Source organism: Streptococcus sp. KCJ4932, from assembly GCF_004352745.1.
GTDB lineage: Bacteria > Bacillota > Bacilli > Lactobacillales > Streptococcaceae > Streptococcus > Streptococcus ruminicola.
Window position 1 is genome coordinate 1 of sequence record NZ_SJWW01000008.1, and the last position, 57,671, is coordinate 57,671.

Genomic DNA, 57,671 nt, shown 5'->3' on the forward strand with positions numbered 1-57,671 from the left:
AAAGTTAGTGTAACAGCACGTTACGGTAAAGGTAGCTTGTAATTAGGAGGATAAGGCAAATGAAAAAAGTAAAAGCAACAAAACGTAATACAGTTAAAGTAGGAAAAGTTAGTGTAACAGCACGTTACGGTAAAGGTAGCTTGTAATTAGGAGGATAAGGCAAATGAAAAAAGTAAAAGCAACAAAACGTAATACAGTTAAAGTAGGAAAAGTTAGTGTAACAGCACGTTACGGTAAAGGTAGCTTGTAATTAGGAGGATAAGGCAAATGAAAAAAGTAAAAGCAACAAAACGTAATACAGTTAAAGTAGGAAAAGTTAGTGTAACAGCACGTTACGGTAAAGGTAGCTTGTAATAAATATTGATAACCATTAATTGGTTATCAACAATATGGGGTTTAGTGTAATAATTAAACTCTATATTGTTGATAATTAAAAATTTAGGAGCAGATTATATGTTTTTAGCTATATTTAAGTCGATTTTTAAAAGACGAGATGTTGGAATTCTGTTGGGATTTTCATTATTACCTTTAATTACTCCATTTTTTATGGAGAATCAAGATTTTGATACGATGGCAAATTCTGGATTTACTTCTAATTTACTATCGTTTACTTCAGGGGCGTTAGATACGCAGTTTAAACTTATTATTCCCACACTAATATTAGGATTTATTGTTAGTTCAGTATTCAGAGATGAAATTGATAGTGGAATAATGTTTTTGTATAAGGATATTAGTAAGACGAAAATTTTTAAAGCCAAGATGAGAGGGTTATTCTTACTTTATACAATTTATTTACTGATGTCAGTTTTAATTAGTATTATTACCTACTATATCATTTTGATTCCTCATTTTGGCATGTGTGCAAGATTAGTTTCTAGTTCATGGTTAGAAATTAAATCATCAGCTTTAATGCTTTTAGCCACTATCTTTTTAAATTTGATAACTATTTCATTGTTTGCATGTATTTCAATTAAGAAAAAAACATTAGTGTCAGTTCTATCAGGGGTATTATTTACTCTTATTTCAATGATTGCACCTATGCTAAGCTCATTGAAATATCTATTTCCAAATAGTTATTCAGATTTACTAAATCAATTTAATTTTGTAACTGCATTGATTATCATGGTGATTTTATTTGTTATTTACTTTTTGACACCCTATCTATTAGCAAAATTAAGATTTAAAAAACTTGAGTTTTAGGAGATTATGATGAAGTCTATAAAATGGGAAACACTTTTTATTTCCATTGGTTTAATAGTTCTTGCTTCAGTTTGTTACAATTTGGGTTTAGCGACTCTATTTCTAGGTGGCAAGAATTTAACAGCGGATGCTTACACCTACACAATTATGTTTTGTATGCCGTTAGGATTTATTATTCTACCGTATATTGTGGCTAGGAAATTTCAATTACTTCCCAATAAGAGTAAGGTTTCAATTGATTTTAAGATTTTAACAGTTTTATTTGCACTGTTGATATTATTTGATGTTCTTGTATTCAAAACAGGAGAATCATTTAATCAGTTAATCATTGCAACGAGTGAAGAGTTTTTATTTCGATATCTTATTTTTAATATATTATGTAAAGATATGTCTAAATGGCAAGCAATCATCATTAATTCTTTGTTGTTTGCACTAATTTTGCATTTAAATTATAGTTTTTTAGATAATTTAATTTTTAGGTTCCCAATTGCGATAGTATTTTCATACATTGCTCAAAGGTTTGGCTTGCAATACTCAATTGCTTCGCATTGGTTATATAATTTGATAGTTGTTAAATTCGGTATTTAAAGGAGATTATTATGACATTAACATTTTTTATCGCAGCAGTTTTATATTTGATTATAACAGCTTTGGGAGTTTATTTTTTACCCTCTATGTCAGTACTTGTTTATCTTGGAATGATTTATTTACTCCCACCAGTTATGAATTATATTTTAGTAACTATTAGAAAACATAAGAAGGAAAAATTTATCTTAAGTTTAGTTTTACCAGTGTTCTCAACACTTTTTTATGCAGCTTTTTCATGGATTACAGAAAAAACTGGAACTTGGATGACTTTTATTGAAAAAAATAGTATGTCTAGTGATTCATTAACCGTTGAAATTGATCCTAATGGTTTTGATACAACTCAAATTATTTTTATGCTATTGACTTATTTTGGAATTTCACTAGCATTGTACTTTTTACTAAATCGCAAAGAAGTTAAATCAGGAGAAAAATATGCTTAAAATTGAACATTTATCAAAAAAATTTGCGGGAAATGATTTCTACTCGCTTTCTGATGTTTCAATGGAGATTGAAAAGGGCGAGATTGTTGGTTTGATTGGGAAGAATGGTGCTGGAAAATCGACTTTGATGAAAATGATTGCCAAATCTCAAAAACCAACTAGCGGAACTATCACTTACAATGGAACTGATATCAATAGTCGTGACAATGTCTTAGACGATTTTGGAATTATGATTGACCCAGTTTTTTATCCAGAAATGTCTGTTATCGATAATTTGAAATTTTATTTGAAACTACATGGCAAAGAGGAACTTTATTCTAATATCGAAAGTACCTTGAAACTGGTTGAGCTTTGGGATGCTCGCAATCGTAAACCAAAAGGTTTCTCTTTTGGGATGAAACAACGTACAGCTTTAGCGATTGCCTTGGTTGCAGAGCCTGATTTCTTGATTTTGGATGAACCTTTTGTAGGGCTTGACCCAATTGGGGTGCAAAAATTAATTACCATTTTGAAAACATGGTCAAGTGAACGTCAAATTTCTATGTTGATTTCAAGTCACCAACTTGGTGAGTTGGAAGCTTTGTGTAATCGTTATGTCTACATTGAAGCGGGAAAATTAGCTGATGCCTTTGAAGGAAAAGAAAATCCAAGTCTTGTGATCAACTTGGATACGACTAAAGATTTGAGAGTTTTAAAACTATTCTTGAGTGAGACGGTTAGTCTAGAGGAAAATTCGCTTGATATTTCGACTGTAACAGAAGCTAAAGAGCTTAATCAACTTTTTGAAGTTTTGGCTAGTCATGAGTTAATCGCTGGCATTTCTGTTAAGGAAAACCATCTTAAAGATGTTTTTATGAAAGGGTGAGATACGATGAAACATGTTTTTTTAGCAGTATTTGATTCTGTCTGGAAACGCAAAGAAACAAAGATTTTTCTTGCCTTTAGTTTGTATCCGTTAGTATTTTATCTATCTTCATTTTTCCCGGATTCAGAGTTTATGAAACTTAGTGCAGATCCAGGAACTACATTTAGTTTTATTGAGTTCTTTAATTTGCTATTTGGTACAGTTAATTCAATTACTTTGCCAGTTCTCGCACTTTATTATTTGACTCACACTGTTTTTAGACGAGAACTTGATGATTCTTTGCTGTTTTTGTATAAAGATATTGATAGAAAGAAAATCTTTATAGCTAAGATTCTTAGTTTGTGCTTAATTGTCACGATTTTTGGAGTGCTATTTTTAGGTTTTACACTTGTAGCGCACTATGGTGCTGTTGTAAAACTTCCTTTAGGTAGTCATGCAGTATTTCCTGCAACAGCTAAGGAAACATTAGAAACTTTATTGAGTATTTGTGTTTCTTTCATTGATTTTTATATTTCAATTTTTCTAGCAACTTTCTTTTCACTATATTTTAGTGGTGGAGTCACACTACTAGCTGGTGTGATTATTGGAACAGCAACTGAAATTATAGCACTTATTGGAGGTCCAATTGCTTTAGCTTATCCAACTTGCTATAATCAAATGATTTATGAAGGTAAGCTTGCAGAGGCTGTTGTTGGTGTTGTAATTGTAACGTTTATTTATGTTGCAGTACTATCTTATTTTGGATTTAAGAAATTTAAAAATGTGGAGTACTAGCATATGATGAATAAAGAATTGTTAAAACTATTATTCAGTTTTATAAATAAGAAAAAATTTTTTCTTGGTCTATGCTTAAGTTTCATAGGTACTTTATTGGGACTAATGTTACCACAATTTATCGGTAAGCTGCTAGATGAAAGTTTTTTGAAGAGTATTGTTTCAGAAAAAGATACACTTTTTAACTTAGTGGGGTTCTTTATTTTTGTATATACTCTTCAAGCTGTGGCAAGTTATTTAATTGGCACATGTGGTAGTCAAGCGATGAATAAATTGCAAAAGCAGGTATATTCAAATTTGTTATTTTCATCAATTAAGGATTTAGACTATTTTAAATCTGGTGATTTATCTAGTCGTTTAACAAATGATATGTCGGTTGTTTTGAATTTCGTAACTGTAGTACTTCCAAATTTTATATTAAATTTAGTTACTATTATTGGTTCTATAATTCTACTATTTCAGATTAGTCCATCAATGACTAGTATGAGTTTGTTAGTCATTCCATTATTGGCAGGAATTATTATTCCCATCAATAGAAAACTCGAAGATTACTATGCTGGTTATCAAGGAAATATTAGTGATATTTCAAGTAAAATTAGTCATAAATTTTTACATATTCGATTAATTAAGGCATTTAAAGGTGAAAGAGATGAGAAAAGCAATATTGGATCATCTTTTGATAAATTATCATTGAACTATAACAAGATTATTAAATTTTCTGCTATTCAAAGCACGTTGGTTAATAGTTCAATGATGGCTTTTATTATTATGCTTTTAGTTGTAGCTGGTATATCTGTTTCAAAAGGTGAAATGACAATAGCGACTTTAACAACATTTGTGTTGTATATTACGCAGCTGATTGATCCGGTAACAGATATTTCTGATTCAATGACTGAATTAACAGAGTTTAGTAGTGTCTCTAACCGTTTGATGGAAATTTTAAATCTGGAAAAAGAAGATAATAGAAATGCTGATTTGAATTTAGCTGATACAAGCATTTCGCTAAATAATCTTCATTTTGCTTATGAAAACGAAGATGTTTTAAATGGTTTAACAGTGGATATTCCATCTGGAAAACATATAGCCGTTGTTGGACCAAGTGGTGCTGGAAAGTCTACAGTTTTTTCTTTGCTGATGAAATTTTATCAAAATTATCGTGGAAGTATTTCTGTGGGTCAGAGGGACTTAATGGATATTACGCCTAAGCAAATGAGAACACTTATATCTTATATTCCACAAGATAATACTCTGTTTCATGGAAGTATTAGAGATAATTTGTTTTATGGAAAGAATCAAGATGTTTCTGAGGAAAGGTTATCCTTTGTTCTTGAGACATTGGGACTATCAAAATTGGTTAATGATTTAGATGATGGTTTAGATACAATGATTTCTGATAGTGGTACTGGATTATCCGAAGGTCAGAAGCAGCGATTCAATATCGCTAGGGCTCTATTGGTAGAGCATCCAATTTATCTTCTAGATGAAGTTACTGCAAGTCTAGATAGTGTAACGGAGAGGATTGTTAGTAAGGCAATTGATAAACTAACTGCTGGTAAGACACGTTTGACTATTGCTCACAGATTACATACTGTCAGAGAAGCTGATGCTATCTTAGTATTAAATAAAAATGGTACAGTTGCTGACTATGGAACGCATCAGCAATTATTAAAACGAAATAATCTTTATCAAGATTTCTTATCAGGATTACAAAAAGCAAGTTAAAAAGCAGATAACTATTGTTATCTGCTTTTTCTTTTCTCATCGTAAGCTATTAAAGATTTCTTTGACTTCATCGATTGTTTCTGCGCGTGAGACGGCTCCGCGGATTTTAGCAGCGCCAGCAGTACCACGAAGGTAATGTGGAGCTAAGCCACGGAATTCACGGACAGCAATTTTTTCACCCTTGAGGTCGATGAGACGTTTAAGGTGGTCTTCGGCAATGTCCAATTTTTTGACAAATGGAAGGTCTGGTAATTCTTCACCTGTTTCAAAATAATGATTGATTTGGGTGAAGATGTAAGGGTTGTTCATGGCTGCGCGTCCAACCATAACGGCATCTACACCGATTTCTTCAATCATGTATTTAGCGTCGTGAACGCTGCGCACGTCACCATTTCCGATAAATGGAATTTTAGTGATGGCTTTTGAAACGCGAGCAAGTGTTTCAAGGTCACATTTACCAGTGTACATTTGTTCACGTGTGCGTCCATGCATAGCAAGGGCAGAGACACCAGCTGATTCAGCAGCAAGGGCATTTTCAACGGCTAGAGAGTTGTCTGACCAGCCTGTACGCATTTTTACGGTAAGTGGAATATCAAGAACAGAAGTGACTTCATCGATGATGTGATAAATTTTATCAGGGTCTTTCAACCATTTAGCACCCGCTTCATTTTTAACGACTTTGTTAACGGGACAGCCCATATTGATGTCAACGATATCAGCTTTTGTATTTTCTTGGATATATTCAGCTGCGCGTTTGAGACCATCTGCGTCACCACCGAAAAGTTGGATAGACATCGGATGTTCAGTTTCATCAATGTGTAGCATGTGCAGGGTTTTTTCGTTGTTATAGAGAAGTCCCTTTTCAGAAATCATCTCCATAACGACTAAGCCAGCTCCAAATTCTTTGGCAATAGTACGAAAAGCAGAGTTTGTCACCCCTGCCATGGGTGCTAGAACCGTGCGGTGAGGGATTTCAACGTCACCAATCATGAAAGATGAGCTGAGATTAGTCATTAATCAAGCCCTCCAAATCATCTTCGGTAAAGTTGTATGTTTTACCGCAGAATTGGCAAGTGATTTCAGCACCGTGGTCTTCGTCTTTCATGGCTTTTAATTCATCTTTGCCAAGAGTGACAAGGGCAGCTTCGAAACGTTCACGTGAGCAGTCACAGTTAAAGCCGATTTCATCTTCAGCAAGGACTTTGTATTCGTCTTCGCCATAGATAGCTTTTAGAAGAGCTTCAATGTGGTCGTCAGATTCCAAGAGTTTTGAAATGGCAGGCATTTCTTGGATACGTTTTTCGTAGCGGTTGATTTCTTCTTCAGATGCACCTGGAAGAACTTGCAACATAAAGCCACCAGCAACTTCGACTTGATCTTCGTCGTCAAGAAGGACATTAAGTCCAACGGCAGAAGGTGTTTGTTCAGATTCAGTCAAATAAAAGGCCAAATCTTCACCGATTTCACCTGAGACAAGTGGTGTTGATGATGTGTATGGGTTACCAGTACCGTAATCGGTAATAACAACGAATTGACCGTTACCCATGAATGGGCCGACCATGACTTCACCAGTAGCAGTTTTTTTAACATCAACGCCAGTATTTTGGATGTAGCCTTTAACGTGTCCTTTAGTATCAGCCACAGAAATAATGTGACCAAGTGAGCTATCACCAATGACTTTGACGGTTACTTTGCTGTCTCCTTTCTGATTGGCAGCTAGGATTTGATTGGCGATAAGCGTTCTACCTAGAGCAACTGTAGAGCTAGAAAGTGTTTGATGTTTTTCTTGAGCAGTTCTTACAGTCTCAGTGCTATCAAGCACATAAGCACGGAAAGAACCAGATTTTGAAATTGATTTTATAAGTTTATCCATAAGAATATTATAACACAAAGCAAATTTGATGGGCTAGTATAGTGGCTGTTAAAGCGTAATCATCCAGTGAAAAATGAGAAGATAAAAAAGGCGAGGGTATTCTCGCCTTTTTACTGTTATTATTCTTCTGCAATGTCTGTTCTTTCGACTTCTTCTTGGCTTTCTTTGCCTTCGTTAAGAAGGGCTTCGACGATTTTTTGGTCACGGATTTTGACAGAATCGTTAATGGTTTCTGCGGATTTGACGACAGCTGCTTCGAGTTGGGCACGTTGTTTACGACCGTTGTCGATAGCGGCGATAATGCCGTTATTTTGTTCAACGAGGCTTTCAGCAAGAGCTGTGACAGACTGGATAGAAACCGTTGGGCTTTGAGCAGTGCGTTCTAGCATGGGAATAGCTTCCTTGCTAGTCTCAGCAAGCATTTGAAGAGCAGCGTTATTAGCATTGACAATGGCATCAGCAGTTACACCAGATTTAACTGATTGTTGCAAAATGCCGAGCTGGGCAATTGACAATTTCATTGTCGGAATGGTGTTGCGACGAAGCATACCAAGTTTTTGGCGCATGTCTGATGACACTTTGACCATGTTACGCATTTGCGGCGTTGTTGTCCAAGCCACGTAAAGGCGACTGAGGTATTCAGTGTGCTGTTGTTCCAGTGTGTTGATAACTTCAGTCATGCGAGCTAGTTCGTCAGATTTTGTTTGATATTCTGGTGTTGCACTATCTAGTGTTGCCAGTTCATTTTGAAGGGCTTGTGCGCGGTTAGCACTTTCTGTTTGAGAAGCTTCGATAAAGGCAATCACACCGACAAGGTTTTCAATCGATTTGTTATTATCTTCAATCAGCATTTCAGCAGAGACGATGTTGCGTGCCAAGGTTTCTTCTTGTTTGACAACAGCGGCAGCCATGCCATCCATTTTTTGTTCAATATTTTGTGAATCAAAGTAGAATTCTTGTAAGCTATTTTTGCTTTGCTTGAAGAGTTTTTGGAAGAAATTCGGTTTCTTTTCAAGCTCAGCAGGTGTAGCATCTTTATATTTAGCAATGAAGCCATTCAATTCACGGTTAGCATTTTTGAGCAGGTCGTCAACTTGCGGAATTTCCAGTTTCTTTTGTTCTGCCAAAATGCGATTGACAGTCGTGTTAACTTCTTCAACAGCAGATGTTCCAAAATCAAGCAGTGCATTCTGGTCAGCAACAAAATTATCAACCAAAGCTGGAGCTTTAGCGGTAATAGCAGTCTGTTGTTCAGGGGTCAACTTATCGTAAAAAGAGACTTGTCCAGTTGAGGTGGTGTCAGTTGCTACGATAATTTCTGTTGCTTTGTCAGTTTTTGTAATAGCATTATCAGCGATTTTATCAATGTCAAAATTAAATGTATCAGCCATAAATAATCTCCTTTGTCAGAGCTAAATTACAAATTAGTATCGTCATCAGCCATCATGCGTAGGCTAATGTCAAAGTCTTTCAAGTCGCTTTCGTTAAGTTTTCTAAGGGTCTCATCAAGTGCCAAATCAAATTTTTCCATAGCAGCTTTTGCTTTTGCTAGGCGCTCCTCAGCATTGTAGTAATTCTTAGGAGCTCTTTTGATTTTGAGGTAGCCATCTAAAATATCATGGAATCGTTCCATATCAGCTTCATGCAGAGCAGTAAGCTCTTCACGGTTATCAGCTTTTTCAATTTTTTTCAAAATGGTAAGGTGATCTTGCTGAATGTTGTTATAAAGATGAGCCAACTCTGGAGCAAGTTTTAGCAAATCTGTTTCTTCCTTAGAAGCATTTGCTGTCGTTGGAGAGATATCCAATTTATCCAGTTGCAAGAGAATATCATTTTCGACTGATTCGGCTTTTTTAAGGACACGTTTATTGATTTTGAGGTCCATTTTAGCCTTTAAGTCAGTGACTTCACTTTTAATATGACGAATTTGTGGTAATAGTTGGCGCGCAACAACGACATATTGTGTGTAGTCTTTTTCGTCGAGGTAATTGTCTAGAAGTTTTGTCTGACGATCAGCGACGCGAATATTATCTTTTAAGTCTTGAAGACGTTGTTTAGTATTTACTTTTTCTAAGCGTGATTGTTTGGTCGCCAAATAATAAACGCCAAATCCAACACCACCGATAAGGGCAAGTGGGATAATAATTTCAAGTAAGCTTTCGAGTAAAGCGATAAGCAGGATAACGCCAATAATAATGGTGATTAATCCTCCGGCACTATTTCTAGGTCTTGACATAAACTCATTCAATCCATTTCTATCTAAGATTGTATTTATTTTATCGCAAAAAGGGGAATAATGACAAGCAATGACTGTACTTTGACGAAGATTATTTTTGGGCTTAAAGTTCTGGGAAAAGTTTGGCTAGAATTTTAGGTGTGAGGGCTTGTCCAGGTCCTTCATGACAGTAAGTGTGAAGGTAAATGGCAGGGTTAAAGTTCAATTCGATACAAGCACAATTTGGTGTTTCTTTGCTAGCTGGTAAGGTCTTGTCTGGGATAATCAAATCAACTCCGCAGACCCAAGCTCCAACAGCGCTAGCCATTTGGGCAGCTAATTCTTTATAATCTGATGGCATGATATCAGTAACATCAATTGAATCGCCACCAGTTGAAATGTTAGAGTTACGGCGTAAATCAACTTTGACACCATTTGCTGGGATATCATCAGGAGTGTAACCTTGTTGTTCTAACATGAGACGCTCGACAGCTCCCAAGTCAATGATTTCAAGTGGTGAGCGGTGACCGCGGCCCCGAAGAGGACTCTGGTTTTTGAGTTCTACCAATTGGACAATGGTGTGTTTGCCATCGCCAACGACATTTGCTGCCACGCGCAAGACAATAGCTTCGCATTTACCATCAAGAACGAAGAAACGGTATTCGGTACCTGCGATAAAGTTTTCAACTAAGACGGTATCATCTTCAGAAAATGCAATATCTAAGGCTTTTTGATACGCTGTCAGTTCAGCTGGTTCTTTAAAAATAGAAATTCCCAGACCGAAGTTAGTTGATTTAGGTTTAACGACGATAGCTTTATTTTTGATTTGTGAGAAATAGCGGAGCGCACTGTCTTTATCGCTGAATTCTTGGCCAGCTGGAACAGGAAATCCTGCTTGAGCGAGGAGTTTTTTAGTAACCACTTTATTTTCCATAATAAGTGGTGTAATGTAGCTGTCCTTAGCAGTCATATTGGCATTTTTAACGTATTCAATATGATCGTCATGCCATAATTTAATAAATTGATCATTCTCATCAAGGATTTCCAGGTGAAGGCCTTTTTGGATAGCGTCAAACATTAACATTTGAGTAGAGAGTTCCATTGATTCATACCCTTTAAGAGCATAGGGAGCTTTAAGGGCATACTCGTGGAAAGCTTGTCCTTGTTTTTGACCAAATGTTTCTAATGAAAGATTATCAATTTTTTCTAGTAAACGTCCTCCAATAGTTAATTCAGGATTCTTGATTTGTTCTTTGACATGATTTAACAATTCTTGGTAATAAGATGGCAAGTCAAAATGTTCAATCACGCCTTGCATAGCTGATAAGATTTCTGAAATAGGTGCTTCTTGTGGTAATTTTTCAAGCGGGTGGCTAAGAGCAATGACATTATTAAGCTCAGTAGCCTTAGCGATATCTTGGTCAATAGCAGAGCTACTATCAAGCCAGAGAAGAGCAAGAACGAAAAGATGAACAGTATCAAGTGTTTCTTGGGTGATTCCGCGATGATCAAAAGGATTAAGGTCAAAGCAGCGTACTTCAAGGTAAGTGATGCCTTGTGTTAAATAATCACGGATGTGTTTGCTACCACGTAGGCGAATAGCAGAATAAAATTCCTTTTCAGCAATAAGCTGACCAGAAGTTACGTAATGCTCGATATCAGTAATATATTTTTCAAGACTTTGATAAGAAACTTGAATATTTTTGTGGTTCACATAACCAAACTGACTATTTCGAATAGAACGAACAGGTTGAGCTAATTTGTGACTTAAAAATCTTTGTTCAGCGATTGGCGAAGCTCCGTAAAGATAGGTTAGAAGCCAACGATAACGCAAGAAATTTTGAGCTAATTTTAGATAAAGGTCGTTTTTAAAGGTGATGAGCGAATCATAGCCGCTTTGTTGGAAAAGCGCAGCGACCAAATCTTTTCCCAGCTCCATATTGTAATGAATGCCAGACATAGATTGTAATTTTTTGCCATAAACCTTAGCTAGATGTTTACGATAATGACGCTCCCAATCATCTTCTAATTGAGCAATGTGAATCTCATCTTCACTGACTTGAGGTGGCATTGATAAAGGCCAGAGGTATTCATCCTTATCAATTGAGCGCCCTGCAACGTCTGTAATGGCTCCTAAAAAACGTAGGGCATCTTTGGTTGACTGCCCGATAGGAGTAATGAGTTCCAGCTGAGCTTCACTATAATCTGTCTGAATATAAGGGTGAAAAGAACGACTTCCAAGACAGGTTGGGTGGCTTGTTTGAGCAATTTTGCCTTGTTGATTAATCCGCAAGCTTTCTCTTTCTAAACCAAAAGTTGCTTGCAAGATTGGTAAATGTTTAGACGAATCTTGTAATAAACTATTGATGTTCATATCTATGTATCTCCGTTGATTTTCAATTATTATTATGGCAAATTCTACCATTGTATGTAATGTATACCTATTCTATGGAAAAGTTTATGAAAATGCAAAGAATTGCTATACTTTTGCACAATAAGTTTAAGAATATTTAGAAAATTGAGACCATGTTAGAAAAACTGTCATATTTAGCCCCTTTTTCAAAAAAAGTTCGGAAAAAATAATATTTTACCGTGGAATATTGAAAAAAAAGCAGAAAAGTCATATAATGAATTGTAAGACAAACTCGCAGGTGAGATTCCTGCCAAGTTGTAGAGAAAGGACGAAGATACGAATTTTAGCTTGGAGATGGAGACGACAGGCTGGATAAGTTAGTATCGTTTTTATTTGCTCGCTAGGTGATTTCGTATCAATATCGAACAGAATATGACATCAGTAGTAGTTGTTGGTACCCAATGGGGTGATGAAGGTAAAGGTAAAATCACTGACTTCTTGTCACAAGATGCTGAAGTGATTGCACGTTATCAAGGTGGAGATAATGCAGGACACACTATCGTTATCGACGGTAAAAAATTCAAATTGCATTTGATTCCATCAGGTATTTTCTTCCCAGAGAAAATCTCAGTTATCGGAAATGGTGTAGTTGTTAATCCAAAATCATTGGTAACTGAATTGAAATACTTGCACGATGAAGGTATTAAGACAGACAGTCTTCGTATTTCAGACCGTGCACACGTTATTTTGCCATATCACATCAAACTTGACCGTTTGCAAGAATCTTCTAAAGGTGATAACAAAATTGGGACAACAAACAAAGGTATCGGCCCTGCTTACATGGATAAAGCAGCGCGTGTTGGTATCCGAATTGCTGACCTTTTGGACAAAGACATCTTTGCAGAACGTTTGCGCGTGAACTTGGAAGAAAAGAATCGTCTTTTCGAAAAAATGTACGAATGCGAACCAATCAAATTTGAAGATATCTTTGAAGAATATTATGAATATGGTCAACAAATCAAAGATTACGTTACAGATACATCAGTTATCTTGAACGACGCTCTTGACGCTGGTAAACGTGTTCTTTTCGAAGGTGCACAAGGTGTCATGCTTGATATCGACCAAGGAACTTACCCATTTGTTACTTCTTCAAACCCAGTTGCTGGTGGGGTAACAATCGGTTCAGGTGTTGGTCCAAGCAAGATCAATAAAGTTGTCGGTGTATGTAAAGCTTACACAAGCCGTGTTGGTGACGGTCCGTTCCCAACAGAACTTCTAGATGAAGTTGGAGATCGTATCCGTGAAATCGGTCACGAATATGGTACAACAACTGGACGTCCACGTCGTGTTGGGTGGTTTGACTCAGTTGTTATGCGTCACAGCCGCCGCGTATCAGGTATCACAAACTTGTCACTTAACTCAATCGACGTTCTTTCAGGACTTGATACTGTTAAAATCTGTGTGGCATACGACCTTGACGGTCAACGTATCGACCACTATCCAGCAAGTCTTGAACAATTGAAACGTTGTAAACCAATCTATGAAGAATTGCCAGGTTGGTCAGAAGACATCACAGGTTGCCGTAGCCTTGATGAACTTCCAGAAAATGCTCGTAACTACGTTCGCCGTGTTGGTGAGCTTGTTGGCGTACGCATTTCAACATTCTCAGTTGGACCAGACCGTGACCAAACTAACATTCTCGAATCAGTTTGGGCAAATATTTAATTAAGTTGAAAAAATCTTTATAAAAGCAAACCCTGCCAGAAGCTTTCTGGCGGGGTTTTGTGCTAAAATGAAGGTAAGAAATACCCTTGTTTTTTAAATGGCATTTGCTTGAAAAAGAGTTGTAAATAACGTGAAAATTTTCACAGAAATTTAACAAATGTCATGCTGAGATTACAATCGTCATTTTGTCTTAATCTGTTTTTGTTAACCTATTAATGTTGCCTGATTTAAAAAGGAGGAAAAATGGTTAAACGAATTTTATCAATTGCATTAGCTTATGTCGGAATTATTGTTGGTGCTGGACTTTCTTCGGGACAGGATTTGATGCAATATTTTGTCGGATTTGGTATCTGGGGAATGATTGGCGTTATTGTTTTAGGGATTTTGAATGCTATCTTTGGACGTATTATCGTGACATTAGGAAGTTACTATCGTTCGAATGACCATTCAGAGGTACTTTCAAAGATTGCCCATCCTTTTACCAATCGTGTATTAGACATTGCTTTGATTGTTTCTTGTTATGTCATCGGCTTTGTTATGATTGCTGGAGCTGGTTCTAACCTTAATCAACAATTTGGATTGCCCACTTGGTTAGGAGCTTTAATCTGTGTTCTCCTTGTGATTTTTGTAAGTTTCCTTGATTTTGAGAAAATTACTCAGATTATTGGGATTTTTACGCCGATTGTTATTATCATGGTATTGATTATTGCTGGTCATAGTCTGATTGGACATTCTTTTGACTTTGAACAGTTAAATACAGTAGCTAAGACTCTACCGACAAATATGCCAAATATTTGGGTGTCTGTTCTTAATTACTTCGCCATTTGTGTGATGACCGGGGTATCAATGGCTTTTGTCCTTGGTGGTTCAATTATTCGTATTGGCGTTGCTGAAAAAGGGGGAACACTTGGTGGTGCGATTGTCGGTCTGATTATTGCGATTACCTCACTTGTCTTGTTTGTCAATGTTGGAAAGATTGCTTCAGCAGATATTCCAATGTTGGTACTTGCCAATGAAATCCACCCTTGGTTTGCTTTTGCGTATTCCCTTGTCGTATTTGGACTTATTTTCAACACAGCCTTTAGTCTTTATTACGCTCTAGCTAAACGCTTTTCTGAAAATAAAGGTGAGGGTCAGTTTAAACGTTACATGATTATCTTTGTCGTGACTGGTTATGCCTTGTCCTTCCTTGGTTTTAAACAACTGGTTTCTATCATGTATCCTGTGCTTGGTTACATTGGCTTGATTATGTTGGTTGTTTTGCTTCAAGCTTGGATTCGTGAAAAAGGCAATGTGCAGGACGAAAAACACCTTCGCCGCCGCATGATTTCCTTGATTTCTAAAAAATATGACGATGACAAGAAATTTACCAAGAAAGACAAGGTAGAATACCAACAGTTGGGTGAAGAATCTGTCGTTGAAACAAAAGAAATAAAAGAAGATATTCATGACCACGTTGAGCAAGTGTTCGACTCGGAAAATGATGATTAATCAAGAATAAGAAAGCTAGAATTATTATTTTTCTAGCTTTTTTAAATGACTGGGGTAATATTAATAAAAGTAGTTAAGAAAGCGCTAAAAATATGCTATACTGAAACTAAAAGATGAAAAGGAAGTAAGCAATGGCAAGGTTTGTGAGTAGTTTTTCGGGTGTTCTGATTATTCTTATCATGGTATTAGTCGGTTATGTGCTAACCAAAAAAGGTTGGTTCGACGAAAAAGCGCCGAATCTCATTGCCAAGTTGGTAACACAGGTAGCATTACCATGCTATATGATTTCAACCATTGTCGGGCGTTTTACGGCAAAAGAGTTGCTTGAAATGCTGCCACAATTGCGTTTTCCAGCACTTTCGATGGTGATTTTATTAGCTATTGCTGTAGCGGTAGCTCATTTATTCTTGATTGATAAAAAGCATCAGGGCTTATTTGTTTCTATGTTTTTTAATTCTAATACGATTTTTGTGGGACTTCCCATCAATCAAGCGCTTTTTGGGGATAAAAGTATTCCTTATGTCTTGGTTTATTACATGTGTAACACGACATTTTTCTGGACTATTGGGACTTATTTGATTCAAAAAGATGGTCGCAAAGAAGTCACGCTTGATTTGCGAGGAACCTTGAAGAAAATCTTCTCACCACCACTTATGGGCTTCATCATTGGGGTGATTTTGGTTCTTTTAAATATCAAACTCCCAGCTTTCTTGCTGAGTGATTTCCAATATTTGGGCAATTTGACCATCCCTTTGTCGATGATTTTCATTGGGATTTCGGTGGCTAATGCAGGGCTGTCACGTTTGCGATTTACCAAGGATAATGTCTTGGTCTTAGTCGGGCGTTTCGTGATTGCTCCACTTTTGATGTTAATCATTGTCAAACACACCCAAATGCCACAATTGATGAAAGAAGTCTTTATTATTCAATCAGCCATGCCAGTCATGACCAATGCACCTGTTGTGGCTAAACTTTACGGAGCAGATAGTGACTATGCAGCCATTATGGTAACCGAATCGACCATTTTGACCATGGTTGTCATTCCGATTCTAATGCTCTTATTGAATGTTTTATAAATATCATCTGCATTCCAAAAGTTAGACAGACCATCTAACGATTGGGATGCTTTTTTAATACAAAAAGCCTAGCAGAGCTAGACTTTAAGGAGATTATGAAAAAGATACATTCATCTAAATTGGGAGTTCTAGATGAACGTCAAACTAGCAAAGCTAGTTGTGAAAGTTTTAGGAATGAGTATAGTATAAGAAGAGTGGCTTAAAGTAAGCTTAAGGAGAAATTTTTTCTTCTTTTTGAAACATCTTTAAGAGCCAAATGCAGGCTCAAGATGTGGTATAATAAAGCCATGGAAAACAAGAAGAAATTATTATTAATTGACGGGTCATCCGTTGCTTATCGTGCCTTTTTTGCACTTTACAATCAGATTGATCGCTTTAAAAACCGTGCTGGTCTGCACACTAATGCCATCTACGGTTTTCACCTCATGCTCAATCATTTATTAGAAAGAATTCAGCCAACGCACGTCTTGGTAGCTTTTGATGCGGGAAAAACGACTTTCCGTACAGAAATGTACAAGGACTACAAAGCTGGTCGTGCTAAAACACCAGATGAATTCCGTGAGCAATTGCCATACATCCGTGAAATGTTAACAGCGCTTGGTATCAAGTGGTATGAATTGGAAAACTATGAAGCTGATGACATCATCGGAACATTGGATAAATTGGCTGAAAATGAAGATGAATACGACGTAACCATTGTCAGTGGAGATAAAGACCTTATCCAATTAGCTGATAACAACACAACCGTTGAAATTTCTAAAAAAGGTGTGGCTGAGTTTGAAGAATTCACCCCAGCTTACCTCATGGAAAAAATGGGCATTACGCCAAAACAATTCATCGACCTTAAAGCCCTTATGGGTGATAAATCTGATAATATCCCAGGTGTTACCAAAGTCGGTGAAAAAACAGGTCTAAAACTTCTCTTAGAATACGGAAGCCTTGAAGGTGTTTACGAAAACATCGACGGCATGAAGAAATCTAAGATGAAAGAAAACTTGATTAATGATAAAGAGCAAGCTTTCTTATCTAAGACCTTGGCGACAATTAACATCACAGCGCCGATTGCGATTGGCTTAGATGATATTAATTACAGCGGACCAGACTTAGAAAAACTTGTGCCATTTTATGATGAAATGGGCTTCAAACAGTTTAAAGACAATCTTGGTGCTACTAAGAAACAAGAAAAATTTGACGTTGCCTACACTGAAGTGGACAGCTTAAGCGCTGATATGTTTACCGATGACCAATTTTTCTATTTTGAAATTTTAGGTGATAATTATCATATTGAAAACATCATTGGTTTTGCTTGGGGAAATGACAAGGTAATCTATGCCTCAACAAACCTTGAGTTGCTTAAGGACGATTTGTTCAAAGCAGCGCTAGCTAAACCAATCAAGACTTATGATTTCAAACGCAGCAAAGTGCTTCTCAGTCATTTAGGAATTGATTTGCCTGCGCCAGCCTTTGACAGCCGTTTAGCTAAATACCTTCTTTCAACGGTTGATGACAATGAACTATCAACTATTGCTCGCCTATATACAGAGTATGTCCTAGACAGTGATGAAGCAGTTTATGGTAAAGGGGCTAAACGCGCGGTGCCAGATAAAGCTGTGCTTCTTAGCCACTTGGCTCGTAAGATTGTCGTTTTGAACCACTCTGAAAAAGCCATGCTAGACAAGTTGACAGAGCATCAACAAGCAAGTCTTCTTTTTGATATGGAACAACCTCTTGCAAACGTTCTTGCTAAGATGGAAATCGCTGGTATTTCAGTTAAGAAAGAAACCTTGCAAGACATGGAAAAAGCCAACCAAGCTGTTATTGATGAGTTGACACAAGAAATCTATGACCTTGCTGGCATGGAATTTAACATTAATTCACCAAAACAATTGGGAGAATTGCTTTTTGACAAGATGCAATTGCCAACAAGCTACACTAAGAAAACTAAGACAGGCTATTCAACAGCAGTAGATGTCTTGGAACGCTTGGCCCCAATCTCACCAATCGTGTCTAAGATTTTGGAATACCGTCAAATCGCTAAACTTCAATCAACTTACATCGTTGGTTTGCAAGATTTTATCTTGAAAGATGGCAAAATTCATACGCGTTATTTGCAAGATTTGACACAAACAGGTCGCTTGTCTAGTGTTGACCCTAACTTGCAAAACATTCCAGTTCGTTTGGAACAAGGTCGCTTAATTCGTAAGGCATTTGTCCCAGAAACAGAAGACGAAGTGCTTTTGAGCTCTGACTACTCACAAATTGAGTTGCGCGTGCTAGCTCATATTTCAAATGATGAACACTTGATTGCGGCTTTCCGTGAAGGAGCAGATATTCATACCTCAACAGCTATGCGTGTCTTTGGTATCGAAAAAGCTGAAGACGTCACACCAAATGACCGTCGTAACGCCAAAGCTGTTAACTTCGGTATTGTTTACGGAATTTCTGATTACGGTCTTGCTAATAATCTGGGTATTCCACGTAAAGTGGCAAAACAATACATTGAGACTTACTTCGAACGCTACCCAGGTATTAAAGACTACATGGAGCGCGTGGTGCGTGATGCCAAAGATAAAGGCTATGTTGAAACGCTCTTCCACCGTCGTCGCGAATTGCCAGATATCAATGCTCGCAATTTCAACGTACGTCAATTTGCAGAGCGTACAGCCATCAACTCACCAATTCAAGGTAGCGCAGCTGATATTCTCAAAATCGCTATGATTAACCTTGATAAAGCTCTTGTTGATGGTGGGTTCAAGACCAAAATGCTTCTACAAGTGCACGATGAAATCATCCTTGAAGTGCCAAAAGACGAGCTAGAAGCTATTGAAAAATTAGTCAAAGAAACCATGGAATCAGCCATCGAACTTTCAGTCCCACTAGTAGCAGACGAAAGCGCAGGCCAAACATGGTACGAAGCAAAATAGAAAAAATGAAAAGGAAGTGACTGATACAGTCATTTCCTTTTTGCTAGGCAGAAAATCAATGATTTGCTATACTTAAGAAAAAACCAATAAAAGGAGGCAGCTAAATGACATCATTTCAAAACCCTAGCCAAGATGTGATTGCATCTTATCTTAAAAATGCTAAAACCATTGCAGTTGTTGGCTTGTCTTATCGTGAAAATAGCCCAGCTTATGGCGTCTCAAAGATTATGCAGGAAGCAGGATACACCATTATTCCAGTCAATCCTCGCCTTGCTGGTCAAAAGGTTCTTGGTGAAACTGTCTATGCTTCGCTTCAAGATGTTCCTGTCCATATTGATATTGTCGATGTTTTTAGGCGCAGTGAGTTTCTCCCTGAAGTTGCCAAAGACTTTATCAAAACGGATGCTGATGTTTTCTGGGCGCAATTGGGCTTAGAAAGTCAAGAAGCTGCAGATATATTGCAGGGCGCTGGACGTGATAAAATCGTTATGAACAAGTGTATTAAGATTGAATACCAAGGCTTGTAAAAGTTTTTTGAAAACAACAGTGAAAATGAGGAGATTCTTTCAAAATGAATTTTCTCATTTTTTATTGGCTAAAAATGCTAGATTAGTAGCCTTTTTGAGAAAAATAGTTAACTTTTACTCTGAAAACTTGAAATCGTCAGATTTTTATAATAAAATGAATGAGCATGTCAGGATGGCTGACAGATAAACTATGTTATAATGACCTTAATAAATAGAACAGGAGAGCCATAATGGACATTCATACCCATCACCGTCCTTTGGATGCCTATGAAAATGTCATTGAGCATCTCAAAAGAAAGCACATTCGTATCACGGAGACTCGTAAAGCCATTATCGCTTATATCATAAATAGCCATGAGCACCCAAGTGCTGAGAAGATTTATAAAGACCTTTTGCCAGAACATCCCAATATGAGTTTGGCGACGGTTTACAATAACATGAAAGTCTTGGTTAAAGAAGGTTTTGTTGCTGAATTAAAAGTGACTAACGACCCAACAACTTACTACGATTTCATGGGACACCAGCATATCAACATTGTTTGTAAATATTGTGGTGATATTGCAGACTTTATGGATGTTGATGCTATTGATATTGGAAAAGAAGCCTATGAACAAACAGGCTATATGATTACCAAGGTTCAGCTAACAGCCTATGGAATTTGTCCAAAATGCCAAGAAAAGCTCAAAGCAGCCGGCGAACCTTTCATGGCTTACCGAGAAGATAATAAATAAAGAGTTTGGGAAAATTTCTAAGCTCTCTTTTTAATCATAAAAAATCCCCAGTATTACTGGAGATTTTTTGCTTGTTAATCATTTATTATTCTGCTTTATCTAGCAAATCTTCATAGAAGTAAAGTGTAGCAGTTGTAGTGTATGGAAGTGTATAGAAATGAAGCAAGCCACATGTTAGGCCAGTCAAGATATACCAACCGATGAAGCTAAATTGTAAGCAGAAATAGCGCCATTTGTTGCCATTCATCAATTCTTTACTCTTAGAGATAACGCTGTTAGGACCATCGTAAGTACCGTTGGCAACAGCATCGTAAAGAACAAATGTAGTCATGGCATATGAGTATTGTTTGATGATTGAAAGAACAAAACCAGCAATCATAAGAACAAAGCCAAGTAAAGCAACAAAGAGTCCGACATTACTGTCTTTGCTTGAAGCGGCTGTAGCTCCTGCAACAAGAAGAATCATACCTACAAATGCAAGCAATGACCATAAGAAAATGTAGAACCATTTTACAATAGCGGTAATGACGTATTTACCGAATAGTTCATTGGAGAAGACACGCATATTGTCGCCTACTTCAACATGGTCGGCTTTATGACGCATGACATCAAGAACAGCGTAACTTGCTGATGCAAGGAACAATGCTAACAAGATGCTGATGATTCCTGGAACGGATTCAGTAATGCTAAATTCAGTACCATTGTAAGTATAAGTTTCCTTGTAACTGATTGAGACAGCAAGGATAGCTAAAATGATAGGAACGATAAACAATTGATACTTGCCAGAGAGAGTTTTCAAAAATTCCCTAGCTTTGCGACGAGTTTCTGAAGCTTTCATAATATGGACCTCCTTAAAAAGTTTCCTAAAATGTAATTACTTCCACGCTTTCATTATAGCACCTTGTATTAGAGAAGTCACACGAAAAGAGGTAAACATGACAAAAAAGGTGATTTCTGGTAAAATCGTAAAGGTTGCGCTTTTTAAGCAATGTATTGTAAGAATCTAGGAAGCTTTTCCGAGGTTTTCTCAGTCTGATTATTTCTAATCATGACACTATTAAAAATGCCCACAACTGTTTTTTGTGGTAGCTAGGAGAAAAAAGATGACAGATTATCCGATTAAATATCGTTTAATTAAGAAAGAAAAACACACTGGAGCTCGTTTGGGTGAAATTATCACACCACACGGGACTTTCCCAACACCAATGTTCATGCCTGTTGGAACACAAGCAACGGTTAAAACACAATCACCAGAAGAACTCAAAGAAATGGGCTCAGGAATTATCCTATCAAACACTTATCACCTGTGGTTGCGTCCAGGTGATGAGCTAATCGCTCGTGCCGGTGGTCTTCACAAATTCATGAATTGGGACCAAGCTATTTTGACAGATAGTGGTGGTTTCCAAGTGTATTCATTAGCTGAGACACGTAATATTACCGAAGAAGGGGTTACCTTTAAAAACCACCTCAATGGTCAAAAAATGTTCTTGTCACCAGAAAAAGCTATCTCAATCCAAAATAACTTGGGTTCAGATATCATGATGAGTTTTGACGAATGCCCACAATTCTATCAACCATACGATTACGTTAAAAAATCAATCGAACGTACAAGCCGCTGGGCTGAACGTGGTTTGAAAGCTCACCGTCGTCCGCACGACCAAGGACTTTTTGGTATCGTTCAAGGAGCTGGTTTCAAAGACCTTCGTCGTCAATCAGCTAATGATTTGGTAAGTATGGATTTCCCAGGTTACTCAATCGGTGGATTAGCTGTTGGGGAATCACACAAAGAAATGAATGCTGTGCTTGACTTCACAGTGCCAATGTTGCCAGAAAACAAGCCACGTTACCTTATGGGGGTTGGTGCACCAGATAGCTTGATTGATGGTGTTATCCGCGGTGTCGACATGTTTGACTGCGTGCTTCCAACACGTATCGCTCGTAATGGAACATGTATGACAAGTGAAGGTCGTTTGGTTGTTAAAAATGCAGCTTACGCAGAAGACTTTACACCACTTGATCATGATTGTGATTGCTACACATGTCGCAACTACACACGTGCTTATATTCGTCATCTTCTTAAAGCTGATGAAACATTTGGTCTTCGTTTGACAAGTTACCATAACCTTTACTTCCTTGTGAACTTGATGAAAAAAGTTCGTCAAGCTATTATGGATGACAATCTTTTGGAATTCCGTGAAGATTTCTTTGAACGTTATGGCTATAATAAGAGTGACCGTAATTTCTAATATATTATAAAGCTTGAAACGATTGTTTCAGGCTTTTTTACTTGAACCTCAAAAAAGTGTTAACCTATATACAAAAAGTAGTTGACTAAAATAAAATGAAGTAGTAAACTTTGTTAAAAGGTTGGTGATAATGGTGATTTATGGAGTTGATCTTGATAGTGAGGGAAGGTGTCGACACTATCATACAGCATGTGATGTTGTTGCTTTGAAATGTAGCAAGTGTCAGGAATATTTTGCTTGTTATCAGTGTCATGATCAGTTGCGAGATCATCCTTTTGAGCCTGTTTCGGTAGATGATGATGCACCAGTGCTTTGCAGCAGTTGTCGTCATACGTTAACTTTTACGGAGTATAAAAAGGGATTTTGTCCTTATTGTCACCATGCCTTTAATCCAAAGTGTCAGTTACATGAGACTATTTATTTTTCAAAGGAGTAGGTTATGAAAAACGTCAGGGATTTACTTTACATTGCTATGATGGCAACTATTTTGGTTATTTTAGGATTCATTCCAGCCATTCCACTGGGATTTATTCCTGTTCCAATTGTTTTGCAGAATTTGGGAGTCATGTTAGCTGGTGTTTTATTAGGCTGGAAGAAGGGAAGTTTATCAATTCTCTTATTTTACTTATTAGGGATGTTTTTGCCAGCTTTTTCTGGGAGTACATTTTTTGCGGTTTTAGCTGGTCCGACGGCTGGTTATGTGGTGGCTTGGTTTTTTGTACCAATGCTAGTCAGTTTGATTTTGAAAGCTTTTAAAACGTCATCGTTTATTGGAAATGTGATCGCGATTTTAGTAGGCGGAGTTTTGTTTGTTGATTTGTTAGGGGCCATTTATTTGTCAGTTTATATGCACATGCCTTTGATGACCTCATTATTATCAAATCTTGCTTTTATTCCTGGGGATACGATTAAAGCTGTGGTTGCTAGTACTATTGCTTATAAATTTAAAGATAAATTAGGCTTGGCATAAGAGAACAGTCTTTTTAAAAAAGCGTCTATTTCTGTTATAATGTGAGTAAGCATTACTAGAGGAGGATTCTACGATGAAACTCACAACACTTGGTTGCTGGGGAGCTTACCCATATAAAGACGGCGGCACGACCTCTTATCTCGTTACGAGTGAGGACGGTTTTCAATTGCTTATGGATTGTGGAAGCCGTGCCGTCACAGAATTAGAAAAAGAAATCAGCCCACTTGATTTGGATGCGGTGATTATTTCACATTATCACCCTGATCATATTGCTGATCTTGGTGTACTTCGCCATTATTTCCAACTTTATCCAAAATACCTTTGGACACCAAAAGTTTTGCCGATTTACGGTCACAATGAAGACGAAGTTGAGTTTGCTAAATTGACTTTGCCTGGTGTGTCTGAAGGGAGAGCTTATGATGTCACTGGTGTTGAAAAAATTGGCCCATTTGATATTACTTTTATCAAAACGGTCCACCCAGTTCCTTGCTATGCCTTTCGTATTGTCGAACGTGCAACTGGTCAATCGCTAGTATTTACTGGTGACACGGGCTATTTTGCTGAATTGGAAAAATTTGCCGCAGGCGCAGATCTCTTTTTGGCAGATGTTTACCTTTATGCAGGGAATGAAAATCATCCAGCTCACTTAACAACGAAAGAAGCAGGAGAGATTGCTAAAGCTGCAGGTGTGAAATCACTTGTCTTGACACACACACCACCAGTGCCACCACAAGGTGTTGATGCTAAAAATCACCTTCAAGTGCTTAAAGAAGAAGCACAAAGTTTTGCTGACGGTGTGCCAGTTGACTTGGCTGAGCCACACAAATCTTGGCAAATCGGGGAGCTCTAATGGCTGAATTTACGCAGGAAGAAAAAGAGTATTTCATGCGCGAAGCGCTGAATGAGGCTAAGAAGTCACTAGAAAAAGACGAGATTCCTATTGGTTGTGTCATTGTTAAGGATGGCAAAATCATTGGACGCGGGCACAACGCGCGCGAAGAACAGCAAAAAGCAATCTTACATGCTGAAATTATGGCTATCAACGAAGCCAATGAGAACGAAGGCAATTGGCGTTTGCTCGAGAGTACTTTGTTTGTCACCATTGAACCTTGTGTGATGTGCAGCGGAGCTATTGGGCTTGCCCGCATTCCACAAGTGATTTATGGGGCGGCTAATCAAAAATTTGGCGGTGCTGGCAGCCTTTACGATATTCTGACAGATGTTCGTCTCAACCACCGTGTTGAGGTTGAAACGGGCATTCTTGAGGCTGAATGTGCTGGCATCATGCAGGACTTTTTCCGAAAAAATCGTGAGAAGAAAAAAGCAGCCAAGAAGCAAGCTAAAGAGCAGTGCTAATTTGCATAATCAAAAATTTATGATATAATATTCTTCGGAGCAACATCTGCGCGTGAAGCGGGTCAGGGGAGGAATCCAGCAGCCCTAAGCGATTGTAGGTGTGTGCTCTTTTTTATTCTTTAAAATGCTTGAAATCATGCAAAAAAAGCGGAGTTTTTCATGTTTGAATGATTGTTTCATGAAAGTTTTCAGCAAGTTAGAAAAAGTCCGTGAAACGCTTTATTTTATAGGATTATTTAGTAAAAATGATTGAAAAAAAGTGCATAAAAGAGTAATATAGAAGAGAAATTTAATTTTTTGAGGAGTATTGTAATGACACATATTAAATTTGACTATTCAAAATTGTTGGGTCAATTCGTCGAACAAGAAGAAATCGACTTCATGCAAACACAAGTCAACGTTGCTGACGAATATTTGCGTAAAGGTACTGGACCTGGTTCTGATTTCCTTGGTTGGGTAGACCTTCCAGAAAACTACGACAAAGAAGAATTTGCTCGTATCCAAAAAGCTGCTGCTAAAATCCAATCAGACAGCGAAGTTCTTGTCGTTATCGGTATCGGTGGTTCTTACCTTGGAGCACGTGCTGCTATCGATTTCTTGAGCAATCACTTCTACAACCTTCAAGCATCTGCAGATCGTAAAGGTCCACAAATCCTTTACGCTGGTAACTCAATTTCTTCAACTTACCTTGCAGACCTTGTTGAATACGTTAAAGACAAAGATTTCTCAGTTAACATTATCTCTAAATCAGGTACTACAACTGAACCAGCTATCGCTTTCCGTGTCTTCAAAGAACTTCTAGTTGAAAAATACGGTCAAGAAGAAGCTAACAAACGTATCTACGCTACAACTGATAAAGCTAAAGGTGCTGTTAAAGTTGAAGCAGTTGCTAACGATTGGGAAACATTTGTTGTTCCAGATAACGTTGGTGGACGTTTCTCAGTATTGACTGCTGTAGGTCTTCTTCCAATCGCTGCTGCTGGTATCGATATCGAAGCTCTTATGAACGGTGCTAACGCTGCTCGTAAAGAATTGACTTCTGCTGAAATCTCAGAAAACATCGCTTACCAATACGCTGCAGTTCGTAACGTACTTTACCGTAAAGGTTACATCACTGAAATCTTGGCTAACTACGAACCATCACTTCAATACTTCGGTGAATGGTGGAAACAATTGGCTGGTGAATCAGAAGGTAAACACCAAAAAGGTATCTACCCAACATCTGCTAACTTCTCAACAGACCTTCACTCACTTGGACAATTCATCCAAGAAGGTTACCGTAACATCTTTGAAACAGTTGTTCGTGTTGATAAACCACGTAAAAACGTTGTTATCCCTGAATTGTCAGAAGATCTTGATGGTCTTGGATACCTTCAAGGTAAAGACGTTGACTTTGTAAACAAAAAAGCAACTGATGGTGTACTTCTTGCTCACACTGACGGTGGAGTACCTAACATGTTCTTGACACTTCCTCAACAAGATGAATTCACTCTTGGTTACACAATCTACTTCTTCGAGTTGGCTATCGGTCTTTCAGGTTACCTTAACGCTGTTAACCCATTCAACCAACCAGGTGTAGAAGCATACAAGAAAAACATGTTTGCTCTTCTTGGTAAACCAGGATTTGAAGACTTGTCAGCTGAGTTGAACGCACGTCTTTAATTCATCAATACACAGATAAAAAAAGCTTCCGAAAGGAGGCTTTTTTTGTGTGGTTGGCAGTCTACTAATCAAATTGGTGAAAAATCAAAGAAATTTCTTTCCAAATTTTCTGAATATTTGATATAATAGTATACAATTAACTAATTTTGAATTGGAAGGAGTAGGGTGTTTGGCTTGGAAAGTCTTGGTATCAGGATTCTCCTAGGTCTTTGAAACGCTCTTGGTATCTTAAATATGACTGCACAAAAAATGACGGCTCAAGAGATTATTGCTTTTATTGGGAATGCGGAGAAAAAGACAAATGTTAAGGTGACATTTGAAGGTGAATTGGCTGCAGCTGTTCCAGAAAGTGTCATTAAGCTTGGCAACGTGCTTTTTGGTGACTGGAAAGATATTGAGCCGCTTTTGGCAAACTTGACTGAAAATAAAGATTATGTTGTTGAACAAGACGGTCGCAATTCAGCTGTGCCATTGCTTGATAAACGCCATATTAACGCTCGTATCGAACCAGGTGCCATTATTCGTGACCAAGTGACTATCGATGATAATGCGGTTGTCATGATGGGTGCGGTTATTAACATTGGTGCTGAAATTGGTGCAGGTACGATGATTGATATGGGGGCTGTTCTTGGTGGACGTGCTATTGTTGGTAAAAACAGCCATATCGGTGCAGGAGCTGTCCTTGCTGGTGTGATTGAACCAGCTTCAGCAGAGCCAGTGCGCATTGGGGATAATGTCCTTGTTGGTGCTAATGCCGTTGTCATCGAAGGTGTCCAAGTTGGTAATGGTTCTGTCGTAGCAGCGGGAGCTATTGTTACCAAAGATGTTCCAGAAAATGTTGTTGTGGCTGGCGTTCCCGCTCGTATCATCAAAGAAATTGATGCTAAAACACAACAAAAAACAGCACTCGAAGACGCTTTGCGCAATTTGTAATAAGAGATTCAAAGGCTTGGGAGTTTTCTCAAGCTTTTCACAAATTAAGGAAAATATATGACTTTAGATTTAATTAAAATTCGTCGTGATTTGCATCAGATTCCAGAGATTGGTTTGGAAGAGTTTAAGACGCAAGCTTATCTTTTGGAGCGTATCGCAGAAATCACAGTGGGAAAAGACTTTGTGGAACAACGAACTTGGCGAACTGGGATTTTAGTCTTTTTAAAAGGTTCTGCTCCTCAAAAAACAATTGGTTGGCGTACGGATATAGATGCCCTTCCTGTTGTTGAGGAAACAGGTCTTCCTTTTGCCAGCCAACATGAGGGTCGCATGCATGCGTGTGGACATGATATGCACATGACAGTAGCTCTTGGTTTGTTAAATGAGCTAGTGCAAACACAACCAAAGAATAACCTACTCTTTCTTTTTCAACCCGCCGAAGAAAATGAAGCAGGTGGTATGCTCATGTATCAGGATAATGCCTTTGGGGATTGGAAGCCAGATGAATTTTATGGTTTGCATGTGCGACCTGATTTTAAGGTTGGGACTATCGCGACAAATACCTCAACTCTATTTGCGGGGACTTGTGAGGTCTTAATCACTTTTAAAGGAAAAGGTGGTCACGCTGCTTTTCCACATGAAGCTAACGATGCCTTGGTTGCGGCGTCCTATTTTGTCACACAGGTGCAGACAATTGTCAGCCGAAATGTAGACCCGATTCAAGGTGGTGTCGTCACATTTGGTTCTTTCCACTCGGGGACAACTAATAATGTCATTGCCGAAACAGCGCAGCTGCATGGAACCATTCGTACCTTGACACAAGACATGAGCCTCTTGATTCAAAAACGAGTGACTGAGATTGCAAAAGGGGTGGCAGCAAGCTTTGGAATGGAAGTAGAGGTTAATTTGAAACAAGGTGGTTATCTCCCTGTGGAAAATAATCCCGAATTGGCGCGTGAGGCCATGGACTTTTTCAGAAATCGCGAAGCTGTTCATCTGATTGACTGCTTGCCAGCTATGACTGGAGAAGATTTTGGCTATTTGTTAAATAAGATTCCAGGGGTGATGTTCTGGTTGGGTGTTGAAACACCTTATGCTCTTCACCATCCTAAGATGAGTCCAAATGAAGCAGCTCTTTCGTTTGCGGTTAGTGAAATTTCAGCTTTCTTGAAAGAAAAAGCAAGTCATTAAAAAGGTAGCAAGTTTTTAGTCTTGCTACTTTTTTTGTATTTAAAAAATAAAAAAAGCCGCTATTGGGAGCTAGCGGCTTAAAAAGGGAAGGACATGATTTTTCAATCATGTCCAGGAGATTTATGAAAAGGGAATAACTCCAAAAGAGCCAATTCCCAGCGGTTTGGGAGAACCGCTATTTAGGATAGATATAGTATATCGGAGAAACCTTAAAGAAACCTTAAAGTAAATTTTAAGGTTTTTGCTGAGTAAAATCTCGGTTTTGTGTTATCATAAAAGCATGGAAAAAGTAGCCTTACGAAAGAGCATCATTGCTCATTTAAAACATCAAGATAGAACAGAAAAAGCCTTGAAAGATAAGGCTTTATTAGATGAGTTGCTAGCATCTTCTGCTTATCAAAAAGCGGACACTATTGCCACTTATTTAGCTTTTGATTTTGAGTACAATACCGAATTGTTGATTAAACAAGCTCAAAAAGATGGCAAAACCATTTTAGTTCCAAAGACTTACCCACACGGCAAAATGATTTTTTGTCTCTATGATGTGGATAAGTTGGTGAAAACATCATTTGGCTTGTGGGAACCTGCTTGTGACAAAGCTGTGGATAAGTCAGAAATTGATTTGATTCATGTGCCAGGTGTTGGTTTTAACCAAGATGGTTTTCGAATTGGATATGGTGCTGGCTATTATGACAGGTATTTAGCAGATTATAAAGGCAAAACAATTAGTACGATTTATGAGTGTCAGAAAGCGGAGTTTCAGCCAGATAGTCATGATGTCGCTGTTATGGAGGTATTTAGTCGATGAAAAATGTTATTAAAGAAAGTCCAGTGACGATCTTTTTGCTGGCTTTAACGACTTTGGTTTTTATAGCCATGCAGGTGATTTATTTTGGAAATGCCACATCTAATCAAGCCATTTTTAATACTGGTGGGATGTATGGTGCCTACGTTAGTTTATTTCCAAGTCAATTGTGGCGCTTGGTGACACCGATATTTGTTCACATCGGTTGGGAACATTTCTTTTTCAATGCTTTAACGCTATATTTTGTTGGTCAAATAGCAGAGCAGATTTGGGGACATCACAAGTTTTTAGCTTTGTATGTTTTATCAGGAATTGTTGGGAATATCTTTACACTTTTCTTTACGCCAAACGTGATTGCTGCAGGTGCCTCAACATCGCTTTTTGGCGTTTTTGCAGCGATTATGGTCGCTGGGTATTTTGGAAGAAATCCTTATTTGAAAGAACTTGGTAGAAATTATCAAGCTTTGATTATTGTGAATTTGATTTTTAATTTATTTACTCCAAGTATTGGGATTGCTGGTCATATTGGTGGTCTTGTCGGGGGTGTCTTATGTGCCATCTTTTTACCAACGCTTGTGGAGAAAGGTATGTTTAAACCATGGCAACGTTGGTTGGCAGCAGCGGCTTACGTTGGTTTAAGTCTAGTCTTGATTGCCATGGCTTTGCATTAAAGTCATAACAAAAAGTTCCTCTAGACATTGTCTAGAGGAACTTTTTTATGTTATAGCATATTATTTAGATTCTTTTTTAGTTGAGTCAGCTTCCAATTTTTTACCCAAATCGATAAGATATTGTTTCATGTTATCTTTGATTTGTGGGTGTTGAAGTGCATAGTCAATAGAAGTTTTCATGAAGCCGAATTTATCACCGACATCATAGCGATCTCCGTTAAATTGACGTGCAAAAACACGTTGTGTTTTGTTCAAAGTGTCGATAGCATCTGTCAATTGGATTTCATTACCAGCTCCAGGTTTTTGTGTTTCAAGAATATTGAAGATTTCTGGAGTAAGAAGGTAGCGACCGATGATAGCAAGATCGCTAGGTGCATCTTCAGGTGCTGGTTTTTCAACAAATGTTTCAACACTGTAAAGACCGTCTTTTCCTTCGCCTTGAGGTGCGATAACGCCGTAAGATGAAACTTCTTCGTGAGGCACAGGCATAACAGCGATTGTTGATGCATGTGTGTTTTCGTAGTCGTTAATCAATTGTTTTGTAAGTGGTACAGCTTTATCGTTGTTGATATCCATAAGGTCATCACCAAGCATAACGACAAATGGTTCGTTGCCTACAAAAGCTTTAGCTTGAAGGACAGCATCACCAAGTCCACGAGGGTGACTTTGACGGATGAAGTGAAGATTAATGGCTGTAGTGTCATTAACGAGTTTAAGAAGATCAGTTTTTCCTTTGTGTTCCAAATTGTATTCTAATTCGAAGTTTGAGTCAAAGTGGTCTTCGATAGAACGTTTTGATTTACCAGTAACAACCAAGATATCTTCAATACCTGATTTTAAGGCTTCTTCGACGATAAATTGGATTGTTGGTTTATCAACAATTGGAAGCATCTCTTTAGCGAGTGCTTTTGTAGCTGGCAAGAAACGAGTTCCAAGACCAGCTGCGGGAATAACGGCTTTTCTAACTTTTCTCATATTCATACGAGAACTCCTTTTCATAAATAAACTATGCTGAATTAAATTATACTATAATTCTAATTTTAGTGCCATTCGTTTTCTGAACGGAAGTCATTTGACATCATGCCAAGAATGCTATCACGAACATCAGCACCTTCGTAGATGACTTTGTAGATAGCAGTTGTGATTGGCATGTAGACATCCAATTCTTTAGCTAACTCATAGGCAACTTTAGTTGTTGAAATCCCTTCGATAACCATTCCCATATTTTTCTCGATGTCTTCGAGTTTTTCACCGCGACCAAGAGCATCACCAGCTCGCCAGTTACGAGAGTGAACAGATGTTCCTGTTACGATAAGGTCACCAACACCAGAAAGACCACTGTAAGTAAGTGGGTTAGCTCCCAATTTAACCCCGAGACGTGTGATTTCAGCAAGTCCACGTGTGATAACGGCTGCTTTAGCATTGTCACCGAAACCAAGACCGTGAAGTGCACCGGCACCAACAGCTATGATGTTTTTAAGTGCACCAGCTGTTTCCACACCAATAACATCAGTATTAGTGTAAAGGCGGAAGTAATTGTTGCTAAAGAGTTTTTGAACGTATTTAGCAGCTTCGTGATCTTTAGAAGCGGCAGTGATCAAGGTAATGTCTCGAACAATTGTTTCTTCAGCATGGCTTGGTCCAGAGACAACGACGATTTCAGAGCGCAATTCGGCAGGAATTTCTTCCTCAAGAATTGTTGAAAGACGTTCGTGTGTTCCAGGTTCAAGACCTTTAGAAGCGTGCATGATAACAGCTTTGTGATCAAGTGTTTCAGCGACTTGTTTGGCAACCAAACGTGTTACTTTTGTTGGGACAACAAATAAGATAGCATCAACGTCTGTAAGTGCTTCTTTCAAGTCAAGTGTCGCTTTGATATCTTCAGAGATTGTGATGTCTTTGAAGTAGCGAGTGTTAGTATGTTTCGTATTTAATTCTTCGATTTGTTCTGGGATATTTCCCCATAGACAAACTTCATGTCCATTGTCGTTTAATACTTGTGCAAGAGCGGTTCCCCAAGAACCAGGCCCTAAGACAGCAACTTTTTGTCTTGTCATTTTTACTCCTCTCTTAAACGAGCAAGATTACAATCTCCATTATATCATAAGACGGCTATGTTTGTCTTTGTTTATAAAAAACAGGTGATAATTGTCATTTTTTTGAAAAATAACTTATGGTATAATGGGGTGACCTCATCAGTACTGGAAAGGAAGACTATTTTTGTGATTGATTTAGAAGAGATTTTATCACGAATGAATCCCAATCAAAAAATCAACTATGACCGTGTCATGCAACAAATGACAAAGCGTTGGGCGCAAGAAGAAGTAAGACCCAAAATTCTTGTTCACGTTTGCTGTGCGCCGTGTTCAACTTATACATTAGAATATTTGACGCAATACGCTGATGTGACGGTTTATTTTGCGAATTCTAATATTCATCCAAAGGATGAGTATCTTCGCCGTGCTTATGTGGTGCAAAAATTTATCTCAGAATTTAATGAAAAAACAGGAAATAAGGTTGATTTCATCGAAGCACCTTATGACCCATCTGAATATTTTCAAAAGGTTCATGGCTTAGAAGACGAACCTGAAGGTGGCGAACGTTGTACGGCTTGTTTTGATTATCGTTTGGACAAGGCTGCGCAAAAAGCAGTTGAGCTTGGCTATGACTATTTTGCTAGTGCTTTGACAATCAGCCCGCACAAAAATTCCCAAGTCATTAACAGTGTCGGTATTGAGGTTCAAAAGGTTTATGCAACCAAGTATTTGCCAAGTGATTTCAAGAAAAATAATGGCTACCGCCGTTCTGTTGAAATGTGTGAAGAGTATGACATTTACCGCCAATGTTATTGTGGCTGTGTTTTTGCGGCAAAAATGCAGGGCGTTGATTTAAATCAAATCAAAAAAGAGGCTAAGGAATTCATGGTAGGAAAAGACGGCGAAAAAGAATTCCCACACATTCGCTTTACCTTTGAAGGAAAAGAAATTTAATACAAGAAAAGCAGAATTAGTTTCAAGCTAGTCCTGCTTTTTTGTTGACGATAAATAACTTTAAAAAATATATATTTATATTTTAAAACTATGTTAAACCGTGATAAAATAGGGGGTAAATAAGATTAAAAAGTGAGAATAATGGGAAAGAGGGTGTTGTATTTGGAGTTAGAATCGAAAGTAAAGTTGGGAGAGTTTTATAAAGAATTACGTTTAGCTAGAAAAGTTAAACAAAAAGATGTCGCTAAAATGGTGGTATTGGGAGATTTTTGAAAAAAATATGAGGTAAGAGTTCTATTTATGAAAAAGTTTAGGTCATCGTTTTTTCTATTATCTGAAGCGGCTGGGATTGTAGCTAGTAGCGTTTATGGGTTAACGCTATCATTTATTGTTCAGCGTTATGTTGATAGTCAATTTTTAAATAGTTTAGTTAGCAATATCAGCGTGACATTAAGCATGCTTATGGCATTTTTTACAGGTTATATTGTTGATAAGAAATCGCCGTGGAAGTTGATTTTGTTATCAGACTTGGTTTTGATACCGCTATTTATCATTCCTATTTTTCTTTTTGAAGTTTCAATTCCGTTATTTCTGATTTCAATAGTCATTATTGACATGGTTTCGATAGTTGTTTCAGAGTTAGATGAGATTTCAAGACCTGTTTATCTCAGCCTTATCACAACTAAAGAAAAATCCGTTTCGGTTTTACAGAGCATTAATATTGTTGATTCAGCCTTTGCTATTGTTGGCTATCTTTTTGTCTTTTTGACAATTTCTTTTCTCAAAATTAACACTTATTTTATTATCGTTAGCATTTGTTACCTTTTTAGTGCTATATTTATTTTTCATTTACCAAAGGAAACGAAGGAAAAACAGCCTCTTTCTGAAACACAAGAAAGCTTTATTTTGGCGTTAAGAGAATTATTGCAAGTGATTGTAAGGCTAAAACAAGTAGGTCTTTACCTTGCCAATCTTCTCTTTATGGTGAAAAATCAGATTGTCATGAGCCTTTTGATTTTTAGAATTGGACAGATTGATAAGGGATTTACTCATATTCATATCATTGGTATCGGAATTCTGCTTAGTGTAGCAGGTGGTGCGGTGCTTAATAAGATTCTTTATTTAGCTAAGGTATCGGTAAGAAAAATTCTTTCAATGTTCTTAATTGCTTGTAGTGGGTATTTTACCTATCTTGTTGGTCATGCACAAACTGTTGAGCATTTCCTATTGTTTGGTTTAGCGATAGGAGCTATTTTTGGAACAGGTTTACCGTGTTTTGGTTTGCTTTCAGCAGAAAGAATGCTTGTTACTCCAGATAATCATCAAGGAAAATCATTATCGTTGTTACGGACAAGTTCGGTTGTTTTAACACTTAGTCTAACAGCTTGCTTTGCTATTGTTGAAAAGCTCTGCCATTTGACAACAATCTTTTTTGACGGTAGTGCTGTTTTAGCAATAATATTGGTTTTGCTATTTTTTGCCCTACCATTTACGGAATTAAATAGTGTAAGGAAAAATAGTAATAAGTAAACTTTCTTTGTTTCCAAGCAAGGAAAGTTTTTTTGATGAATAGCTTTTATGTTATAATATGAAGATGATTTAATACAGAAAAAAGGAGACAAAATGAGTAAAATTAGAGGGTTTGAATTGGTTTCACAATTCACAGATGAAACATTATTACCAAAACGTGAAACAGCGCATGCAGCTGGTTATGATTTGAAAGCGGCTGTCACAACAGAAATCGCACCAGGTGAAATCAAATTGGTGCCAACTGGTGTCAAAGCCTACATGCAAGCTGGCGAAGTGCTTTATCTCTTTGACCGTTCATCAAATCCACGTAAAAAAGGTTTGGTTTTGATTAATTCTGTTGGTGTTATTGATGGTGATTACTATGGCAATCCAGCCAATGAAGGTCATATCTTTGCGCAAATGAAAAATATCACAGATGAAACAGTTGTGGTTGAAGCTGGCGAACGCATTGTCCAAGGTGTTTTCATGCCTTTCTTGGTTGCTGACGGTGACGAAGCAGATGGCGTGCGTACTGGTGGCTTTGGGTCAACAGGAAAATAAGGTTTAGAGTAAAAATATAAAGGAGGTAATGAGCTATCGCTAAGAAGAAAACAACGTTTATTTGTCAGGAGTGTGGCTATCATTCTCCTAAGTATTTAGGGCGTTGCCCAAACTGTTCGTCATGGACGTCATTTGTCGAAGAAGTTGAGGTGCAAGAAGTTAAAAATGCGCGTGTCAGTTTGACAGGTGAAAAGAGCAAGCCAACCAAATTAAAAGATGTGAGCTCGATTAACTACTCACGCACGAAGACAGACATGGATGAATTTAACCGTGTGCTTGGTGGCGGTGTGGTGCCAGGTAGTCTAGTGCTTATTGGTGGTGACCCAGGTATCGGAAAATCAACCCTGCTTTTGCAAGTATCGATTCAGCTTGCTGACAAGGGAACGGTTCTTTACGTTTCTGGGGAAGAATCAGCTGAGCAGATTAAATTGCGTAGTGAACGACTTGGCGATATTGACAATGAATTTTACCTTTATGCTGAGACTAATATGCAAGCCATTCGTGCGCAGATTGAGCAAATTCAACCTGATTTCTTGATTATTGACTCGATTCAAACCATTATGAGTCCTGATATTTCAGGGGTTCAAGGATCAGTGTCACAAGTACGTGAAGTAACTGCAGAGCTCATGCAACTAGCTAAGACTAATAATATCGCAACCTTTATTGTTGGTCATGTGACTAAGGAAGGGCAGCTTGCTGGGCCGCGTATGCTTGAGCATATGGTGGATACAGTACTCTATTTTGAAGGGGAACGTCACCATACTTTCCGTATTCTACGTGCCGTTAAAAATCGTTTTGGTTCGACAAATGAAATTGGCATTTTTGAAATGCAATCAGGCGGGCTTGTTGAAGTACTTAATCCTAGCCAAGTTTTCTTAGAAGAACGTTTGGACGGTGCGACTGGCTCAGCTATCGTGGTTACTATGGAAGGAAGTCGTCCGATTTTAGCGGAAGTCCAAGCTTTGGTAACACCAACGGTCTTTGGAAATGCCAAACGCACAACAACAGGTCTTGATTTCAACCGTGTTAGTTTGATTATGGCGGTGCTTGAAAAACGTTGTGGGCTTTTGTTACAAAATCAAGATGCTTATCTCAAGTCAGCTGGTGGGGTGAAACTTGATGAACCAGCCATTGACTTGGCAGTTGCGGTAGCTATTGCGTCAAGCTATAAAGAAAAGCCGACAAATCCCCAAGAAGCTTTCATTGGTGAAATTGGCTTGACGGGTGAGATTCGTCGTGTCACTCGTATTGAACAACGTATCAATGAAGCAGCAAAACTTGGCTTTACCAAAGTTTACGCGCCGAAGAATTCTTTGGCTGGCATTGACATTCCAGAAACGATTGAAGTGGTTGGGGTAACAACTGTCGGTGAAGTTCTTAAGAAAGTTTTTAAATAGATGCAGAGGAGAATGCTCCTCTGTTTTTTTGTGCTAAGTCTTTTTAAGCGACAATCCATCCTAAAAGTGATAAGATGATAAAAACGCTCTCATGGCTATATTAGGAGGACTTTTATGTCTTATTTTGAAAAATTTTTAAAAACCAATCAAGCTTATGCTGACTTGCATGGAACGGCGCATTTGCCTCAGAAACCTAAAACGCATGTTGCTATTGTTACTTGTATGGATTCACGTCTGCATGTGGCGCATGCGCTGGGTTTGGCGCTTGGTGATGCTCATATTTTGCGGAACGCAGGTGGGCGTGTGACTGATGATACCATTCGCTCTTTGGTGATTTCTGAGCAGCAACTTGGGACACGTGAGATTGTTGTCTTACACCATACAGATTGTGGCATGCAAGGACTTAGTAATGATGCTTTTGCAGAGCAGTTGGCGCGTGATTTAGGTGTGTCAGTTCATGGAAAAGATTTTCTGCCATTTTCTGATGTTGAAGAAAGTGTCCGTGAGGATGTTAGAAAGCTGCGCGAGTCGCCGTTGATTCCTGATGATATCGTCATTTCAGGAGCTGTTTATGATGTTGATACAGGTCGCATCAGTGAAGTAACACTCTAGGTGTTTGATTTTGAAAAAGGAGAAAAAATGAGATATATCAAATTTGGCGAGCGCCAAACGGAAGTTTCAGAAGTTGTTTTGGGATTAATGCGCATTTCAGAAATGACGGTTGATCAAGTTGAAGAGTTGATTGAGTCTGCTCTGGCGGTTGGAATTAATGCCTTTGATATTGCTGATTGTTATGGTCATGGAAAATGTGAACAGATCTTAGGAGAGGTGTTGAAACGTCGTCCTGACTTGCGTGAGAAGATGTGGATTCAATCAAAATGTGGTATCCGCATGGAAGAATTTACTTATTTTGATTTTTCAAAAGAGCATATTTTAGAGGCTGTGGATGGCATTTTAGAGCGTCTTAATGTTGATTACATTGATTCTTTGTTACTTCATCGTCCAGATGCGCTTATGGAGCCTGAAGAAATTGCGGAAGCTTTTGATTTGTTGAAGGCCCAGGGAAAAGTTATCGATTTTGGTGTCTCAAATCAAAATCCGATGATGATGGCATTGATTCAAAAAGATGTTAACCAACCTTTGGTGGCTAATCAATTGCAACTGAGTGCAGCCTTTACTCCTAGTTTTGACGCTGGTTTTCATGTCAATATGAAACAAGAGGCTGGGATTGTTCGCGACAGCAGTATTTTTGAATATTGTCGCTTGCATGATGTGGTGATTCAAGCTTGGTCAGTACTTCAGTTTGATTATTTTGGCGGTGTTTTCTTGGGTTCTGAGAAATACCCTGAGTTAAATCACGTTTTAAACCGTTTAGCTGAAAAATATCATGTCAGCCCGTCAGCGGTTGCTATTGCTTGGGTGTTGCGATATCCAGCAAAAATGCAAGCTGTGATTGGAACAACCAAAAAAGCTCGTGTTGCTGAAGCAGCTAAGGCGGCAGAAATCCAGTTGACGCGAAAAGAATGGTATGAAATCTACTTGGCTGCGGGCAATGATTTGCCATAAAAATGCTTTTAGTGTTTTGAGTAAATTGGGAGAAGTTTATGCGAAAATTTGAAATCAGCCAAAAATTCTGGTCGCTAGCTGGCAAGTTTGACATCTTTGATGAGGATGGTCGTTTGGCTTATCAGGTTCAAGGTTCTTTTTTGAAACTATTTAAGGAATTTACTATTTTTGATAGGCAAGGAAAGACTGTCAGTCATATTAAGCAGCAGTTTAGTTTTCCTTTCCAGAAATTTATGGTGACTTTTGCGGATGGTAAGAAAATCACGATTCAAAAACGTTTTTCACTGTTGAAAGCTAAGTATGATATTTCTGATTTTGGTTTAGAAGTAGCTGGGGATATTTGGAATATGACATTTAGCCTTCTTAACCAAGGACGTGAGGTGGCTAAGATTCATCAAGAATGGTTTAAATTTCCTTCAACTTATCGAGTGGAAATTGCTGATGATTCTTTGTCTGACCTTGTCATTTCTTTGGTTATTGCTATTGATTATATCAAGGAAAAAGAGTCAAGTGCAGCTAGTTCAGCATCAAGTTAAAGTTCAATTGTTCTAAATCTTGGATATAGGAAGGAATTCAGCTGAATTTTTTGTTCCAAGACTCAAGATTGTGCTATAATAGAAGCGATTGAAATTTTAACAGGAGACGAAAATGCCTAAGAAAATTCGCGTGCGTTATGCACCAAGTCCAACAGGACTTTTACACATCGGAAATGCGCGTACAGCGCTCTTTAATTATCTTTACGCTCGTCACCACGGTGGTGATTTTGTAATCCGTATCGAAGATACTGACCGTAAACGTCATGTCGAAGACGGTGAACGTTCACAATTGGAAAACCTTAAATGGTTGGGAATGGATTGGGACGAAAGCCCACAAACTCACGAAAAATATCGCCAATCAGAACGTTTGGACATCTACCAAAAATACATCGACCAATTGTTGGCTGAAGGTAAAGCTTATAAATCATACGTTACTGAAGAAGAATTAGCTGCAGAACGTGAACGCCAAGAAGCTGCTGGTGAAACTCCTCGTTACATCAACGAATTCCTTGGTATGTCTGAAGAAGAAAAAGCAGCATACATCGCAGAACGTGAAGCAAAAGGAATCATCCCTACTGTACGTTTGGCTGTTAACGAATCAGGTATCTATAAATGGCATGATATCGTTAAAGGCGACATCGAATTTGAAGGTGGAAACGTCGGTGGTGACTGGGTTATCCAGAAAAAAGATGGTTACCCAACATACAACTTTGCCGTTGTTATTGATGACCACTTGATGGAAATCTCTCACGTTATCCGTGGAGATGACCACATCGCAAACACACCAAAACAATTGATGGTTTACGAAGCACTTGGTTGGGAAGCACCAGAATTCGGTCACATGACATTGATTATCAACTCTGAAACTGGTAAAAAATTGTCAAAACGTGACACAAACACTCTTCAATTCATCGAAGACTACCGTAAAAAAGGTTACATGCCAGAAGCAGTATTCAACTTTATCGCTCTTCTTGGTTGGAACCCTGGTGGTGAAGATGAAATCTTCTCACGTGAAGAATTGATCAAACTCTTTGATGAACACCGTTTGAGCAAATCTCCAGCTGCCTTTGACCAAAAGAAAATGGACTGGATGAGCAACGAATACATCAAGAACGCAGATTTCGATACAATCTTTGCAATGGCTAAACCATTCTTGGAAGAAGCTGGTCGTTTGACTGATAAAGCTGAAAAATTGGTTGAACTTTACAAACCACAAATGAAATCTGTTGATGAAATCCTTCCATTGACTGACTTGTTCTTTGAAGATTTCCCAGAATTGACAGATGCTGAAAAAGAATTCATGGCTGGTGAAACAGTTCCAACAGTTCTTGAAGCCTTCAAAGCAAAACTTGAAGCTATGAGTGACGAAGATTTCAAATCAGAAAACATCTTCCCACAAATCAAAGCTGTTCAAAAAGAAACTGGTATCAAAGGTAAAAACCTCTTCATGCCAATTCGTATCGCCGTTTCAGGTGAAATGCACGGTCCAGAACTTCCAGATACTATCTACCTTCTTGGTCGTGAAAAATCAATTGAACACATTGAAAACATGCTTAAAAACTTGAAATAATAGCTAAAAAAGTCTGAGGTATTCTCAGGCTTTTTATATTTTCCTTTAGACGGTATGTCAGAAAAAGACGCTGTTATTTTAGAGTAAATCAAGCAAATGTATTAAGTTGTATTTTTTATCTAAAATTATGAATTTTTAGAAAGATTTTAATTGCTTGTGAAAAACGTTTTCTTTGCAGTTACCTATTCTAAAGTCATTTACTTCTTGTTATAATAGGCTTTAAAATTTTGTTATTTATAAGTTAAGAGGAGTTACATGAAAAAAGACTATTCTATCTTTTTCGTCCCAGGAATTATTCTTGTGGGCGCTGTTATGCGTATCCCATTTACGACAATTCCGACTGTCCTTAGCTATGTTGCGGATGGTTTAGGAGTTTCAGTCAATTCTTTGGGTGTTTTGACAAGTATTCCGTTGATTATGTTTGCCTTTTGCTCATCTTTGGCACCACGTTTAGCGGATAAATTTGGACTTGAAAAATTATTCACCATGGTTCTGATTGCCATGTTTATCGGTTCAAGCATGCGCGTGCTTAATCTTCCAAGTCTTTACATTGGAACAATGATTATCGGAATCAGCATTGCCATGATGAACGTTTTGTTCCCAAGTATCATTTTGGCAAACCAACCATTCCGTATCGGATTGTTGACAACGATTTATACAACAGCTATGGGGCTTTCTTCATCAGTTGCCGCATCAGTTGCTGTTCCAATCGTTAAAGCGACATCTTGGAAAGGGTTGATTCTGATTCTTAGTTTCTTGATTTTGGTAGCTTTGGCAGTTTGGTTCCCAAATACTTTCCACAATCACATGACAGAGCAAGATGAAGAAAAACGTTCATCATCACTTTGGAAAAATAAAGCCGCTATCGCGCTTCTTGTCTTTGGTGGTTTGCAATCTCTTCTTTTCTACACAGGAATGACATGGTTGCCAACAATGGCTAGCCAAGCTGGTCTCTCAAGCGAAGCAGCAGGTATCTTAGCTTCAATTTATTCATTGATTAGCTTGCCGTTTTCATTGACAATCCCTACTTTGACAACAAATCTATCAAGTAAAAACCGTAAAATCATGCTTGCGATTGTGTCAGCTTGTGCTATTGTAGGTACAGGAATGCTTCTCTTCCAAACAAGCAGCTTTGCTTATTGGTTGACAGTTAATATTTTAATCGGTATTGCTGTTAGTGCTTTGTTCCCATACTTGCTTGTGACATTCTCAATGAAATCACACACACCAAGTCAAACAGCACAATTGTCTGGTATGGTGCAATCAGGTGGTTACTTCCTAGCAGCCTTTGGACCAACACTTTTTGGTTTTAGTTTTAACCTCTTTGGTTCATGGACAGTAGCGGCACTTTGCTTGTTCATCTGTACAATTGTGATGACAGCAGCTCTGTTCTATACAGAACGCTTTGAAAAAATTCAATAATTTAGCTAATATATTCTCCCTAGCTTTTGCTGGGGAGTTTTTTGTATAAAAAAGTGTGATTTTTTGTATATATGCAGTATATTTGTTATAAAATCATAAAAAAGTAACTTTTTTTGAAAAAATATTCAAAAAATTGTTGACAGGGGTGAAAGGTATGTGTATAATTATACACATAAAGTTGATAAAAACACAAAACAAGAAAAGAGAGTAGTCCTATGTCAAAAGAAAAAGTTATCCTTGCGTACTCTGGTGGTCTTGATACTTCAGTTGCCATTACTTGGCTTATGAAAGATTATGATGTCGTTGCCGTTTGTATGGACGTCGGCGAAGGTAAAGACCTTGATTTTATTCATGATAAAGCTCTTAAAGTTGGTGCAGTTGAATCTTACGTCCTTGACGTTAAAGATGAATTCGCTGAAGAATATGTTCTTCCAGCTCTTCAAGCTCACGCTTACTACGAACAAAAATACCCATTGGTATCAGCGCTTAGCCGTCCAGTAATTTCTAAAAAATTAGTTGAAATTGCTCATAAAACAGGTGCGACAACAATCGCTCACGGTTGTACTGGTAAAGGGAATGACCAAGTTCGTTTTGAAGTGGCAATTGCTGCGCTTGACCCAGAATTGAAAGTTATCGCTCCAGTTCGTGAATGGAAATGGTCTCGTGAAGAAGAAATCGAATACGCTAAAGCAAATGGTGTGCCAGTTCCAGCTGACCTAGACAACCCATATTCAGTTGACCAAAACCTTTGGGGACGTGCTAACGAATGTGGTGTTCTTGAAAATCCATGGAACCAAGCTCCAGAAGATGCCTTTGGTATCACAACTTCACCAGAAGAAGCTCCTGATACACCAGAATTCATCGATATCGAATTCAAAGCTGGTAAACCAGTTGCTCTTAACGGCAAAGAAATGAAACTTGCTGACCTTATCCAAGAAGTCAATGCTATCGCAGGTAAACATGGTGTCGGACGTATTGACCACGTTGAAAACCGTTTGGTTGGTATCAAATCACGTGAAATTTACGAATGCCCAGGTGCTATCACACTTTTGACAGCTCACAAAGAAATCGAAGACATCACATTGGTACGTGAAGTATCTCACTTCAAACCAATTCTTGAAAATGAATTGTCAAACCTTATTTACAATGCTTTGTGGTTCAGCCCAGCAACAAAAGCAATTATTGCTTACATTAAAGAAACACAAAAAGTGGTTAATGGTACTGCAAAAGTTAAATTGTACAAAGGTTCAGCAAAAGTTGTTGCTCGTAAATCACCAAATTCACTTTACGATGAAAACTTGGCAACATACACATCAGCTGATAGCTTCGACCAAGATGCAGCTGTAGGCTTCATCAAACTTTGGGGACTACCAACTCAAGTTAACTCACAAGTTAACAACAAATAAATCATCTGCTTAAGCAGTCGATTATGAAAAAGAAAAGAAAAACATGGGCGTGAACAAGTCACAGCCAAATAAACAATAAAAGTATAAAAAGAAAAGAAAATTTCAGATAAAAGGGGACAGGGAGCCCCATCTGAGACTCTTTTCTTATAACTTACCAAACCCTCGTTAATGTCAACAGAGAGTGGCATCGAGCTTAAATAATGATATCCTGTGAGAATCATTTAAGACATTCGCCCCGTGAGGCATCACATCATAAGTCCTTGGTAGCTCCTAGGACTTATTTGTTAATTGAAATAAGAAAAGAGAAAGGCTTTGAACGCCAGCTTTGGTGGTTCATTGTATCAATGTTATGACAACAGAAAATCATAAATTATGGGGCGGGCGTTTTGAAGCTGGTCTTGAAAAGTGGGTTGAAGAATTTGGAGCATCGATTTCTTTTGACCAAAAAATGGCAGAGTTTGATTTGAAAGGCTCAATTGCTCACGTGACAATGCTTGGTGAAACAGGGATTATCGCAAAAGAAGAAGCCAATCAAATCAAAGCTGGTCTTGAAGAATTGCTTGCTGAGTATAAGGCTGGTAAAATCGAATTTGACGTGTCAAACGAAGACATTCATATGAATATGGAAAGTCTTTTGACCGCTAAAATCGGTCCTGTTGCTGGGAAATTGCACACAGCGCGTTCACGTAATGACCAAGTCGCAACAGATATGCACTTGTATTTGAAAGCGAAGCTTGACGAAGTAATCGCTAAACTTGCGAACTTGCGTAAAACTTTAGTTGATTTGGCTGACGAGCATGTTTATACCATCATGCCAGGTTACACGCATTTGCAACATGCTCAACCTATTTCATTTGGACATCATTTGATGGCATACTACAACATGTTTACGCGTGATAGTGAACGTTTTGAATTTAACATCAAGCATGCGGATATGTCACCGCTTGGTGCGGCTGCTCTTGCTGGGACAACCTTCCCGATTGACCGTGAAATGACAGCACAGCTCATGGGCTTTGCTAAACCATACAGCAACTCACTTGATGCGGTGTCTGACCGTGATTTTATTCTAGAATTTTTGTCAAACAGTTCTATTTTGATGATGCACATGAGCCGTATCTGTGAAGAAATCATCAGCTGGTGCTCAAATGAGTTTAAGTTTGTGACACTTTCTGATACGTTCTCAACAGGGTCTTCTATCATGCCACAAAAGAAAAATCCTGATATGGCGGAATTGATTCGTGGAAAATCAGGTCGTGTTTATGGCAATCTCTTTGGTCTTTTGACAGTCATGAAATCTTTACCACTTGCCTACAACAAAGATTTACAAGAAGATAAAGAAGGAATGTTTGACACTGTTGAAACCATCACGGTAGCTATCGATATTTTGGCTGGCATGCTCAAAACAATGACTGTTAATAAAGCACACATGGCTGAAACCACTGAAAAAGACTTCTCAAATGCGACTGAATTGGCTGACTATCTTGCTAGCAAGGGGCTTCCTTTCCGTCAAGCTCACGAAATTGTAGGTAAATTAGTCCTCGAATGCACGAAAGCTGGTTATTATTTGCAAGATGTGCCATTTGAACGTTACCAAGAAATTTCTGATTTGATTGAGGAAGATATCTATGAAACTCTCAAATCTCATACGGCGGTTGAACGTCGTCACTCTCTTGGTGGAACAGGATTTGACCAAGTGAAATGGCAAATTGCTTTAGCCAATGAAGCCTTGCAAAACTTAGATTAATAGACACTTAGGCTTTTCAAGATTTTTAAGCGTATTTTCCAATAAAAATATTTTAAAGATAATGAGCCCAAACTCCTTAGAGGTTAGGGCTTTTTTGAATTTTATGGTATAATAAAAATAATTTAGAATGGAGTCGTACGTTGAAGAAAACCTATCGTGTCAAAAGTGACAAAGATTTTCAGGCGATTTTTAGCAAAGGTACAAGTGTTGCTAACCGAAAATTTGTCCTTTATCATTTAGAAAAAAATCAGAGCCACTATCGAGTAGGGCTTTCTGTGAGCAAAAAACTTGGTAACGCGGTCACTCGCAATAGCATTAAGCGAAAAATTCGTCACGTTATCATGGAATTATCACCAAATTTGCTTAATCAGGACTTTGTCATCATTGCGCGTAAAGGTGTCGAGGAACTTGATTACCATGAAGTGAAGAAAAATTTATTGCATGTGTTAAAACTTGCTAATTTATATCAGGAAGGTCTCAATAGTGAAAAGAAAGATTAAATTATTAGGATTAAGTAGTCTTACTTTAATGCTTTTGGCTGCTTGTGGGCGCAGCGAAGTAACCGCTTCATCAACCAATGGTTGGGAACAAATTGTTTACTTCTTTGCCAAAGCTATTCAATGGCTTTCAATTAATGGTCGTATTGGTGTAGGTATTGTTCTCTTTACCATCATCATTCGTGCCATCATGATGCCACTTTACAACATGCAAATCAAATCAGGTCAAAAGATGCAAGATTTGCAGCCAGAACTTAAAAAATTACAAGAAAAATATCCTGGCCGTGATACAGACAGCCGCATGAAATTGACTGAAGAAAGCCAAGCACTTTATAAAGAATATGGTGTTAACCCATATGCGACAATGCTTCCATTGGTTGTGCAATTACCAATTTTGATGGCTTTGTACCAAGCATTGACTCGTGTTGCTTTCTTGAAAACAGGTACTTTCTTGTGGATTGAATTGTCACAACCAGATCCATATTATATCTTGCCTGTTTTAGCAGCTCTATTTACATTCCTTTCAACTTGGTTGACTAATAAAGCTGCGCGTGAGAAAAACTTCGCGATGACGCTTATGACCTACGTGATGCCAATCATTATCTTCTTCTTTGGTTTCCGTTTGGCGTCAGGGGTTGTGCTTTACTGGACAGTATCAAATGCCTTCCAAGTGTTCCAAATCCTTTTGTTAAATAATCCATTTAAGATTATTGCAGAACGTGAAGCTAAGGAACGTGCTGAAAAAGAACATGCGGCTAAGATTCGTCGTGCTAAAAAGAAAGCGCAAAAGAGAAGAAAGTAAGAGGATAAAACTATGGTAATATTCACAGGTCGAACTGTTGAAGATGCTATTGAAAAGGGCTTGAAAGAGTTAAATCTTTCACGTCTTAAAGCCCACATTAAAGTTGTTTCTCGTGAGAAAAAAGGTTTCTTTGGTTTTGGTAAGAAACCAGCTCAAGTAGATATTGAAGGAATTAACGAAGTCACTGCTCACCGTGCTAACCAAAAAGCAGTTAAAGGTGTACCAGAAGAAGTTAATCAAAAAAATGAGCCTGTATCATCAAAATTTGAAGATACTATGGAGCTTCGTAAAGTAGCCAGCATCATTAAAAAAATGGAAGAACGTGGCGAAGTCATCGATGATTCTGTCAAAGAAGATATCGTCATGCACAAGAAAAAAACACAAACCATTCTTGAAGAAGCTGGACATACAGAAGTTTTAGAAGCACTTGGAAAAACAGACGATGCTAACGAAGTAGTTGCAGAGCCAAAAGAAGTTTCAGACACACCAAAACCTGTTAACACAGACCAAAGTTTTGAAGAATTTGTGGCCAGCGAATTTCCAGCTCAACGTGAATTGAGTAAAGATATCGAAAAAGCGACAGAAGAAGTGGCTGATTATGTTAAAAAAATCATCTACGAAATGGATATTGAGGCAACTGTGGAAACAAGCCACAACCGCCGTCAAATCAATTTGCAAATCGAAACACCAGAAGCTGGTCGTGTGATTGGCTATCACGGAAAAGTGTTGAAATCACTTCAACTACTTTCACAAAATTTCTTACATGACCGTTATTCAAAAAATTTCTCTGTGATTTTGAATGTTCATGATTACGTGGAACACCGTACAGAGACATTGATTGAATTTACCCGCAAAGCCGCAAGCCGTGTGCTTGAAACTGGTAAAGATTATGTCATGGACCCAATGAGTAATAGCGAGCGTAAAATCGTTCATAAAACTATCACAAGCATTGAAGGTGTTGATAGTTATTCTGAAGGAAACGACCCAAATCGCTACGTGGTCGTAACGCCTGTTCAATAAGACTTAAAAGCCCGTTAGGGCTTTTTTTGTACCGCTTAGCAATTATTTTTAACCGCTTACCGAAAAAGGCTTTATTTCAAGCCTTTTTTTGATAAAATAATGTCAAAAGGGAGGACGGCTATGTTAATTAGGACAAAGAATCTGGTTAAAACATTCGGAAATAAAACGGTTATTGACCACTTGAATTTAGAGGTAGAAGAAGGAAAATTACTGGCTTATATCGGGACAAACGGTGCCGGAAAATCAACAACGATGAAGATGTTGACAGGCTTGTTAAAACCAACGTCTGGTGAGATTGAATTATCTCCAAATCTGAAAATCGGAATGGTTTTCCAAGACAGTGTGCTTGATGCTGAGCTTAGTGTTTTGGACAATTTAAAGAGCCGCCAATCGCTTTATCGCAATCGTGATAAGAATTGGATGGAAAAGCTGATTCATCTGACTGGTATTGAGGATTTTCTCAATCAAGCATACGGCACGCTATCAGGTGGTCAACGTCGTCGAGTTGATATTGTGCGAGCCCTCTTAAACAAACCTAATCTTCTTTTTTTGGACGAGCCGACGACTGGTCTTGATATTCAGACACGTAAGGCGATTTGGGAGTTATTACGTCGCTTGCAGCGTGAAGAAAAGATGACAATCTTTTTGACTACTCATTATCTCGAAGAGGCTGAAAATGCCGATATGGCTTATATTATCGACCGTGGTAAGGTTTTGGCTAAAGGCTCTGCTAAGGAGCTGAAAGAAGCTTATTCTAAGCCATACTTGCTCGTTGATGCGAGTGATGCATCAGCATTTTCGGACGTAGCGTATCAGCTTTTGGGAAATGGTCAATTGAAGCTTGTTGTTAATGATTCAAAAGAAGCTTTGCAAATTTTATCTGATAAGCGCGCAGTGATTAATGATTTTGATTATGTTAAAGCAAATATCAATGATGTCTTTTTGAGCATTACGGGAAGGGAGATGGCTTAATATGTGGGCGATGACAAAACGCAATTTACAGCTCTATTTTTCAAATAAAGCAAGTGTCTTTTTCTCACTTTTGGGAGCTTTGATTGCCTTTATTCTTTATGTGATTTTTTTGCAGAAAAATATGCAGGATTCTTTTGCTGGGACACCAAATCTGGAAGAGCTGCTTGATAATTGGGTCTTGGGCGGTACACTTGCAGTGACCAGCATGACAACAACGTGGACAGGGATTTCTCGCTTGGTGCAAGACAAGGTGAGTCATAAGTTGGAAGATTTCTTGTTGACAGATATTTCACAATTAAAACTTTATCTTGGCTATCTCATTTCATCTAGCTTGATTGGTTTTATCATGCAGCTAGTCATGTTAGCTATCATGAAACTTTATTTTTACTGGCAAGATGGCATTAGTTTTGGGTTTGAACACTTGCCTCAAATGCTTTTAATCATGCTTTTGAGTTCAATCATGGGAGCAGGTTTTGCTTTACTTGTTTTGCAATTTGTCAGAACTTTAACGACAGACGAAGCTCTCTCAACTATTGTAGGAACAGTTTCAGGTTTTCTTGTTGGGGTTTATATGCCGATTGGTGCTTTGCCTGATTTTGCACAAAAAGTGGTTAAATTAACACCAGCAGCCTACGTATCAGCTGCTTACCGTCAGCTTTTGATTGCAAAAGACGCTGTAAACGCAGATGCCAAGGAATTCTTAGGAATTGGTTTGAAATTAAAAACCTTAACGACCTTGAATCAAGAAATGCTTTTAGTGAGTCTTGTTATCTGTGGCATCATCGTTCTTTTGGCACTTAGCTTGTACCTTGAGCGATTTTCATTGACTAAGAATAAATAAGAGGAGTTAAAGGGTGCATTACCAGTTTGAAGAGGATAGCAGTTTACCAAAAGAGGTTATTGAAGTTTTGGTACGAAGTGGAAAATACGACCAAGCTGTTCAGGATGTCTTGGATTATCTTGCGAAATTTGAGCAGGACAGAGTGGAAATTTTGCCAGTAAAAACGGCTGTTCGTACAGAGTTATTACGCGTGTCAGATTTGATTCTTGTGGATGTTGATGGGACTTCCTTGATTTTGGAGACGACAAAGGGAAGCTTGATTACCACCGAGCGTTTATACAAGTTTCGTGAGCGTCTAGCAAATCCAGACTTTGTTCAGGTCTCAAAGCATGCTCTGATTAATATTAATCATTTAAAATCTTTGGAGAATAGCTTCTCGGGAAATATGTTAGCAATGCTTACAAATGATGTGACGACAAATGTTAGCAGACGTTATTTGTCAGCTTTGGAAAAAGCTTTGGGATTGTGAGGTATGATTGATGACTTTTTTGAAACGAGGGATTGTCTATTTTCTAGTTGGCGTAGGATTTGGAGGTCTTCTTTACTTATTCTTTTTATGGCAAAATAACGTGGCCACTCAGACGACTCAGCAGATTACCTGCGTTGTTTTGGTCAGTGGTTTGATTGGAATTGTCAGTATGATTTTTGAAGTGGACGCTATTCCGATTACTTGGGAAATTCTGATTCACTTTTGCTTAGTTTATGGTTTGAATAGCTGGTTAAATATGTTAATTGGCACCACAACATCCTTTATCTGGTCACTACCATTTTTAGGTGAGTTTGTCCTAACTTATTTGATTATTTGGCTCGTGATTTATATTAGCTTTAATAATCGCGTGAAAAATATTAACCAGAAACTACAAGAAAAAACTAGAAAATAAATTTCAACTTATTATTGTCAGAATTCAGGACCTTTTCTTCTATCTGACAGCTCAAAAGAAAGTCTTTGAAATTAAACAAAAAGTAGAGCTTGACAGTTAGACGGACTTATTATAAAATAGTATGGTATGTTTAGTAACTGATCAAATATAGCCGGCTAAACGAATACGAAAATCTATTAGGAGGTATTCATCGTGAAACGTACTTATCAACCAAGTAAAATCCGTCGTCAACGTAAACACGGATTCCGTCACCGTATGTCAACTAAAAACGGACGTCGCGTGCTTGCAGCTCGTCGTCGTAAAGGACGTAAAGTTTTATCTGCTTAATGATAGACTATCCGCCAGTGCTCGAGTCTGGCGGTCTTTTTTTATTTATCAGAAAGTGAAAGCGAATTCTTTTACTTATCTAACTGAAAATGATAGACTTTAGGTAATTTAAAGATAGGAGGACACTAATATGTCTGACGAAAAAATTAAAGCAAAACTTGACCAAGTTAAAGGTGGTATCAAGCAAGTTGTTGGTAAGGTAACTGAAAATAAAAAACTAGAAGCAGAAGGCATGGTCGAAAAGACAATTGCTAAGGGTAAAGAAGTTGTTGATGATATCAAAGAAGGTACTGAAGGTGCTGTTGATAGCATTAAGAAAGCACTTGATAAGAAAAAATAGTCTTTAAACCACAGTTTCACGTTGAAATTGTGGTTTTTTATAAAAATTTTTTAAGATTTTATGAAAAAACGGTCAAAAATGTAGTATAATATAGATGAAAGCGGTTTTATAAAAATACATGGGATAAAATAAAGGGAGGTTTTTGTCGATGAAGGAAATTAGCATTTATGTCAGAATTATTGATTTGATTTTGCTGGTTTTAGCATTTTTAGATAGTGGTGTGAAAAGTGTCTTGATTTTAGCTGCAGTTATTTTCATTTTATCAGCATTAATGCAAGCTATTATGTCTTATAAACGAGTGAAATTGAGTCACCATATCTAGTAGATGATTTTTCTTTCTTTATTACTAAGAGGTCTTCTTAGAGCTATTTTTTAGCAAAATGGTTCTGAGAAGGCTTTTTTAATTTTCTGCCTTCAGGTCACAAATCTGATATTTTTTGTGGGAATATAATATATTATCTAAAATGAAAGCGCTATACTTAACTCATAACGGTGTAAGGAGGATTTTAAAGAGAAACATTTATCGTGTGACTAGCATTCTTTTCGGAATTATGAAAAAGAAAAAATTGCCCCATTTTTGAAGTAACAGTTACTGAAAAGAAAAAGTGAATTTAACTACGATTGATTAGGCGTTTTCAATCTGTAGTAGAGGAGATTAGTTCTCTTTTTCTGACAGAACTCCTTTTTTAAAAATGATTAAAATTGAGGTATTATTATGTGGAAAAAAGTTAGTTGTTTAATTGTTCTCTTATTGGCTTTCTTTGGTTTTCAACAAGGTGTTGATGCGCAAAGCAAATACCACTATAGTCAAGAACTAAATTACTATAATGGTAATGCCATGGAACTTCGTAATGGTTCTAATGGTGGTATGTTTAACTGTAATTTTGTCCCTGGAAATGTCGGCTTTAATAACGGCTTGATGAGTCTTAAAATTGGCAGTGATGGTCGTGGCGGCTACACTGGGGGTGAATGGCGTAGTAAAGAACGCTTTGGCTATGGTCTTTTCCAAGTAAACATGAAACCTATTAAAAATCCAGGTGTCGTTTCTTCATTCTTTACTTATACTGGACCAAGTGATGGTACAAAATGGGATGAAATCGACATTGAATTTTTAGGGAAAGATACAACAAAAGTTCAATTCAACTACTACACAAGCGGTCAAGGTAATCACGAATACCTTTACAATTTAGGATTTGATGCATCTCAAGGCTTCCATACTTATGGTTTTGATTGGCAAGCTGATCACATTACTTGGTATGTTGATGGAAGAGCTGTTTACACTGCTTACAACAATATTCCTAGCACACCTGGTAAGATTATGATGAACGCTTGGCCTGGAACTCATGAAGTGGATTCTTGGTTGGGTGCTTACAATGGTCGAACTCCTTTGTATGCATATTATGACTGGATTAGCTACGATAAATTTTAATTAAGCTAGACAGTAACCAAATAACAATTTGTTTTTACTTAACTGATTATAACTACACTCCCCAAATAAATCGGTTAAAATCTCTCTCAACAAAATAACTCTTTAAAATTCTTTCTTTTTAAAACGTTAAAGATAAAAGGAGCTGAGCTTGTCTCAGTTCCTTTTTGTGATGAGTAAAATCAGTTGATTGGTGGCTTGATAAGTTTAATAAGCTTGTGTAAAGCAGCTATAAAAGGCGATTTGAAGCAGTAATTGCCTTGGCTGAATAAAATGATGCAATCATTCTTAACAGCTCTTATAGGAGCTGATTTTGCCTTAGAAAAGGGACGCTTTTTAAAATGAAGCCATAAAAAACTGGGAGCAAGTCCCAGCTTTCTTTATAGAGTAAGAGTGATTTGGTTAGTGTCTTGTAAGAGGTCTTCAGGAAGATAGGCTTGGTCAAGCTCTTGTCCGTTTAGGATGAGTTTTGTGAAGCCTGTTTCCTTGTGATTTGGATTTTCCACAGTGATGTGAAGTTCTTTGCCACGGAAAATCTTAGTCATGCTGAAGTTATCCCATTCTTTTGGAATGGCTGGTGAGAGTTTCAATCCGCTTAAGTCAGGTCGAAGTCCCAAGATACCTTCCACACAACCAACCATGACAGTTGATGCTGTACCTGTGAGCCAGTGAACGTGAGAACGTCCGAAGTGTGGGCTAGCAGGACCTTCTGTGAATTGACCATAGCAGTAAGGTTCTAGTTGGCGAATTTCTGCACGGTCATTTTGACCAGCTGGGGCATTTTCCATAAAGTAAGTAAAAGCACGTTGACCTTGTCCGCGTAGGGCTTCAGCTAGGATTAACCAGCCTTGTGATTGTGAGAAGATACCTGCATTTTCTTTTGTCCCTTGGTTGTAGATAACGGCAAGGGCTCCATCGAATGCGTGAGCGTGATATGGTGGGTTCATGAGGATGGCACCATAATCAGTGTTAAGTTGCTCGTAGACATTGTTCATGGCAAGTTCAGCTTGTTCTTTATCAGCAAAGCCACTGATAACAGCCCAGCTTTGAGGGTTAAGCCACATGTTAGCTTCTGGGTCATCAGCTGCCCCGATACGTTCGCCAGCTTCGGTAAAGCCGCGAATGAAGCGGTCATTATCCCAGCAGAGGTCTTGAATTTTTTGTCCCATTTTATCTTGCTCAGAGTCAAGGAAAGCAAGGTAGTCAGTGTCTTCTTTGGCTTTGGCAAATTCGCGCAAGACGCTTAAGGCATAGTAGAATTGCAAAGCAACGAATGATGATTCACCGTTGGCACCGAGACGAAGGCAGTCATTCCAGTCGGCATAAAGTCCAGCAGGCATGCCGTGTGGGCCGAGGTGGTCAAGTGAGAATTGAACAGCGCCTTTTAAGTGTTCGTAAACACTAGCCTCACCTTTATTTGCGAATGGAATCACTTCATCAAGGAAAGCAAGATTTCCTGTTTCAGAGATGTATTTGTAAACTGTTGGGAAGAGCCAGAGAGCATCGTCAGCACGGTAAGCTGGGTGTCCAGTTTCTTGAACGTAAGAAGCGTCATCTGGTGTGTCTTCATGTCCTGGGTTATGAGTGAATTTTACAAGTGGAAGTCCACCACCATTGTCAACTTGAGCTGACAACATGAAGCGAATTTTTTCGGCAGCCATTTCAGGTTTCAAGTGAATGATACCTTGAATATCTTGAACAGTGTCACGGTAACCATAACCGTTACGAAGACCACAGTAAATAAATGATGCTGCGCGTGACCAGATAAAGGTCATGTAACAGTTATAAGCATTCCAAGTGTTAAGCATAGTGTTGAATTCAGGGCTAGGTGTGTTGACTTGTAGGTTAGTCAAGCGGTCTTCCCATTCTTTGCGAAGTTCTTGGATTTCCTCTTCGACGGTTTCTGCAGGGTGTTTGTAATGTTCTAGAATTTCGGCAGCTTCTTGTGATGATTTTTCACCAAGGAGAAAGACAAGGGTTTTGCTTTCTTGAGGTTCAAGAGTGACTTTACTTGAAAGGGCACCACAGGCATTTTCGTTGTAGCTTGTTTGATTGCCGAGGTCTCCTGATGTGACCCCAGCAGGTTTGTCGTAGCCGTTGTAGCCACCTAAGAAACCTTTTTTATCTCCACAATATGAGCTGACGCTAGCACCGCCAAGGCCGAAGAAACGTTCGGTAACGTTCTTTTCGTCAACTTGTTCGCTGTCATCAAGGGTATCAAGATTTCCGTGGATTTGTTGGATGATGCGGTTATCTTGGAAAAGTGTGCGTGTGATGAAAAGTGAATATTGTAGGTTAACTTGGTCTTGTTCGTAGTTGCTGTGGTTGGTAAATTCAGCGTAACCTGTTAGTGTTAAATGACGAGTTTGTTCAGAGCGGTTAGTAACGGTAATTGCCCAAACTTCATAGCTTTTATCTTTTGGCACATAGTAGCTGGCTTTTGAATGAATGCCTGAGTAATCAGCAATCATTTTAGTGTAGCCCATGCCGTGGTGGCATTCGCTGTGGTAGTCTTTAAGGTCTTTACCAACAGGTTGCCATGAGGCAGACCAGAAGTCTTTGGTATCATCGTCTCGAAGATAGATGTAGCGACCTGGTTGGTCAAAGTTATTGAAGACGTAGCGTAAAATACGTCCATTGGCTCCTGATTTAGCAAAGCTGTAACCGCCAGCGTTATTTGAGATAATAGCACCATATTCTGGTGACCCAAGGTAGTTAACCCAAGGTTTTGGTGTGTTTGGGTGGTCGATGACATATTCGCGATTAGCGTCATCAAAATAACCGTATTTCATGAGTGAATCCTTTCTTTTTCTTAATCTAGTGTAATGACAATTTCATGAACCTCGTCGTTTAGGTTAGCAAGGTCAGCTTTTGTGATAAAGGCAAATGCATCATCCGTAATATCGATTTCTTGGTTATCACAAGTAGCTTTTTTGATAATGTATTTTCCAAAATCTTTTTGATTTGGATTATCGTAGTGAATTTGGAAGGTTTTATCAGCAAATTGAGTTGTGATACTTGCACGTCCATTTTCGTCAAATTGTTCTGCAAGAAGTTTTGGATAAAGGACAAGGTCACCAGCTTTACCATGAACACCAAAGGCTTCAGTAACCATTGTCAACATGTACCAGCTTGCTGCGCCAGTTAGGTAGTGATAAACTCCTCGACCATCTGCACGGAAGTATTCAGGAATACCTGGATAGATACGGCTAGTTTCAAAGTTTAGAGCTGTGTCAGACAGTGTCTTAAGAGCTTTCCAACCTTCTTTGGCAAAACCACGACGGTAAAGTGCATTAGCATACATAACAGTCATGTGAGAGAAGACGGCACCGTTTTCTTTTTCACCGTAAGCAAAACCAAACATACGTCCAAGGTCTGTTTTGATTTCTTTGAAATCTGTATTGAGGCGGTAGCCACCGATTTCTGGGCGGTAGAGATAGTGGTCAGCGCTAGCAGTGATTTTACGGATTTGTTCATCTGTAGCGACATAGTTCATGATAGGGAAGACTTGTCCAGTCAACATCATGTGCATACGGTCATTGTAGAATCCGTCCGTTGGTTTGCTGCTGTTGTCATAGTAGCTATTGTAGCAACCTTCTTGGTCGTTAAAGTCAAGCCATTCTTGTTGTTGAAGGTGTTGACGTAACCAAGCCGCTTTTTGAATAAGGTTGAGAGCAAGCTCAGACAATGAAATTCTGATTTTACGTCCTTTGACATTGTGAAGACATTGGTTAGTGTAAGCATCAAGAATTTGGTGTTTGCGTTCGATATTATCGTAGATGTCAGAATCTTTTTTGAGCAAGAGCCCGATTTCTTCAAGAATTTCGACAGATTCTGTATTTGTTTCGCTTTCTAGGAGACGAATAAGGCTTGCTAATTCCATCAAGTTACCAGAGTAAGCAGCGGTAAAGGCAACACTTTCACCATTTTCATCTGCCATATCAAGGGCGTCATTCCAGTCAGCACCGCGAAGACGGTAGATATTGTGCTCACCAACTTCATAGAATCCAGTCAAATGTTGGATTAACAAGTGTTCTAGGATGCTACCAGTGTAGATTGCATCAGTAGAAGTACGCTGTTCATTGCCGTAGGCATCGTTCCAGTCTTGGTCGATTTCAGTACCACGTTTGACGTGTGGGTCTTTAAAGTAAGAAACTTCTTTAGTTAAGATATCGATATCACCAGTTTGGTCAATATAAAGTTTTGTTGTCATCAAAGGCCAAAGCGCGTGGTCCATCCAAACACGAGTGATACCGTTACGGTCAGCAAGGAAGTTACCATCACCTTCACCAATGATTGTAGCGTTGGTACCATCAAGACGAACCCCTTTGTAGTTGTTGACAATCATATCACCAACTGTTTTTGGTTCCATTAAAAGTAGTGACAAGCAGTCTTGCCAAAGGTCACGCCAACCGCGTCCGCCACGTCCATAGTCATGGTGTGGAAGGAATGAGCAACCAAAGAGACGACGTAGGAATGGTTGGAAACAAACCCATTTCATATAACCATCGAAGTCGCTGTCGCCAGTTTTGAAATCAACCCCAACTTTTTCTTGCCAGTAATCTTTTGTTTCTTGCAATGTTTTTTCGACAGTTGCAAGATTTTTATATTTTTGAGCCACTTCTTGGATGTGCTCTTGGTTTTCGTTGATTCCCATTAATAGGATGAAAGTTTTACGTTGACCAGCAGCTAAGGTGAATGGTTCAAATTTGAAAGCACCCATGGCTTCGCGTCCATCGATGCGACTCTCGCTTGCTACGCCGTTAGTTTCTTTATAAACGGCAGCTGGATGAGTAAATGTTCCACCTTCACCGATAAACATTTCTACGGTTGGATAGAATGTTTCAGGTGTTTTTTCCTTGTCATCAAAGCCAAGCACGTAATAAATTTGGTGGTTGAGTTGGTGACCGCGTTCATCAAATGACATGGTTGGGCAAACCAAGACACCTTCATCAGTTGTTTTAATACGGTGAAGCATAGATGTTACATTTCGGTGGTCACGGATATTATCAGCACTGCGACCAAAAATTGGAACAGCTCCATAAGCTGTTAAAGTTTGGTCAGTATCAGATAGGTTTTCAAGTGTTACGAGCATGACTTCAACATTTTCATCTCGTGGAACAAATGATGTAATTGTAGATTTTAAAGGTAGGTCAGCTGATTGACGTTCAATAGTGTGCCACATAAAACCAGCTTCTACAGTATTTTTTTCTTCTTTATCTGAGAAACGAAGAGCTTCTTGTTTAGCAGAAGCGCCTGTTGCAGAATAAACATTTCCTTTGTTGTCACGAACCCAGAAATTTCGAGTTGAACGATTGTTGTGGAGGTTATCCACACTAACAGGTTCTAATAGGAAAGTTTCTTGATTGATTTTTGAATCGCCACCCAAGTTAGGAGTGACTGCACTTTTTAGTCCAACTTCTGATGCAAGTGGAAAGTACAAAGAACTGATATTTTCTGCTTGGGAAAGTTTGAAATCTCCCTTGTTATTAGTAAATGTTAATGGCTTCATAGTTATCTCCTTTA

54 protein-coding genes and 1 other RNA gene are annotated in these 57,671 nt (G+C 38.3%); 45 read left to right on the forward strand and 10 right to left on the reverse strand.

Annotated features, from left to right (window positions below; translation table 11 throughout):
- Window positions 1–453: 453 nt before the first annotated feature.
- The 6 genes from E0E02_RS04535 to E0E02_RS04560 are packed head-to-tail and all read left to right on the forward strand — an operon-like array spanning window position 454 to window position 5,589.
- Window positions 454–1,200: a hypothetical protein gene (locus tag E0E02_RS04535; RefSeq protein ID WP_133017960.1), complete on the forward strand. Its 747-nt coding sequence runs from the start codon at window positions 454–456 to the stop codon at window positions 1,198–1,200.
- A 6-nt stretch (window positions 1,201–1,206) separates the two neighbouring features.
- Window positions 1,207–1,788 carry a type II CAAX endopeptidase family protein gene (locus E0E02_RS04540; RefSeq protein ID WP_133017961.1) on the forward strand — a complete coding sequence of 194 codons (582 nt, stop codon included), beginning with the start codon at window positions 1,207–1,209 and terminating at the stop codon, window positions 1,786–1,788.
- Window positions 1,789–1,799: 11 nt separating this feature from the next.
- A complete protein-coding gene (locus E0E02_RS04545) occupies window positions 1,800–2,228 on the forward strand; it encodes an Msa family membrane protein (protein WP_133017962.1) in 429 nt (142 codons plus the stop codon).
- Complete coding sequence (locus E0E02_RS04550) at window positions 2,221–3,093, forward strand: ABC transporter ATP-binding protein (protein WP_133017963.1); 873 nt, start codon at window positions 2,221–2,223, stop codon at window positions 3,091–3,093. The genes E0E02_RS04545 and E0E02_RS04550 overlap by 8 nt, the downstream gene beginning before the upstream one ends.
- Before the next feature lie 6 nt (window positions 3,094–3,099).
- The gene (locus E0E02_RS04555) at window positions 3,100–3,867 is read left to right on the forward strand and encodes a hypothetical protein (RefSeq protein WP_133017964.1); all 768 of its coding nucleotides are present in this window, start codon (window positions 3,100–3,102) and stop codon (window positions 3,865–3,867) included.
- Between the two features lie 6 nt (window positions 3,868–3,873).
- Window positions 3,874–5,589: an ABC transporter ATP-binding protein gene (locus E0E02_RS04560; RefSeq protein WP_133018013.1), complete on the forward strand. Its 1,716-nt coding sequence runs from the start codon at window positions 3,874–3,876 to the stop codon at window positions 5,587–5,589.
- Window positions 5,590–5,625: 36 nt separating this feature from the next.
- Here the strand turns inward: E0E02_RS04560 and dusB are convergent, their stop codons facing one another.
- From dusB to gshAB, 5 genes are all read right to left on the reverse strand, one after another.
- Window positions 5,626–6,603 carry a tRNA dihydrouridine synthase DusB gene (dusB, locus tag E0E02_RS04565; RefSeq protein WP_133017965.1) on the reverse strand — a complete coding sequence of 326 codons (978 nt, stop codon included), beginning with the start codon at window positions 6,601–6,603 and terminating at the stop codon, window positions 5,626–5,628.
- Entirely contained in the window at window positions 6,596–7,462 is an 867-nt protein-coding gene (hslO, locus tag E0E02_RS04570) for an Hsp33 family molecular chaperone HslO (RefSeq protein ID WP_133017966.1), read from the reverse strand. The genes dusB and hslO overlap by 8 nt, the downstream gene beginning before the upstream one ends.
- Before the next feature lie 119 nt (window positions 7,463–7,581).
- Window positions 7,582–8,853 (reverse strand): toxic anion resistance protein, encoded by a 1,272-nt coding sequence (locus E0E02_RS04575; RefSeq protein WP_133017967.1) that lies wholly within the window; start codon window positions 8,851–8,853, stop codon window positions 7,582–7,584.
- Window positions 8,854–8,879: 26 nt separating this feature from the next.
- Window positions 8,880–9,698, reverse strand: a complete 819-nt coding sequence (locus tag E0E02_RS04580; protein WP_133017968.1) for a hypothetical protein — start codon at window positions 9,696–9,698, stop codon at window positions 8,880–8,882.
- 103 nt (window positions 9,699–9,801) lie between these two features.
- Window positions 9,802–12,051 carry a bifunctional glutamate--cysteine ligase GshA/glutathione synthetase GshB gene (gene gshAB, locus E0E02_RS04585; protein ID WP_133017969.1) on the reverse strand — a complete coding sequence of 750 codons (2,250 nt, stop codon included), beginning with the start codon at window positions 12,049–12,051 and terminating at the stop codon, window positions 9,802–9,804.
- A gap of 411 nt (window positions 12,052–12,462) precedes the next feature.
- Between gshAB and E0E02_RS04590 the strand changes: the two genes are divergently transcribed.
- From E0E02_RS04590 to perR, 6 genes are all read left to right on the forward strand, one after another.
- Window positions 12,463–13,755 carry an adenylosuccinate synthase gene (locus E0E02_RS04590; protein WP_074560988.1) on the forward strand — a complete coding sequence of 431 codons (1,293 nt, stop codon included), beginning with the start codon at window positions 12,463–12,465 and terminating at the stop codon, window positions 13,753–13,755.
- A 243-nt stretch (window positions 13,756–13,998) separates the two neighbouring features.
- On the forward strand, window positions 13,999–15,246 hold the full coding sequence (locus E0E02_RS04595; protein ID WP_133017970.1) for a hypothetical protein: 1,248 nt from the start codon (window positions 13,999–14,001) through the stop codon (window positions 15,244–15,246).
- A 131-nt stretch (window positions 15,247–15,377) separates the two neighbouring features.
- A complete protein-coding gene (locus E0E02_RS04600; protein WP_074564565.1) occupies window positions 15,378–16,322 on the forward strand; it encodes an AEC family transporter in 945 nt (314 codons plus the stop codon).
- Between the two features lie 287 nt (window positions 16,323–16,609).
- Window positions 16,610–19,246: a DNA polymerase I gene (gene polA, locus E0E02_RS04605; RefSeq protein ID WP_133018014.1), complete on the forward strand. Its 2,637-nt coding sequence runs from the start codon at window positions 16,610–16,612 to the stop codon at window positions 19,244–19,246.
- 104 nt (window positions 19,247–19,350) lie between these two features.
- Complete coding sequence (locus E0E02_RS04610) at window positions 19,351–19,773, forward strand: CoA-binding protein (RefSeq protein WP_133017971.1); 423 nt, start codon at window positions 19,351–19,353, stop codon at window positions 19,771–19,773.
- Window positions 19,774–20,003: 230 nt separating this feature from the next.
- Window positions 20,004–20,504 carry a peroxide-responsive transcriptional repressor PerR gene (perR, locus tag E0E02_RS04615; protein WP_039696162.1) on the forward strand — a complete coding sequence of 167 codons (501 nt, stop codon included), beginning with the start codon at window positions 20,004–20,006 and terminating at the stop codon, window positions 20,502–20,504.
- 85 nt (window positions 20,505–20,589) lie between these two features.
- Here perR and E0E02_RS04620 read toward each other — a convergent pair whose 3' ends face one another.
- Window positions 20,590–21,342, reverse strand: coding sequence for a DUF975 family protein (locus tag E0E02_RS04620; RefSeq protein WP_074564561.1), 753 nt, complete (start codon window positions 21,340–21,342; stop codon window positions 20,590–20,592).
- 265 nt (window positions 21,343–21,607) lie between these two features.
- On the opposite strand from E0E02_RS04620, the gene tgt reads away from it, so the two are divergent.
- The 11 genes from tgt to E0E02_RS04675 all read left to right on the forward strand — a co-directional run bounded on the left by tgt (window position 21,608) and on the right by E0E02_RS04675 (window position 30,338).
- Entirely contained in the window at window positions 21,608–22,750 is a 1,143-nt protein-coding gene (gene tgt / locus E0E02_RS04625; RefSeq protein ID WP_074482369.1) for a tRNA guanosine(34) transglycosylase Tgt, read from the forward strand.
- A 124-nt stretch (window positions 22,751–22,874) separates the two neighbouring features.
- On the forward strand, window positions 22,875–23,186 hold the full coding sequence (locus tag E0E02_RS04630; RefSeq protein WP_206282018.1) for a CHY zinc finger protein: 312 nt from the start codon (window positions 22,875–22,877) through the stop codon (window positions 23,184–23,186).
- Window positions 23,187–23,189: 3 nt separating this feature from the next.
- Window positions 23,190–23,720, forward strand: a complete 531-nt coding sequence (locus tag E0E02_RS04635) for a biotin transporter BioY (RefSeq protein ID WP_133017973.1) — start codon at window positions 23,190–23,192, stop codon at window positions 23,718–23,720.
- 73 nt (window positions 23,721–23,793) lie between these two features.
- A complete protein-coding gene (locus E0E02_RS04640; RefSeq protein ID WP_133017974.1) occupies window positions 23,794–24,570 on the forward strand; it encodes an MBL fold metallo-hydrolase in 777 nt (258 codons plus the stop codon).
- Entirely contained in the window at window positions 24,570–25,076 is a 507-nt protein-coding gene (gene tadA, locus E0E02_RS04645; protein ID WP_133017975.1) for a tRNA adenosine(34) deaminase TadA, read from the forward strand. The genes E0E02_RS04640 and tadA overlap by 1 nt, the downstream gene beginning before the upstream one ends.
- Before the next feature lie 31 nt (window positions 25,077–25,107).
- An RNA gene (gene ffs / locus E0E02_RS04650) (signal recognition particle sRNA small type) lies at window positions 25,108–25,193 on the forward strand.
- A 195-nt stretch (window positions 25,194–25,388) separates the two neighbouring features.
- A complete protein-coding gene (locus tag E0E02_RS04655) occupies window positions 25,389–26,738 on the forward strand; it encodes a glucose-6-phosphate isomerase (protein ID WP_074480136.1) in 1,350 nt (449 codons plus the stop codon).
- A gap of 234 nt (window positions 26,739–26,972) precedes the next feature.
- Window positions 26,973–27,671, forward strand: coding sequence for a 2,3,4,5-tetrahydropyridine-2,6-dicarboxylate N-acetyltransferase (dapD, locus tag E0E02_RS04660; RefSeq protein ID WP_033153507.1), 699 nt, complete (start codon window positions 26,973–26,975; stop codon window positions 27,669–27,671).
- A 57-nt stretch (window positions 27,672–27,728) separates the two neighbouring features.
- Window positions 27,729–28,862 (forward strand): N-acetyldiaminopimelate deacetylase, encoded by a 1,134-nt coding sequence (locus E0E02_RS04665; RefSeq protein ID WP_133017976.1) that lies wholly within the window; start codon window positions 27,729–27,731, stop codon window positions 28,860–28,862.
- A gap of 280 nt (window positions 28,863–29,142) precedes the next feature.
- Window positions 29,143–29,670: a 5-formyltetrahydrofolate cyclo-ligase gene (locus tag E0E02_RS04670; protein WP_133017977.1), complete on the forward strand. Its 528-nt coding sequence runs from the start codon at window positions 29,143–29,145 to the stop codon at window positions 29,668–29,670.
- The gene (locus E0E02_RS04675; RefSeq protein WP_133017978.1) at window positions 29,667–30,338 is read left to right on the forward strand and encodes a rhomboid family intramembrane serine protease; all 672 of its coding nucleotides are present in this window, start codon (window positions 29,667–29,669) and stop codon (window positions 30,336–30,338) included. Before E0E02_RS04670 ends, E0E02_RS04675 begins: the two co-directional genes overlap by 4 nt.
- Before the next feature lie 60 nt (window positions 30,339–30,398).
- Here E0E02_RS04675 and galU read toward each other — a convergent pair whose 3' ends face one another.
- Complete coding sequence (galU, locus tag E0E02_RS04680) at window positions 30,399–31,313, reverse strand: UTP--glucose-1-phosphate uridylyltransferase GalU (protein WP_074561114.1); 915 nt, start codon at window positions 31,311–31,313, stop codon at window positions 30,399–30,401.
- Between the two features lie 65 nt (window positions 31,314–31,378).
- Entirely contained in the window at window positions 31,379–32,395 is a 1,017-nt protein-coding gene (locus E0E02_RS04685) for an NAD(P)H-dependent glycerol-3-phosphate dehydrogenase (RefSeq protein ID WP_015695767.1), read from the reverse strand.
- 165 nt (window positions 32,396–32,560) lie between these two features.
- Here E0E02_RS04685 and E0E02_RS04690 point away from each other — a divergent pair, with 165 nt between their 5' ends.
- From E0E02_RS04690 to E0E02_RS04790, 22 genes are all read left to right on the forward strand, one after another.
- The gene (locus E0E02_RS04690) at window positions 32,561–33,328 is read left to right on the forward strand and encodes an epoxyqueuosine reductase QueH (RefSeq protein WP_133017979.1); all 768 of its coding nucleotides are present in this window, start codon (window positions 32,561–32,563) and stop codon (window positions 33,326–33,328) included.
- 300 nt (window positions 33,329–33,628) lie between these two features.
- Window positions 33,629–34,858: an MFS transporter gene (locus E0E02_RS04695; protein ID WP_133017980.1), complete on the forward strand. Its 1,230-nt coding sequence runs from the start codon at window positions 33,629–33,631 to the stop codon at window positions 34,856–34,858.
- A gap of 93 nt (window positions 34,859–34,951) precedes the next feature.
- Window positions 34,952–35,398 carry a dUTP diphosphatase gene (locus E0E02_RS04700; protein ID WP_074480130.1) on the forward strand — a complete coding sequence of 149 codons (447 nt, stop codon included), beginning with the start codon at window positions 34,952–34,954 and terminating at the stop codon, window positions 35,396–35,398.
- Between the two features lie 35 nt (window positions 35,399–35,433).
- The gene (gene radA / locus E0E02_RS04705) at window positions 35,434–36,795 is read left to right on the forward strand and encodes a DNA repair protein RadA (RefSeq protein ID WP_074560973.1); all 1,362 of its coding nucleotides are present in this window, start codon (window positions 35,434–35,436) and stop codon (window positions 36,793–36,795) included.
- Between the two features lie 114 nt (window positions 36,796–36,909).
- Window positions 36,910–37,407: a carbonic anhydrase gene (locus E0E02_RS04710; protein WP_074564548.1), complete on the forward strand. Its 498-nt coding sequence runs from the start codon at window positions 36,910–36,912 to the stop codon at window positions 37,405–37,407.
- A 27-nt stretch (window positions 37,408–37,434) separates the two neighbouring features.
- Window positions 37,435–38,361: an aldo/keto reductase gene (locus E0E02_RS04715; protein WP_133017981.1), complete on the forward strand. Its 927-nt coding sequence runs from the start codon at window positions 37,435–37,437 to the stop codon at window positions 38,359–38,361.
- 38 nt (window positions 38,362–38,399) lie between these two features.
- Entirely contained in the window at window positions 38,400–38,897 is a 498-nt protein-coding gene (locus tag E0E02_RS04720; protein ID WP_133017982.1) for an LURP-one-related family protein, read from the forward strand.
- A 112-nt stretch (window positions 38,898–39,009) separates the two neighbouring features.
- Window positions 39,010–40,467: a glutamate--tRNA ligase gene (gene gltX / locus E0E02_RS04725; RefSeq protein ID WP_074603016.1), complete on the forward strand. Its 1,458-nt coding sequence runs from the start codon at window positions 39,010–39,012 to the stop codon at window positions 40,465–40,467.
- Window positions 40,468–40,722: 255 nt separating this feature from the next.
- On the forward strand, window positions 40,723–41,889 hold the full coding sequence (locus E0E02_RS04730; RefSeq protein ID WP_074564540.1) for an MFS transporter: 1,167 nt from the start codon (window positions 40,723–40,725) through the stop codon (window positions 41,887–41,889).
- A gap of 215 nt (window positions 41,890–42,104) precedes the next feature.
- Entirely contained in the window at window positions 42,105–43,295 is a 1,191-nt protein-coding gene (locus tag E0E02_RS04735; RefSeq protein WP_133017983.1) for an argininosuccinate synthase, read from the forward strand.
- Window positions 43,296–43,644: 349 nt separating this feature from the next.
- Complete coding sequence (gene argH, locus E0E02_RS04740) at window positions 43,645–45,039, forward strand: argininosuccinate lyase (protein ID WP_133017984.1); 1,395 nt, start codon at window positions 43,645–43,647, stop codon at window positions 45,037–45,039.
- A gap of 140 nt (window positions 45,040–45,179) precedes the next feature.
- The gene (gene rnpA, locus E0E02_RS04745; protein ID WP_006531772.1) at window positions 45,180–45,539 is read left to right on the forward strand and encodes a ribonuclease P protein component; all 360 of its coding nucleotides are present in this window, start codon (window positions 45,180–45,182) and stop codon (window positions 45,537–45,539) included.
- Window positions 45,523–46,338, forward strand: coding sequence for a YidC/Oxa1 family membrane protein insertase (locus E0E02_RS04750; protein ID WP_039696185.1), 816 nt, complete (start codon window positions 45,523–45,525; stop codon window positions 46,336–46,338). Before rnpA ends, E0E02_RS04750 begins: the two co-directional genes overlap by 17 nt.
- Window positions 46,339–46,350: 12 nt before the next feature.
- Window positions 46,351–47,358: an RNA-binding cell elongation regulator Jag/EloR gene (gene jag / locus E0E02_RS04755; protein WP_074560965.1), complete on the forward strand. Its 1,008-nt coding sequence runs from the start codon at window positions 46,351–46,353 to the stop codon at window positions 47,356–47,358.
- Between the two features lie 120 nt (window positions 47,359–47,478).
- Window positions 47,479–48,330: an ABC transporter ATP-binding protein gene (locus tag E0E02_RS04760; RefSeq protein ID WP_133017985.1), complete on the forward strand. Its 852-nt coding sequence runs from the start codon at window positions 47,479–47,481 to the stop codon at window positions 48,328–48,330.
- Window position 48,331: 1 nt separating this feature from the next.
- Window positions 48,332–49,171: an ABC transporter permease gene (locus E0E02_RS04765; RefSeq protein WP_133017986.1), complete on the forward strand. Its 840-nt coding sequence runs from the start codon at window positions 48,332–48,334 to the stop codon at window positions 49,169–49,171.
- Between the two features lie 13 nt (window positions 49,172–49,184).
- Window positions 49,185–49,640: a LytTR family DNA-binding domain-containing protein gene (locus tag E0E02_RS04770; RefSeq protein ID WP_133017987.1), complete on the forward strand. Its 456-nt coding sequence runs from the start codon at window positions 49,185–49,187 to the stop codon at window positions 49,638–49,640.
- Window positions 49,641–49,650: 10 nt separating this feature from the next.
- Window positions 49,651–50,052 (forward strand): DUF3021 domain-containing protein, encoded by a 402-nt coding sequence (locus E0E02_RS04775; RefSeq protein WP_133017988.1) that lies wholly within the window; start codon window positions 49,651–49,653, stop codon window positions 50,050–50,052.
- A 192-nt stretch (window positions 50,053–50,244) separates the two neighbouring features.
- The gene (rpmH, locus tag E0E02_RS04780) at window positions 50,245–50,379 is read left to right on the forward strand and encodes a 50S ribosomal protein L34 (RefSeq protein ID WP_002885866.1); all 135 of its coding nucleotides are present in this window, start codon (window positions 50,245–50,247) and stop codon (window positions 50,377–50,379) included.
- A 130-nt stretch (window positions 50,380–50,509) separates the two neighbouring features.
- On the forward strand, window positions 50,510–50,719 hold the full coding sequence (locus E0E02_RS04785) for a CsbD family protein (RefSeq protein WP_074869436.1): 210 nt from the start codon (window positions 50,510–50,512) through the stop codon (window positions 50,717–50,719).
- Window positions 50,720–50,867: 148 nt separating this feature from the next.
- Window positions 50,868–51,041 (forward strand): hypothetical protein, encoded by a 174-nt coding sequence (locus E0E02_RS09430; protein ID WP_165937136.1) that lies wholly within the window; start codon window positions 50,868–50,870, stop codon window positions 51,039–51,041.
- 393 nt (window positions 51,042–51,434) lie between these two features.
- Window positions 51,435–52,148, forward strand: a complete 714-nt coding sequence (locus tag E0E02_RS04790; protein WP_074560960.1) for a glycoside hydrolase family 16 protein — start codon at window positions 51,435–51,437, stop codon at window positions 52,146–52,148.
- Between the two features lie 377 nt (window positions 52,149–52,525).
- On the opposite strand, the gene E0E02_RS04795 is transcribed toward E0E02_RS04790, so the two are convergent.
- Together E0E02_RS04795 and E0E02_RS04800 are read right to left on the reverse strand one after the other, a co-directional pair.
- Window positions 52,526–54,937 (reverse strand): glycosyl hydrolase family 65 protein, encoded by a 2,412-nt coding sequence (locus E0E02_RS04795; RefSeq protein WP_133017989.1) that lies wholly within the window; start codon window positions 54,935–54,937, stop codon window positions 52,526–52,528.
- A gap of 20 nt (window positions 54,938–54,957) precedes the next feature.
- Window positions 54,958–57,657 carry a cellobiose phosphorylase gene (locus E0E02_RS04800; RefSeq protein ID WP_133017990.1) on the reverse strand — a complete coding sequence of 900 codons (2,700 nt, stop codon included), beginning with the start codon at window positions 57,655–57,657 and terminating at the stop codon, window positions 54,958–54,960.
- Window positions 57,658–57,671: the final 14 nt, after the last annotated feature.

Coding starts and splice junctions, on each gene's coding strand:
- E0E02_RS04535 (WP_133017960.1), top strand. CDS start 454: ATGTTTTTAGCTATATTTAAGTCGATTTTTAAAAGACGAGATGTTGGA.
- E0E02_RS04540 (WP_133017961.1), top strand. CDS start 1,207: ATGATGAAGTCTATAAAATGGGAAACACTTTTTATTTCCATTGGTTTA.
- E0E02_RS04545 (WP_133017962.1), top strand. CDS start 1,800: ATGACATTAACATTTTTTATCGCAGCAGTTTTATATTTGATTATAACA.
- E0E02_RS04550 (WP_133017963.1), top strand. CDS start 2,221: ATGCTTAAAATTGAACATTTATCAAAAAAATTTGCGGGAAATGATTTC.
- E0E02_RS04555 (WP_133017964.1), top strand. CDS start 3,100: ATGAAACATGTTTTTTTAGCAGTATTTGATTCTGTCTGGAAACGCAAA.
- E0E02_RS04560 (WP_133018013.1), top strand. CDS start 3,874: ATGAATAAAGAATTGTTAAAACTATTATTCAGTTTTATAAATAAGAAA.
- dusB (WP_133017965.1), bottom strand. CDS start 6,603: ATGACTAATCTCAGCTCATCTTTCATGATTGGTGACGTTGAAATCCCT.
- hslO (WP_133017966.1), bottom strand. CDS start 7,462: ATGGATAAACTTATAAAATCAATTTCAAAATCTGGTTCTTTCCGTGCT.
- E0E02_RS04575 (WP_133017967.1), bottom strand. CDS start 8,853: ATGGCTGATACATTTAATTTTGACATTGATAAAATCGCTGATAATGCT.
- E0E02_RS04580 (WP_133017968.1), bottom strand. CDS start 9,698: ATGTCAAGACCTAGAAATAGTGCCGGAGGATTAATCACCATTATTATT.
- gshAB (WP_133017969.1), bottom strand. CDS start 12,051: ATGAACATCAATAGTTTATTACAAGATTCGTCTAAACATTTACCAATC.
- E0E02_RS04590 (WP_074560988.1), top strand. CDS start 12,463: ATGACATCAGTAGTAGTTGTTGGTACCCAATGGGGTGATGAAGGTAAA.
- E0E02_RS04595 (WP_133017970.1), top strand. CDS start 13,999: ATGGTTAAACGAATTTTATCAATTGCATTAGCTTATGTCGGAATTATT.
- E0E02_RS04600 (WP_074564565.1), top strand. CDS start 15,378: ATGGCAAGGTTTGTGAGTAGTTTTTCGGGTGTTCTGATTATTCTTATC.
- polA (WP_133018014.1), top strand. CDS start 16,610: ATGGAAAACAAGAAGAAATTATTATTAATTGACGGGTCATCCGTTGCT.
- E0E02_RS04610 (WP_133017971.1), top strand. CDS start 19,351: ATGACATCATTTCAAAACCCTAGCCAAGATGTGATTGCATCTTATCTT.
- perR (WP_039696162.1), top strand. CDS start 20,004: ATGGACATTCATACCCATCACCGTCCTTTGGATGCCTATGAAAATGTC.
- E0E02_RS04620 (WP_074564561.1), bottom strand. CDS start 21,342: ATGAAAGCTTCAGAAACTCGTCGCAAAGCTAGGGAATTTTTGAAAACT.
- tgt (WP_074482369.1), top strand. CDS start 21,608: ATGACAGATTATCCGATTAAATATCGTTTAATTAAGAAAGAAAAACAC.
- E0E02_RS04635 (WP_133017973.1), top strand. CDS start 23,190: ATGAAAAACGTCAGGGATTTACTTTACATTGCTATGATGGCAACTATT.
- E0E02_RS04640 (WP_133017974.1), top strand. CDS start 23,794: ATGAAACTCACAACACTTGGTTGCTGGGGAGCTTACCCATATAAAGAC.
- tadA (WP_133017975.1), top strand. CDS start 24,570: ATGGCTGAATTTACGCAGGAAGAAAAAGAGTATTTCATGCGCGAAGCG.
- E0E02_RS04655 (WP_074480136.1), top strand. CDS start 25,389: ATGACACATATTAAATTTGACTATTCAAAATTGTTGGGTCAATTCGTC.
- dapD (WP_033153507.1), top strand. CDS start 26,973: ATGACTGCACAAAAAATGACGGCTCAAGAGATTATTGCTTTTATTGGG.
- E0E02_RS04665 (WP_133017976.1), top strand. CDS start 27,729: ATGACTTTAGATTTAATTAAAATTCGTCGTGATTTGCATCAGATTCCA.
- E0E02_RS04670 (WP_133017977.1), top strand. CDS start 29,143: ATGGAAAAAGTAGCCTTACGAAAGAGCATCATTGCTCATTTAAAACAT.
- E0E02_RS04675 (WP_133017978.1), top strand. CDS start 29,667: ATGAAAAATGTTATTAAAGAAAGTCCAGTGACGATCTTTTTGCTGGCT.
- galU (WP_074561114.1), bottom strand. CDS start 31,313: ATGAGAAAAGTTAGAAAAGCCGTTATTCCCGCAGCTGGTCTTGGAACT.
- E0E02_RS04685 (WP_015695767.1), bottom strand. CDS start 32,395: ATGACAAGACAAAAAGTTGCTGTCTTAGGGCCTGGTTCTTGGGGAACC.
- E0E02_RS04695 (WP_133017980.1), top strand. CDS start 33,629: ATGAAAAAGTTTAGGTCATCGTTTTTTCTATTATCTGAAGCGGCTGGG.
- E0E02_RS04700 (WP_074480130.1), top strand. CDS start 34,952: ATGAGTAAAATTAGAGGGTTTGAATTGGTTTCACAATTCACAGATGAA.
- E0E02_RS04710 (WP_074564548.1), top strand. CDS start 36,910: ATGTCTTATTTTGAAAAATTTTTAAAAACCAATCAAGCTTATGCTGAC.
- E0E02_RS04715 (WP_133017981.1), top strand. CDS start 37,435: ATGAGATATATCAAATTTGGCGAGCGCCAAACGGAAGTTTCAGAAGTT.
- E0E02_RS04720 (WP_133017982.1), top strand. CDS start 38,400: ATGCGAAAATTTGAAATCAGCCAAAAATTCTGGTCGCTAGCTGGCAAG.
- gltX (WP_074603016.1), top strand. CDS start 39,010: ATGCCTAAGAAAATTCGCGTGCGTTATGCACCAAGTCCAACAGGACTT.
- E0E02_RS04730 (WP_074564540.1), top strand. CDS start 40,723: ATGAAAAAAGACTATTCTATCTTTTTCGTCCCAGGAATTATTCTTGTG.
- E0E02_RS04735 (WP_133017983.1), top strand. CDS start 42,105: ATGTCAAAAGAAAAAGTTATCCTTGCGTACTCTGGTGGTCTTGATACT.
- argH (WP_133017984.1), top strand. CDS start 43,645: ATGACAACAGAAAATCATAAATTATGGGGCGGGCGTTTTGAAGCTGGT.
- jag (WP_074560965.1), top strand. CDS start 46,351: ATGGTAATATTCACAGGTCGAACTGTTGAAGATGCTATTGAAAAGGGC.
- E0E02_RS04760 (WP_133017985.1), top strand. CDS start 47,479: ATGTTAATTAGGACAAAGAATCTGGTTAAAACATTCGGAAATAAAACG.
- E0E02_RS04765 (WP_133017986.1), top strand. CDS start 48,332: ATGTGGGCGATGACAAAACGCAATTTACAGCTCTATTTTTCAAATAAA.
- E0E02_RS04775 (WP_133017988.1), top strand. CDS start 49,651: ATGACTTTTTTGAAACGAGGGATTGTCTATTTTCTAGTTGGCGTAGGA.
- E0E02_RS04785 (WP_074869436.1), top strand. CDS start 50,510: ATGTCTGACGAAAAAATTAAAGCAAAACTTGACCAAGTTAAAGGTGGT.
- E0E02_RS09430 (WP_165937136.1), top strand. CDS start 50,868: ATGAAGGAAATTAGCATTTATGTCAGAATTATTGATTTGATTTTGCTG.
- E0E02_RS04790 (WP_074560960.1), top strand. CDS start 51,435: ATGTGGAAAAAAGTTAGTTGTTTAATTGTTCTCTTATTGGCTTTCTTT.
- E0E02_RS04795 (WP_133017989.1), bottom strand. CDS start 54,937: ATGAAATACGGTTATTTTGATGACGCTAATCGCGAATATGTCATCGAC.
- E0E02_RS04800 (WP_133017990.1), bottom strand. CDS start 57,657: ATGAAGCCATTAACATTTACTAATAACAAGGGAGATTTCAAACTTTCC.